The organism is Burkholderia sp. Ac-20379, assembly GCF_017104645.1.
Classification (GTDB): domain Bacteria; phylum Pseudomonadota; class Gammaproteobacteria; order Burkholderiales; family Burkholderiaceae; genus Burkholderia.
Map to the genome: position 1 here is coordinate 1 of NZ_JAAGPF010000021.1, position 44935 is coordinate 44935.

Annotated in this window: 39 protein-coding genes and 2 pseudogenes; 32 read left to right on the forward strand and 9 right to left on the reverse strand. The window is 66.9% G+C overall.

The window, feature by feature from the left end; translation table 11 throughout:
• From G3N92_RS04840 to G3N92_RS04905, 14 genes and pseudogenes are all read left to right on the forward strand, one after another.
• Window positions 1-675: XdhC family protein (locus tag G3N92_RS04840; protein WP_206126319.1), on the forward strand; the 675-nt coding region annotated here is incomplete at its 5' end.
• Between the two features lie 143 nt (window positions 676-818).
• Window positions 819-1091 (forward strand): hypothetical protein, encoded by a 273-nt coding sequence (locus G3N92_RS04845; RefSeq protein WP_206126320.1) that lies wholly within the window; start codon window positions 819-821, stop codon window positions 1089-1091.
• A 116-nt stretch (window positions 1092-1207) separates the two neighbouring features.
• Window positions 1208-2521 carry an Nramp family divalent metal transporter gene (locus G3N92_RS04850; protein ID WP_206126321.1) on the forward strand — a complete coding sequence of 438 codons (1314 nt, stop codon included), beginning with the start codon at window positions 1208-1210 and terminating at the stop codon, window positions 2519-2521.
• A 216-nt stretch (window positions 2522-2737) separates the two neighbouring features.
• Window positions 2738-3124, forward strand: coding sequence for a transcriptional repressor (locus tag G3N92_RS04855; protein WP_206126322.1), 387 nt, complete (start codon window positions 2738-2740; stop codon window positions 3122-3124).
• Window positions 3125-3224: 100 nt separating this feature from the next.
• A complete protein-coding gene (locus tag G3N92_RS04860; protein WP_206126323.1) occupies window positions 3225-3845 on the forward strand; it encodes a 6-carboxytetrahydropterin synthase in 621 nt (206 codons plus the stop codon).
• Window positions 3842-4402, forward strand: coding sequence for a carbonate dehydratase (locus G3N92_RS04865; RefSeq protein ID WP_206126324.1), 561 nt, complete (start codon window positions 3842-3844; stop codon window positions 4400-4402). Before G3N92_RS04860 ends, G3N92_RS04865 begins: the two co-directional genes overlap by 4 nt.
• Window positions 4392-5828, forward strand: a complete 1437-nt coding sequence (locus G3N92_RS04870) for a dihydroorotase (RefSeq protein WP_206126325.1) — start codon at window positions 4392-4394, stop codon at window positions 5826-5828. Before G3N92_RS04865 ends, G3N92_RS04870 begins: the two co-directional genes overlap by 11 nt.
• Before the next feature lie 151 nt (window positions 5829-5979).
• Window positions 5980-6297 (forward strand): annotated as a pseudogene (locus tag G3N92_RS04875) (FAD-dependent oxidoreductase); the annotation flags it as partial.
• Between the two features lie 294 nt (window positions 6298-6591).
• Window positions 6592-7170 carry a YqgE/AlgH family protein gene (locus G3N92_RS04880; protein ID WP_206126326.1) on the forward strand — a complete coding sequence of 193 codons (579 nt, stop codon included), beginning with the start codon at window positions 6592-6594 and terminating at the stop codon, window positions 7168-7170.
• Window positions 7167-7607 (forward strand): Holliday junction resolvase RuvX, encoded by a 441-nt coding sequence (ruvX, locus tag G3N92_RS04885; protein WP_206126327.1) that lies wholly within the window; start codon window positions 7167-7169, stop codon window positions 7605-7607. The genes G3N92_RS04880 and ruvX overlap by 4 nt, the downstream gene beginning before the upstream one ends.
• Window positions 7594-8112, forward strand: coding sequence for a bifunctional pyr operon transcriptional regulator/uracil phosphoribosyltransferase PyrR (gene pyrR, locus G3N92_RS04890; RefSeq protein WP_206126328.1), 519 nt, complete (start codon window positions 7594-7596; stop codon window positions 8110-8112). Before ruvX ends, pyrR begins: the two co-directional genes overlap by 14 nt.
• A gap of 73 nt (window positions 8113-8185) precedes the next feature.
• Window positions 8186-9217 carry an aspartate carbamoyltransferase catalytic subunit gene (locus G3N92_RS04895; protein ID WP_206126329.1) on the forward strand — a complete coding sequence of 344 codons (1032 nt, stop codon included), beginning with the start codon at window positions 8186-8188 and terminating at the stop codon, window positions 9215-9217.
• An 88-nt stretch (window positions 9218-9305) separates the two neighbouring features.
• A complete protein-coding gene (locus tag G3N92_RS04900; RefSeq protein ID WP_206126330.1) occupies window positions 9306-10583 on the forward strand; it encodes a dihydroorotase in 1278 nt (425 codons plus the stop codon).
• Window positions 10584-10596: 13 nt separating this feature from the next.
• The gene (locus G3N92_RS04905) at window positions 10597-11481 is read left to right on the forward strand and encodes a lysophospholipid acyltransferase family protein (RefSeq protein ID WP_206126331.1); all 885 of its coding nucleotides are present in this window, start codon (window positions 10597-10599) and stop codon (window positions 11479-11481) included.
• A gap of 102 nt (window positions 11482-11583) precedes the next feature.
• Here G3N92_RS04905 and G3N92_RS04910 read toward each other — a convergent pair whose 3' ends face one another.
• Window positions 11584-12435 (reverse strand): symmetrical bis(5'-nucleosyl)-tetraphosphatase, encoded by an 852-nt coding sequence (locus tag G3N92_RS04910; protein WP_206126332.1) that lies wholly within the window; start codon window positions 12433-12435, stop codon window positions 11584-11586.
• Window positions 12436-12805: 370 nt separating this feature from the next.
• Between G3N92_RS04910 and rfbB the strand changes: the two genes are divergently transcribed.
• From rfbB to G3N92_RS04935, 5 genes are read left to right on the forward strand one after another with little or no spacing between them, the layout of a single operon-like run.
• Window positions 12806-13867, forward strand: coding sequence for a dTDP-glucose 4,6-dehydratase (rfbB, locus tag G3N92_RS04915; protein WP_206126333.1), 1062 nt, complete (start codon window positions 12806-12808; stop codon window positions 13865-13867).
• Window positions 13868-13881: 14 nt separating this feature from the next.
• Window positions 13882-14775, forward strand: coding sequence for a glucose-1-phosphate thymidylyltransferase RfbA (gene rfbA, locus G3N92_RS04920; RefSeq protein ID WP_206126334.1), 894 nt, complete (start codon window positions 13882-13884; stop codon window positions 14773-14775).
• A complete protein-coding gene (rfbC, locus tag G3N92_RS04925) occupies window positions 14760-15311 on the forward strand; it encodes a dTDP-4-dehydrorhamnose 3,5-epimerase (protein ID WP_206126335.1) in 552 nt (183 codons plus the stop codon). Before rfbA ends, rfbC begins: the two co-directional genes overlap by 16 nt.
• A 7-nt stretch (window positions 15312-15318) precedes the next feature.
• The gene (gene rfbD / locus G3N92_RS04930) at window positions 15319-16215 is read left to right on the forward strand and encodes a dTDP-4-dehydrorhamnose reductase (RefSeq protein WP_206126336.1); all 897 of its coding nucleotides are present in this window, start codon (window positions 15319-15321) and stop codon (window positions 16213-16215) included.
• Complete coding sequence (locus G3N92_RS04935; protein WP_206126337.1) at window positions 16212-17120, forward strand: glycosyltransferase family 2 protein; 909 nt, start codon at window positions 16212-16214, stop codon at window positions 17118-17120. Before rfbD ends, G3N92_RS04935 begins: the two co-directional genes overlap by 4 nt.
• A 24-nt stretch (window positions 17121-17144) precedes the next feature.
• Here the strand turns inward: G3N92_RS04935 and G3N92_RS04940 are convergent, their stop codons facing one another.
• Genes G3N92_RS04940 through G3N92_RS04950 form a run of 3 tightly spaced genes read right to left on the reverse strand, consistent with a single transcriptional unit; the run spans window position 17145 to window position 21327 of the window.
• Complete coding sequence (locus G3N92_RS04940) at window positions 17145-19085, reverse strand: glycosyltransferase family 2 protein (RefSeq protein ID WP_206126338.1); 1941 nt, start codon at window positions 19083-19085, stop codon at window positions 17145-17147.
• A 27-nt stretch (window positions 19086-19112) separates the two neighbouring features.
• Window positions 19113-20513 (reverse strand): ABC transporter ATP-binding protein, encoded by a 1401-nt coding sequence (locus tag G3N92_RS04945; protein WP_206126339.1) that lies wholly within the window; start codon window positions 20511-20513, stop codon window positions 19113-19115.
• Window positions 20503-21327 carry an ABC transporter permease gene (locus tag G3N92_RS04950; RefSeq protein WP_206126340.1) on the reverse strand — a complete coding sequence of 275 codons (825 nt, stop codon included), beginning with the start codon at window positions 21325-21327 and terminating at the stop codon, window positions 20503-20505. The genes G3N92_RS04945 and G3N92_RS04950 overlap by 11 nt, the downstream gene beginning before the upstream one ends.
• 485 nt (window positions 21328-21812) lie before the next feature.
• Here G3N92_RS04950 and G3N92_RS04955 point away from each other — a divergent pair, with 485 nt between their 5' ends.
• The 9 genes from G3N92_RS04955 to G3N92_RS04995 all read left to right on the forward strand — a co-directional run bounded on the left by G3N92_RS04955 (window position 21813) and on the right by G3N92_RS04995 (window position 34320).
• Window positions 21813-23189, forward strand: a complete 1377-nt coding sequence (locus G3N92_RS04955) for an ABC transporter ATP-binding protein (RefSeq protein WP_206126341.1) — start codon at window positions 21813-21815, stop codon at window positions 23187-23189.
• A gap of 81 nt (window positions 23190-23270) precedes the next feature.
• Complete coding sequence (locus G3N92_RS04960; RefSeq protein ID WP_206126342.1) at window positions 23271-26612, forward strand: methyltransferase domain-containing protein; 3342 nt, start codon at window positions 23271-23273, stop codon at window positions 26610-26612.
• A complete protein-coding gene (locus G3N92_RS04965) occupies window positions 26524-27876 on the forward strand; it encodes a glycosyltransferase family 4 protein (RefSeq protein ID WP_241014590.1) in 1353 nt (450 codons plus the stop codon). Before G3N92_RS04960 ends, G3N92_RS04965 begins: the two co-directional genes overlap by 89 nt.
• A gap of 9 nt (window positions 27877-27885) precedes the next feature.
• On the forward strand, window positions 27886-28464 hold the full coding sequence (locus G3N92_RS04970; protein WP_206126343.1) for an acyltransferase: 579 nt from the start codon (window positions 27886-27888) through the stop codon (window positions 28462-28464).
• Between the two features lie 53 nt (window positions 28465-28517).
• Window positions 28518-29549 (forward strand): glycosyltransferase, encoded by a 1032-nt coding sequence (locus tag G3N92_RS04975; protein ID WP_206126344.1) that lies wholly within the window; start codon window positions 28518-28520, stop codon window positions 29547-29549.
• A gap of 24 nt (window positions 29550-29573) precedes the next feature.
• Entirely contained in the window at window positions 29574-30428 is an 855-nt protein-coding gene (locus G3N92_RS04980) for a glycosyltransferase family 2 protein (protein WP_241014591.1), read from the forward strand.
• The gene (locus tag G3N92_RS04985; RefSeq protein WP_206126345.1) at window positions 30425-31396 is read left to right on the forward strand and encodes an NAD-dependent epimerase/dehydratase family protein; all 972 of its coding nucleotides are present in this window, start codon (window positions 30425-30427) and stop codon (window positions 31394-31396) included. The genes G3N92_RS04980 and G3N92_RS04985 overlap by 4 nt, the downstream gene beginning before the upstream one ends.
• 9 nt (window positions 31397-31405) lie before the next feature.
• A complete protein-coding gene (locus G3N92_RS04990; protein ID WP_206126346.1) occupies window positions 31406-32446 on the forward strand; it encodes a glycosyltransferase family 4 protein in 1041 nt (346 codons plus the stop codon).
• The gene (locus tag G3N92_RS04995) at window positions 32443-34320 is read left to right on the forward strand and encodes a nucleoside-diphosphate sugar epimerase/dehydratase (RefSeq protein ID WP_206126347.1); all 1878 of its coding nucleotides are present in this window, start codon (window positions 32443-32445) and stop codon (window positions 34318-34320) included. Before G3N92_RS04990 ends, G3N92_RS04995 begins: the two co-directional genes overlap by 4 nt.
• Window positions 34321-34444: 124 nt before the next feature.
• Here G3N92_RS04995 and G3N92_RS05000 read toward each other — a convergent pair whose 3' ends face one another.
• From G3N92_RS05000 to G3N92_RS05020, 5 genes are all read right to left on the reverse strand, one after another.
• Window positions 34445-35563 carry a glycosyltransferase gene (locus G3N92_RS05000; protein WP_206126348.1) on the reverse strand — a complete coding sequence of 373 codons (1119 nt, stop codon included), beginning with the start codon at window positions 35561-35563 and terminating at the stop codon, window positions 34445-34447.
• Between the two features lie 244 nt (window positions 35564-35807).
• Window positions 35808-36830 carry a UDP-glucose 4-epimerase GalE gene (gene galE, locus G3N92_RS05005; RefSeq protein ID WP_206126349.1) on the reverse strand — a complete coding sequence of 341 codons (1023 nt, stop codon included), beginning with the start codon at window positions 36828-36830 and terminating at the stop codon, window positions 35808-35810.
• Window positions 36831-36844: 14 nt separating this feature from the next.
• Complete coding sequence (locus G3N92_RS05010; RefSeq protein WP_206126350.1) at window positions 36845-37981, reverse strand: glycosyltransferase family 4 protein; 1137 nt, start codon at window positions 37979-37981, stop codon at window positions 36845-36847.
• A gap of 34 nt (window positions 37982-38015) precedes the next feature.
• Window positions 38016-38843, reverse strand: a complete 828-nt coding sequence (locus tag G3N92_RS05015; RefSeq protein WP_206126351.1) for a glycosyltransferase — start codon at window positions 38841-38843, stop codon at window positions 38016-38018.
• Window positions 38840-40102 carry an oligosaccharide flippase family protein gene (locus G3N92_RS05020; protein WP_206126352.1) on the reverse strand — a complete coding sequence of 421 codons (1263 nt, stop codon included), beginning with the start codon at window positions 40100-40102 and terminating at the stop codon, window positions 38840-38842. The genes G3N92_RS05015 and G3N92_RS05020 overlap by 4 nt, the downstream gene beginning before the upstream one ends.
• Window positions 40103-40400: 298 nt before the next feature.
• On the opposite strand from G3N92_RS05020, the gene G3N92_RS05025 reads away from it, so the two are divergent.
• From G3N92_RS05025 to waaA, 4 genes and pseudogenes are all read left to right on the forward strand, one after another.
• Window positions 40401-41795, forward strand: a complete 1395-nt coding sequence (locus G3N92_RS05025) for a phosphomannomutase/phosphoglucomutase (RefSeq protein WP_206126353.1) — start codon at window positions 40401-40403, stop codon at window positions 41793-41795.
• A gap of 115 nt (window positions 41796-41910) precedes the next feature.
• Window positions 41911-42950, forward strand: a pseudogene (gene waaC, locus G3N92_RS05030) (lipopolysaccharide heptosyltransferase I).
• Window positions 42951-42960: 10 nt separating this feature from the next.
• Window positions 42961-43869, forward strand: coding sequence for a Kdo hydroxylase family protein (locus tag G3N92_RS05035; RefSeq protein WP_206126354.1), 909 nt, complete (start codon window positions 42961-42963; stop codon window positions 43867-43869).
• A gap of 37 nt (window positions 43870-43906) precedes the next feature.
• A partial coding sequence (gene waaA / locus G3N92_RS05040; protein ID WP_206126355.1) for a lipid IV(A) 3-deoxy-D-manno-octulosonic acid transferase occupies window positions 43907-44935 on the forward strand: 1029 nt, incomplete at its 3' end.

The window sequence follows — 44935 nt, forward strand, 5'->3', positions numbered from 1 at the left end:
AGCGCGTTCGACGCGCTGCTCGACGCATTGCGCGCCGGGCAGGTGGTGGCGCGCACGCTCGATCTGGCCAGCGGCCGCGCGACGCTGGCGCCGATCGACGGCGATGCCGCCGCGCCCGCGTTCGACGGCCGGCAACTGGTCGCGCCGTTCGGCCCGGCCTGGCGGCTGCTGCTGATCGGCGCGGGCGAGCTGAGCCGTTACGTGGCCGCGATGGCCGTGCCGCTCGGCTATGCCGTCACGCTGTGCGACCCGCGCGACGATTACGCCACGCCGCCGCTGCCGGGCGTGTCGCGCGTGCGCACCATGCCCGACGACACCGTGCTGGCGATGCGGCCCGACGCGCGCACCGCCGTGATCGCGCTGACCCACGATCCCAAGCTCGACGATCTCGCGCTGATCGAGGCGCTGCGCACGCCGGCCTTCTACGTGGGTGCGATCGGTTCGCGCCGCAACAGCGACGCGCGCCGCGAGCGGCTCAAGCTGTTCGACCTCGACGACGCGCAGCTCGCGCGGCTGCATGCGCCGGTCGGGCTGCATCTGGGCGGCAGCACGCCGCCCGAGATCGCCGTGTCGATCGTCGCCGACCTGACGGCGCGCCGCCATCGCGTGCCGGTGGCCGGCCTGCGCGATGTGGAGGCGGGCAAGGCCGGGCACGGGATGCTTCGGGATGCTTGAGGCTTGCCTGGCTGTCGGCGCGCCTTAAGGCCGCTTTAATCCGGGCTGCCTAGCATGTCGGTCATGCGGCCCCGTTCGTTCCGGGCGTTGCCGCCGGCGCGCGCGAGCGCGTCCCCTCAGCCCCCAAGCAGCGGCGGTACGCCATGATCAAACAATTCGACTACCCGCTCGGCGACGAAACGATCGCCCTGTGCGCCAGCTTCGGCGCCGGGCCGGCCTTGCGGCGCGTGCTCGTGAGCCGCGCCGATTCGATGGAAACGCTGGTGGTGCTCGACGCGAGCGGCTGGTCGGGCCTCCTCAAGCTCGTGACCGAGGCGCCCGAAAGCCTGCTCGACGACGCGATCCGCAAGGTCGGCAGCGAGCAACTGGTCGAGCGCGCGATTCGCGGCCGCGCCGTGGTCGAAACGCAGCTCTAGCCGCCGCGCACGGCCGGGCCAACGATCCCGGCCGATTTTTTCCAGCCTCAGTACAATGCACCGGGTTCGCCGTGCCGTCAGGCCGGCGCGTGCGCCTTTCCTATCCTGCCGACCCGATGCCGCTGCCCACCATTCCGACTGCCCCGTTCTGCCCCGCCGAAGTGAAGGGCAGCATCACCATCGATGCGCGCGCCTCGTGGTTCGCGCGCCTGCGCCGCTTTTTCGGGCCGGGCCTGCTGGTGGCGATCGGCTACATGGATCCGGGCAACTGGGCGACCGACATCCAGGCCGGCTCGCAATTCGGCTATTCGCTGCTGTGGGTGGTGGCGTTCTCGAGCCTCGCCGCGATCTTCCTGCAGATGCTGGCCGCGCGGCTCGGGCTCGTGGCGGGCCGCGATCTCGCGCAGATCAGCTACGAGCGCTACGGCCCGTTCGGCAAATGGCTGCAATGGGTCACGGCCGAAATCTCGATCATCGCCTGCGACATCGCCGAGGTGCTCGGCTGCGCGCTCGCGTTCAAGCTGCTGCTCGGCGTGCCGCTGGCCTGGGGCATCGTGCTGACGGCGCTCGACACGCTGATCGTGCTCGGCATGCAGGGCAAGGGCTTCCGGCAGATCGAGGCGATCGTGCTGGGCCTGATCGGCACGATGGCCTGCTGCTTCGTCGCGCAGGTGGCGATGGTGCCGACCGACTGGCACGCCGTGGCGGCCGGGCTGATTCCGGGCGATCCGGGCCACGACCGCAAGGATGCGATCGTGCTGGCGCTCGGCATCGTGGGCGCGACCATCATGCCGCACAACCTCTATCTGCATTCGTCGGTGGTGCAGACGCGCCGCGTGACGGGCGGCGCGCGCGGCCACGTGCTCGACACGCTCGCGATGGTGCGGGTGGACACTTGGTGCTCGCTGCTGGTGGCGATGTGCGTGAACGCGGCGATCCTGATCCTGGCGGGCGCGGCGTTCCATGCGGCCGGCCATACCGGCGTGGCCGACATCGAGCAGGCCTACCAACTGATCACGCCGCTGGTGGGCGGCGGCGCGGCGATCCTGTTCGGCATCGCGCTGCTGGCTTCGGGGCAAAGCTCGACGCTGACCGGCACGATCGCCGGGCAGGTCATCATGGACGGCTTCCTGCACGTCAAGATCCCGTGCTATCAACGCCGCCTGATCACGCGCGGGCTCGCGCTCGCGCCGGCGCTGGCCGGCGTGCTGCTGCTCGGCGACGGCTCGGTCGGCAAGCTGCTGGTATGGAGCCAGGTGCTGCTGAGCCTGCAGTTGCCGTTCGCGATGTGGCCGCTGATCCGCTCGGTCAGCGACACGACGCTGATGAAGGCGCACGCGATCGGATGGGGGGCGAAGGTGTTCGCCTGGGCGTTGTTCGCCGTGATCTGCGGCACGAACCTGCTGCTCGTGACGGGCGTGGTGGGTTGAGCGGATGAGGCTGCCGGCTTGGGCGCGACGAAGGTGTGCGCGCCGGGCCGAGCCATCAAGCGGGCAAGATCGGCCGCCCGGCGCGGGTGACGTCAGGCGACGCCATGCGGGGCCGTACGTTTCAAGGCGCCGCTTTTTGCTTGTGAAGTGATACGTTATATCGTAACATTTCCAGCCATCGAGACTCCGGCCGCATCCGGTCGCCCCGAATCCGCCATGTCCCTGACCCGGAAACAGCAACTCGTCCTCGAGGCCCTGCGGCAGGCCGGTGCGCCGCTGGGCGCCTACGCCTTGCTCGACCGGTTGCGCGACGCGGGGTTCAACGCGCCGGCGCAGATCTACCGGGCGCTGGCGCGACTGGTCGAGGCGGGCGAGGTAAGCCGTCTCGAAACGCTGAATGCATACCTGCCGCGCACGGCGGCGCGTGGCGATGCGGTCAGCGTGTTCACGATCTGCGAGCGTTGCAGCCGCATCGGCGAATACGCCGACGCATCGCTGGGCGAGCGCCTCGCGCACCTGACCGGCAGCCACGATTTCGTGGCGAGCCACGCCGCGATTGAGATTCGCGGGCGCTGCGTCGATTGCACCGGCGCGGCCGACTGATTCACTTCTTCTTCGCTTTCATGCCGAACACTGCGCTGCCTGACGATTCGTTGTACGAATCATTTTCGAGATCGGAGCCGGCCCCGGCGAGGGCGCCCCGATGCTGATCCGCAAGCTGTTCCGCTTCGAGAACGCCCATATCGTGCGCGGCTGCACCACGCAGCGCTGCGCGACCTCGATTCACGGCCACTCGTATCGCGTCGAGCTGCTGCTGGAGGCGCATGCGTTCGATCGCGGCCAGATGGTGTACGACTTCGGCCTGCTCAAGGGCGGCGTGCGCGAGCTGATCGATGCGTTCGATCACGCCGTGACGCTCTGGCGCGGCGACGACGCCGATTACCTCGCCGCGATGCGCCGCCATTCCGCGCGCTGGGTGTTGCTGCCCGTGTCGCCGAGCGCCGAGCAGTTCTCGCGCGTGTTCTTCCTGCTGGCGGACGCGATGCTGGCCGCCACCGACATGGCGAACGGCGAGGCCGACGTGCGGCTGCATTCGGTGATCGTGCACGAGACGGACACCGGCTACGCGCAATGCTTTCGCGACGACGCCCACAACCCCGCGATGGGGCCGATCGATCTTCGGGACATCGAATTTTCCGAGGCGGTGCGCGCCGAGTGGCGCGATCCGCACCTGTTCGCGCGGCTGCTGCGCGGCGAACGCACGGCCAATCCGCCGCCGGCCGCATTCCCTCATCGTTCGACATCGAGGCTCACGCAACCATGATTCGCAAGAACCCGCGCGGCGACCTGCCGCGCATCCATCCCGACGCCTTCGTCGATCCCACCGCCATTCTGTGCGGCCTCGTGGTCGTCGAGGCGAACGTCTTCATCGGCCCGTACGCGGTGATCCGCGCCGACGAGATCGACGCGAGCGGCGAGATCGAACCGATCGTGATCGGCGCGCATTCGAACATTCAGGATGGCGTGGTGATTCACTCGAAATCGGGCGCGCCGGTGCGGATCGGCGAGCGCACCTCGATCGCGCACCGGGCCATCGTGCACGGCCCGTGCGAGATCGGCAACGGCGTGTTCATCGGCTTCAACAGCGTGCTGTTCAACTGCGTGGTGGGCGACGGCTGCGTGGTGCGCTTCAACGCGGTGGTGGACGGCTGCAAGCTGCCGCCGTATTTCCATGTGCCGTCGACCGAGCGGATCGGCGCCGATACCGATCTGGCCTCGTACCCGCAGGTCACGCCCGACGCGAGCGAGTTCTCCGAGGACGTGGCGCGCACCAACAACGCGCTCGTGCGCGGCTACAAGCAGATCCAGAATGAATTCTGACGTGACGCTGCTGCCTGCCGCCAAGCGGCCCGCTTCCCGCACATCGGCCGCGGCGGTCGAGCATCGCGACATCGCCGAGCGCGTCGCGCGACGCCACGCCGACCTGCTGATCGAGGGCGGCACGGTGCTGACGCCGAACGGCGCGGAGCGCATCGACATCGCCTGCGTGGCCGGGCGCGTGGTGGCGCTCGGCGATCTCGCGTCGCGCTGGCAGGCCGGCGACCGGCTCGCGGCACAAGGGCTGCACGTGCTGCCCGGCGTGATCGACACGCAGGTGCATTTCCGCGACCCGGGCCTCACGCACAAGGAAACGCTCGAGGCCGGCACGCGCGGCGCGGTGCTCGGCGGCGTGACGGCCGTGTTCGAGATGCCGAACACGCAGCCGCTCACGCTCGAGGCGTCCGACCTGCGCGACAAGCTCGAACTGGCGCGCGGCCGCGCCTGGTGCGACCACGCGTTCTATCTGGGCGGCTCGGCGATCAACGCCGAGCGGCTGGCGGTGCTCGAAACGCTGCCGGGCTGCGCGGGTGTCAAGGTGTTCATGGGCAGCTCGTTCGGCAACCTGCTGGCCGACGACGATGCGGTGCTGCGCCGGATCGTGCGCAACGGCCGCCGCCGCATGGCGGTGCACGCCGAGGACGAGGCGCGGCTGCGCGAGCGGCGCGCGCTGGTGGAGGCGAGCGGCGACGTGCGCGATCATCCGCACTGGCGCGATCCCGAGAGCGCGCTGATGGCCACGCGCCGCGTGGTGGCGATGGCCGCCGAGGCCGGCCGCAAGCTGCATGTGCTGCACGTCTCGACGGGCGAGGAGATGGCGTTTCTCGCGCAGCACAAGCGCCGCGTCAGCGTGGAAGTCACGCCGCATCATCTGACGCTCGAAGCGCCGGGCTGCTACGAGCGGCTCGGCACGCTCGCGCAGATGAACCCGCCGGTGCGCGACGCTTCGCATCGCGACGCATTGTGGCAGGCGATCCGCGACGGCGTGGTGGACGTGATCGGCAGCGATCACGCGCCGCACACGCGCGAGGAAAAGGCGCGGCCGTATCCGAACTCGCCGAGCGGCATGACCGGCGTGCAGACCTTGCTGCCCGTGATGCTCGATCACGTCGCGCATGGGCGGCTGAGCCTGCAACGGCTCGTCGACCTGACGAGCGCCGGCCCGGCCCGCTTGTTCGGCATCGAGGGCAAGGGGCGCATCGCGCTCGGCTACGACGCCGATTTCTCGATCGTCGATCTCGGCGCGCGCCGCACGATCGGCAACGACTGGATCGCCAGCGTCTCGGGCTGGACGCCGTACGACGGCATGACGTGCCAGGGCTGGCCCGTGGCCACCGTGCTGCGCGGCCGGCCGGTGGTGCGCGACGAGGCGCTGGTCGGCGCGCCCGGCGGGCAGCCGCTGACGTTCCTCGACCAGCACGCCGGCTGACTGGCGCTTGCATCGTTCCTTTCGCAGTGCTTTCCGTTTCCACGCGAGCAACCGGAGCGCTGCGGCGCTGCGCTATGCTGCTGTGTTCCGATGGCGAAATGCCGGCCCGCGCGTGCGCGGGCCGCTGCGCAACGAACCGGGAGGGGACGGGATGACGGAAACGGTGGAGTGCGTCGTGATCGGCGCGGGCGTGGTGGGGCTGGCGGTGGCGCGGGCCTGCGCCGAGCGCGGCTGGGAGACGGTGATCGTCGAGGCCGAGACGGCGATCGGCACCGGCACGAGCTCGCGCAACAGCGAGGTGATTCACGCCGGCATCTATTACCCGGCCGGATCGCTGAAGGCGCGCTTGTGCGTCGAAGGGCGGCAACGGCTGTACGCGTACTGCGAGGCGCGCCAGGTGCCGCATCGGCGCTGCGGCAAGCTGATCGTCGCCACCCACGATGCGCAGCGCGAGGCGCTGGCCGCCGTGCTCGAATCCGCCTGAGCGCGGGCAGGGCGGATTCGATCGTTCCCCATCTATCGTCGCGGCCGGGCGCGCAGGCGAGCCGCCCGTTTCCGATCCGCATTCGCCGCCCATCGCCGGGCGCCGGCACGCCATCGGCGCCGTTTGTTGGTGCATCGCGAACGATCGCCGCGGCGCTTCCGTATCGCGCCGCGCCATGCCCGCCGGTCCGCCTCGCGCGCGTGATAGAGTGCGACGTGATCCGTATATCGACGCTTGCGGCGCCCGTGGCGCGGCAAGGTCTTTGCTAAAATTCAAACCATGCCAAAGAGTTCCGATCGCATCAATCTCACCAACCAGTTCCTGATCGCCATGCCCGGCATGTCCGATCCGACGTTCTCTGGCACGGTGGTCTATCTTTGCGATCACAGCGAGCGCGGCGCGCTCGGCCTGGTCATCAATCGTCCGACCGACATCGATCTCGAAGCGCTGTTCAACCGCATCGACCTCAAGCTGGACGTCGAGCCGCTGCTGCATATCCCCGTGTATTTCGGCGGCCCGGTGCAAACCGAGCGCGGCTTCGTGCTGCACGAGCCGGTGGAAGGCAGCAGCTACAGCTCGTCCATGTCGGTCGAGGGCGGGCTGGAAATGACCACCTCGAAGGACGTGCTCGAAGCCGTGGCCTCGGGCCAGGGCCCGACGCGCTTTCTGCTGACGCTCGGCCATGCCGGCTGGGGTGCGGGCCAACTCGAGGACGAAATCTCGAAGAACGGCTGGCTGACCGTGGACGCCGATCCGCGCATCGTGTTCGACACGCCGGCCGAGGAACGCTTCGAGGCCGCGCTCGGCCTGCTCGGCGTGTCGTCGACGATGCTGTCGGGCGAGGCGGGCCACGCATGAGCGGTGCGTCCGCGCGCGAAGCCACGCTGCTCGCGTTCGACTACGGCGAAAAGCGCATCGGCGTGGCGGTCGGCAATACGCTGACGCGCACGGCGCGCGCGCTTGTCATCGTTCCCAACCTCAATCGCGAGTATCGTTTCCAGGCCGTCGGCGAGCTGCTCGCCGAATGGCGGCCGGACGCGCTCGTGGTCGGCCTGCCGCTGCATCCGGACGGCACGCCTCACGAGATGACGCAGCAGGCGAAGCGCTTCGGCAATCAGCTGAACGGCCGCTTCAACCTGCCCGTGAGCTGGATCGACGAGCGCTATTCGTCGGTCGAGGCGCGCGCCGGCCTGCGCGCGCGCGGCGCGAAGGCCGACGCCATCGACGCCGAAGCCGCCCGCGTGATCCTTCAACACTATCTCGACCAGTTGCCCGATCATCATGAGTTCCATTGACGCCGAAGCGCTCTATCGCACGCTGCTCGACCAGATCCGCGGCGCCTACGGCGAGGCCGCGTTCGCGGCGGCCGACGGCCCCGTGCTCGCCGGCATCCACAGCGGCGGCGCCTGGCTGGCCGAACGTCTCGCGCGCGACCTGAAGGCGCCCGGCTTCGGCGTGGTCAACGTCGCGCTGCATCGCGACGACTACGCGAAAAAGGGCCTGCACAGCCAGGCCAGCCCGACCTCGCTGCCGTTCGAAGTGGACGGCCGCCGGATCCTGCTGGTCGACGACGTGCTGTCCACCGGCCGCACCGTGCGCGCCGCGCTCAACGAGCTGTACGATTACGGCCGCCCGGCCGCCGTCGAGCTGGCCGTGCTGGCCGATCGCGGCGGCCGCGAGCTGCCGGTGGCGGCGCGTTTCCTGGGCGGCACGCTCGACGTTGCGCCCGACGCCACGCTGGTGCTCGCGCACGACGACGCCCTGCAGTTCACGTTCGATCTCGAGGCGCGCTCGCACTGAGCGAGCCTCATCCGGCGCCCGCGCCTCAGCGCGCGCGGGCGCTGCCTAGCAACACGTTGGAATCACGCACATCATGACGACCGACACCACCGGCCAAACCGGCGCACCCGCCGCGGCCGCGCCCGCCGAACGCTTTCGCCACGGCTTCCTGAAGGGCAACCCGCAGCTCACGAAAAACGGCGAGCTCAAGCATCTGCTGTCGATCGAGGGCTTGCCCACCTCGATCGTCACGCACATCCTCGACACGGCCGAGCAGTTCGTCAGCGTGACCGATCGCGAGGTGAAGAAGGTGCCGCTGCTGCGCGGCAAATCGGTGTTCAACCTGTTCTTCGAGAACTCCACGCGCACCCGCACCACGTTCGAGATCGCCGCGACGCGCCTGTCGGCCGACGTGCTGAACCTGAACATCAACGCGTCGTCCACCAGCAAGGGCGAATCGCTGCTCGACACGATCAACAACCTGTCGGCGATGCACGCGGATCTGTTCGTCGTGCGTCACGCCTCGAGCGGCGCGCCGTACCTGATCGCCGAGCACTGCGCGCCGCACGTGCACGTGATCAACGCCGGCGACGGGCGCCATGCGCACCCGACGCAGGGCCTGCTCGACATGTACACGATCCGCCACTACAAGCGCGATTTCACGAATCTGCGCGTGGCGATCGTCGGCGACATCCTGCACTCGCGCGTGGCGCGCTCCGACATCCATGCGCTGACCACGCTCGGCGTGCCCGAGATCCGCGCGATCGGCCCGCGCACGCTGCTGCCGGGCGGGCTCGAGCAGATGGGCGTGAAGGTCTATCACAACCTCGACGAAGGCCTGAAGGGCGTCGACGTGATCATCATGCTGCGCCTGCAGAACGAGCGCATGAGCGGCGCGCTGCTGCCGTCGGCGCAGGAGTATTTCAAGAGCTGGGGCCTCACGCCCGAGCGTCTCGCGCTGGCCGCGCCCGACGCGATCGTGATGCACCCGGGCCCGATGAACCGCGGCGTCGAGATCGACTCGCAGGTGGCCGACGGCCCGCAATCGGTGATTCTCAATCAGGTGACGTTCGGCATCGCGGTCCGGATGGCCGTGATGGGCATCGTCGCGGGCAACAGCGACTGACGCGGCCCGGCCGGCGCCGCCGCATCGACGCGGCGCCGCGACGGCCGGCCTTCGCACTCAACGCATCCAACGCATTCACAGGCAGCGCATGAAGATTCATATCAAGGGCGGCACGCTGATCGATCCGGTCGCCGGCACCGAACAACAGGCCGACGTGTACGTCGCGGCAGGCAAGGTGGTCGCGATCGGCGCGGCGCCGGCCGATTTCCACGCGGCGAAGACCCTCGACGCGAGCGGCAAGATCGTCGCGCCGGGGCTCGTCGACCTGTCGGCGCGGCTGCGCGAGCCGGGCTACGAGCACAAGGCCACGCTCGAATCGGAGATGGCCGCGGCCGTCGCCGGCGGCGTGACGAGCCTCGTTTGTCCGCCCGACACCGATCCCGTGCTCGACGAGCCGGGCCTTGTCGAGATGCTGAAGTTCCGCGCGAGCAAGCTGCACCAGGCGCACGTCTATCCGCTCGGCGCGCTGACCGTCGGCCTGAAGGGCGAGGTCATCACCGAGATGGTCGAGCTGACCGAATCGGGCTGCATCGGCTTCACGCAGGCCGATTCGCCGATTCGCGACACGCAGGTGCTGCTGCGCGCGCTGCAATACGCGAAAACCTACGATTTCACGGTGTGGCTGCGCCCCGTGGACGCGTTCCTCGCCAAGGGCGGCGTGGCGGCCAGCGGGCCGGTCGCGTCGCGGCTCGGGCTGTCGGGCGTGCCGGTGTCGGCCGAGACGATCGCGCTGCACACGCTGTTCGAGCTGGTGCGCGTGACCGGCGCGCGCGTGCACATCGCGCGCCTGTCGTCGGCCGCCGGCATCGAGCTGGTGCGCGGGGCCAAGGCCGAAGGCCTGCCGATCACCTGCGACGTCAGCGCCAATCACCTGCATCTGATCGACATCGACATCGGCTACTTCGACGCGCAGTTCCGCCTCGATCCGCCGCTGCGCGCCGAGCGCGACCGCGCGGCGATCCGCGCCGGCGTGGCCGACGGCACGATCGACGCGATCTGCTCCGATCACACGCCGGTGGACGACGACGAAAAGCTGCTGCCGTTCGCGGAAGCCACGCCCGGTTCGACCGGCCTGGAACTGCTGCTGTCGCTTACGGTGAAGTGGGCCAACGAGGCGAACCTGCCGCTCGCCCGCGCGCTGAACCGCATCACGGCCGGCGCGGCCGACGTGCTGAAGCTGCCGGCCGGCCGCATCGCCGTGGGCGGCGTGGCCGACATCGTGGTGTTCGATCCGGCCGCGCACTGGCAGGTCGAGCCGCGCGGGCTCAAGAGCCAGGGCCACAACACGCCGTTCCTCGGCTACGAACTGCCGGCCCGCGTGCTGGCCACGATCGTGGCCGGCCAGGTGGCGTTCGAGCGTCGCTGACCGGAGCCCATCCATGAAAGCGTTGCGCAAAGCGCGCCTGATCCTGCATCTGCTGCGCGGCATGGCGACCGTCGCCTTGCTGTTCGGGCGCGTGAGCCCGGCGCGCAAGCAGGCGCTGATCCGCGGCTGGACCCTGAAGATGCTGTCCCTGTGCGGCATGCGCCTCGTGGTCCATCACGACGAGGCACGGCTCGATTCGCGCGCGCTCGTGATCGGCAACCACGTGTCGTGGCTCGACATCTACGTGATCAACGCATGGCGGCCGACGCCGTTCGTTTCGAAGGCCGAGGTGCGGCAGTGGCCGGTGGTGGGCTGGCTGGCCGAGAAGCTCGGCACCGTGTTCCTCAAGCGCGAGAAGCGCAGCGAGGCGCTGCGGATCATGCACGAGATGGCGCAGCGGCTGAACGGCGGCGAGCTGATGTGCGTGTTTCCGGAAGGCACCACGTCGAACGGGCTCGATCTGTTGCCGTTCCACGCGAACCTGTTCCAGGCGGCGGTGGAGGCCGGCTGCCCGGTGCAGCCGGTCTGCATCATGTACGAGGACGGGCAGGGGCGGCAGTCGCTGGCACCGGCTTATACCGGCAAGATGTCGCTCGGCCGCTCGCTCGAACGGGTGCTCGGCGACCAGCCGCTCGTCGCGCATCTGTACGTGGGCAAGCCGATCGAGGCGGGCCCCGACCGTCGAGAGCTGTCGGCGCTGGCACGTGCTTCGGTGCTGGCGGCGCTGACCGAGATGCAGGCCGCTTCGGGCAAGCCGACGGCCGAGGCGCTGGCCTTGCTGGCGCGGGACGAGCTGCCGCCGGAAGGCACGATTGCCGATGCGGCGCAAGCGCAGCAGCCTGCGACGGCGGTGGCCGCCACGCCCGACGCGGAGACGGCCACGCAACGCGACGCCTGATCGCCGCATCGGGTGGCACAGACAACAGGCCCCGCCGGATTCCGGCGCGGCCTGTTGTCGTTTCGGCGGGGCACGCGCTCTCGCCCGCTCGTCATCTGCTGCTCAGCGCTTGCCGACCTGGCAATGCGCGCAACTGACCTGCGTGACGCGCCGTGCGGCCGGATCGTCGGTCAACTCGACGGCCGACAGCTGATTGCCCCAGACGCAGCCCGAATCGAGCGCAACGAGCCGGTCGCGCAGCATCAGCCCGTTCGCGGCCCAGTGGCCGAACACCATGGTGGTGTCGGCGGTGCGCCGGCTCGGCACGTCGAACCACGGCAGATAGCCGTCCGGCGCCGATTCCGGGCCGCCGTTGCCGCGAAACTCCATCGCGCCGACCGGCGTGCAGAAGCGGATCCGCGTAAACGCGTTGAACGCCACGCGCAGCCGCTCCGTCTTCGTCAGCCCGTCGCGCCAGCGGTTCGGCTCGTTGCCGTAGAGCGTGCGCAGCGTGTCCTGCCAGTCCGGCGCGCGCAGTGCGCGCTGCAATTCGTCGGCCAGTTCGAGCGCCAGCGTCACGTCCCATTGCGGCAGCACACCGGCATGCACCATCAGCTTGCCGTTTTCGTAATGCGCGAACGGCAGGTGGCGCACCCAGTCGAGCAGATCGCCCGCATCGGGCGCATCGAGGATCTCGGCGAGCGTGTCGCCCGATTTGAGTTGGCGGATGCCGGCCGCGGCGGCCAGCAGATGCAGATCGTGATTGCCGAGCACCGCGACGCGGCGCTCGCCGAGCGCGATCACGGCACGCAGCGTGGCGAGCGAGGCCGGGCCGCGATTGACCAGATCGCCGGCGAACCAGAGCGGGCGATCGGCGGCGGGCGACAGGCGGGACAGCAATTCGAGGAACGGGGCATGGCAGCCCTGGAGGTCGCCGAACGCGATGGGCGCGGCTGGACCGGACACATGGGTCATTGCTTGAGAAGGGGTAACGGTTTCACGATTCTTGACGGACTTGCAGCAGACGGTATCACAAGTCGTTCGGGCCCTCGACGGGTTGGAACGACGAGCAGAATCCGCGCAAATTCGGCTCATTTTGAGACGATTTTACGAGAAAAATGCCATTGTTTCGGTATTTGTCAAGCTGTTGCAAGTTGTTAGACGCGTGTTTTTTGGTGCGGCACAGGCCTTATAATTGCTGCCCTGTGCGGTATGTGGCCTACAGCACGGCCATCGACCCGAGAACAACAGATACTCGCGATTCACGGCGCGCATTCCGAGGGGTCGAATGCGGACTTTCCGCATTTTCGGCTAATTCAGACTCCGTTTTCGACAAGGGATTCCCATGATATTGGTGACGGGCGGTGCCGGTTTTATCGGCGCCAATTTCGTGCTCGACTGGTTCGCGCAATCCGGCGAACCGGTGGTGAATGTCGACAAGCTGACCTACGCAGGCAACCTCGGCACCCTGAAGTCGCTGCAGGACAATCCGAACCACATCTTCGCCCGCGTCGACATTTGCGATCGCGCGGCGATCGACGCGTTGCTGGCCGAGCATCGCCCGCGCGCGGTGCTGCATTTCGCGGCCGAAAGCCATGTGGATCGTTCGATCCACGGCCCGGCCGATTTCGTCCAGACCAACGTGGTCGGCACGTTCACGATGCTCGAGGCGACGCGCCAGTACTGGAACACGCTCGACGCCGAGGCGAAGGCCGCATTCCGCTTCCTGCACGTGTCCACCGACGAGGTGTTCGGTTCGCTGTCGGCCACCGATCCGCAGTTCTCCGAAACCACGCCGTACACGCCGAACAGCCCGTACTCGGCCACCAAGGCCGGTTCCGATCACCTGGTGCGCGCCTATTTCCACACGTACGGGCTGCCGGTGCTGACCACCAACTGCTCGAACAACTACGGCCCGTATCAATTCCCCGAGAAGCTGATTCCGCTGATCATCGCCAACGCGCTGGCCGGCAAGCCGCTGCCAGTGTATGGCGATGGGCAGAACGTGCGCGACTGGCTGTATGTGGGCGATCACTGCTCGGCGATTCGCGAGGTGCTCGCGCGCGGCCTGCCCGGCGAGACGTACAACGTCGGCGGCTGGAACGAGAAGAAGAACCTCGACGTCGTGCACGTGCTGTGCGATCTGCTCGATGCGCAGAAGCCGAAGGCGAGCGGCTCGTACCGCGACCAGATCACGTTCGTGACCGATCGCCCCGGCCACGATCGCCGCTACGCGATCGACGCGCGCAAGCTCGAGCGCGAGCTCGGCTGGAAGCCGGCCGAAACCTTCGAAACCGGCATGGCGAAGACCGTGCGCTGGTATCTCGACAATCAGGCGTGGGCCGCCGAAGTCGCGTCGGGCGAGTACCGCAAATGGGTTGAGATGAACTACGCGCAACGCGCTTGACGAGGAGCGAAGCGATGGCACGCAAGGGCATCATTCTGGCCGGCGGTTCCGGCACGCGGCTGTATCCGATCACGCATGCGGTGTCGAAGCAGCTGCTGCCCGTGTACGACAAGCCGATGATCTATTACCCGCTGTCGACGCTGATGATCGCCGGCATCCGCGAGGTGCTGATCATCTCGACGCCGCAGGACACGCCGCGTTTCGAGGCGATGCTCGGCGACGGTTCGCAGTGGGGCATGGACATCCAGTACGCGGTGCAGCCGTCGCCCGATGGTCTGGCGCAGGCGTTCATCATCGGCAAGGCGTTCGTCGGCAACGATCCGTCGGCGCTGATTCTGGGCGACAACATCTTCTACGGGCACGATCTGGCGAAGCAGTTGCAGCGCGCCGACGCGCGCGATGCCGGCGCGACGGTGTTCGCCTATCACGTGCACGATCCGGAGCGCTACGGCGTGGTGGAGTTCGACAAGGATTTCCGCGCGCTGTCGATCGAGGAAAAGCCGGCCAAGCCGCGCTCGAACTACGCCGTCACCGGCCTCTATTTCTACGACAACCAGGTGTGCGACATCGCCGCCGACATCAAGCCGTCGGCGCGCGGCGAGCTCGAGATCACCGACGTGAACTCGCGCTACCTGAAGGCGGGCCAGCTCGACGTCGAGATCATGGGCCGCGGCTATGCCTGGCTCGATACCGGCACGCACGATTCGCTGATCGAGGCCGCGACGTTCATTGCGACGCTGCAGAAGCGGCAGGGGCTCGTGGTCGCGTGTCCGGAGGAAATCGCCTACCGGCATCGCTGGATCGACGGCGAGCAGGTGCTCAAGCTCGCGCAGCCGCTCGCGAAGAACGCGTATGGGCAATATCTGAAGAACCTTTTGACGGAACAGGTCGCATGGCAATCCAAGTGACGGCAACGGCATTGCCGGAGGTGAAGATCGTCGAACCGAAGGTGTTCGGCGACGCGCGAGGCTTTTTCTACGAGAGCTTCAACGGCCGCGAATTCGCCGACAAGGTGGATGCGGGCGCGGTGTTCGTGCAGGACAACCACTCGCGCTCGGCGCGCGGCGTGCTGCGTGGGCTGCATTATCAGATCGAGCATGCGCAGGGCAAGCTGGTGCGCGTGATCGAGGGCGAGGTGTTCGACGTGGCCGTCGACATCCGCAAGTCGTCGCCGAATTTCGGCAAGTGGGTCGGCGTGCTGCTGTCGGCCGAGAACGCGCGCCAGATGTGGGTGCCGCCGGGCTTCGCGCACGGCTTCGTCACGCTCAGCGAATCGGCCCAGTTCCTCTACAAGACGACCGATTACTGGTACCCGGAATTCGAACGCAGCATCCTGTGGAACGATCCGTCGCTCGCGATCGACTGGCCGATCGATTTCGAGCCGCAACTGGCGGCGAAGGATGCGGCGGGTGTGCGGCTTGCAGATGCAGACGTCTACGCCTGAGGTCGTGATGAATTCATCGCAACGCACTATCCTGCTGACGGGCGTCAACGGCCAGGTCGGCTATGAACTCGCGCGCAGCCTGCAAGGGCTCGGACGCGTCGTCGCGCTGGATCGGCAGGCGCTCGATCTGTCGGATCCGGATGCGATTCGCCGCACGATGCGCGAGATTGCCCCGGCGCTGGTCGTCAACCCGGCGGCATATACGGCCGTCGATCAGGCGGAAAGCGATGTGGCCGGGGCGACCCGGCTCAACGTCGATGCGCCGGCAGCCTTTGCCGAAGAGGCGAAGCGCAGCGACGCCGCGCTCGTGCATTACTCCACCGATTACGTCTACGCCGGCGACGGCGAGGCGCGCTATGTGGAAACCGATCCCGTCGGCCCGCGCAACGTGTACGGTCGAACCAAGCTGGAAGGCGAGCAGGCGATCGTTGCCAGCGGCTGCCGCCATCTGATCCTGCGCACGAGCTGGGTGTACGGCCTGCGCGGCCGCAATTTCCTGAAGACGATGCTGCGTGTCGGCGCGGAGCGAAGCGAGCTCAATGTGGTGGCCGATCAGATTGGCGCACCAACGTGGTCGCGCACGATTGCCGATCTGACCGCGGCCGTGCTGGCGCAGTCGGTCTCGCCGGGCGTGCAGGCCGATGCGTGGTGGCATGCCCATTCGGGCATTTATCACCTGGCCGCTGGCGGCGAGACGTCGTGGCACGGTTTTGCCGAAGCGATCTTCGAACAGGCGGCCGGCGAGACGCGTCCGGTCGTGCATCCGATTCCGGCTTCGTCATATCCCACGCCGGCGGCACGTCCATCGAATTCCCGGCTGTCGATGGACAAGCTGGAGCGGATCTTCGGCCTGGCCGTTCCGAACTGGCGCGATGCGCTGCGTCTGTGCATGACCGCGGATTGAACGGCGATCTGCCTGCCCGCACGCGCGTCGGTGCGGTCGTCATCTTCTACAACCCCGATGCCGATTGCGTCGCGCGCGCGAATCGTCTGTCCACGATCATGCATTGCGTGGTCGTGGACAACACGGCAGGGCCGACCAGTGCGTCGGCGCTCGGGCTCGATCCGGCAATTCGATATCTGCCGAACGGCGAAAACGTCGGTATCGCGCTGGCGCTGAATCAAGGCGTCGAAGCGTTGATCGCCGATGGCTATGCGATGGCGATGCTGTTCGATCAGGACAGCGAGCCGCTCCCCGAGCTGTTGAACGAACTACCGGCCGCGGTGGCGGCAGCCGATGCAAGCGGTGCGCCGGTTGCGCTGGGGGGGCCGGCCTACGAGGACGCGCGCCTGCGCGGCGTTGCGCCATTCGTGCGATTCGGTTGGGGCCGCTTTCTCCGGGTTCCCCCCGTCGGCAACGCGCCGATTGACGTCGATTTCCTGATTACGTCGGGATCGTGCGTGAATCTGCGCTACTGGCGCGAGATCGGTCCGATGGAGGCCGCACTGTTCATCGATTTCGTCGATCTCGAATGGTGCGTGCGAGCCAAACGGGCAGGCTATCGCGTGATCGGTATTCCCTGGCTGCGTTTGCGTCACCAGCTCGGTGGAGAGCCGGTGCGCGTACTGGGGCGCAACTATCCGATGCACGCGCCGATCCGGCATTACTACCAGTTCCGCAATGTCGTCGCGCTTGCGAAACGCCGCTCCATGCCGCTGACCTGGAAGACGGCCGAGCTCGTCAAGCTGCCGCCGCGGATTTTCATCTATTGCCTGTTTCCGGAGCGTCGGCGCGAGCATGTGCGCTTGGCGTGGCAAGGCTTGGTAGACGGGGTGCTGGGGCGGCTCGGCGCATATCGGGCGCGGTGAGCGGGCCCGGCTGCGTTCGGTTGCTCAATCGAGCATGCCGATGCGCGGCGGCTCCGCGTACGAGAAAGGCGGCACATTGTCGGCCAGCGACAGGTTGGGGTTGTACGCCGGGTCGCGCAGCAGCGCATCGCCCCAGCGGGCTTCCATGCGTTTCGCTTCCTCGAGGAATCTTGCGTACTTTTCCGGCGACATGTCTGTGCCGCGGCTTGCCGATTCGTGGTGCGTCAGTTCGGCGAACGGGGTCCAGGCGTTGCGGTAACCCGCTTCACGTACCTTGAGGCAGAAATCCACGTCGTTGAACGCGACGCGCAGCGTTTCCTCGAGCCCCCCCACCTGATCGTAGATCGCCTTGCTGACAACGAGGCACGCGGCGGTGACGGCCGATACGTTCTGAATCGATATTGCGCGGCTCATATAGCCGAACTGGCCGCGCGGCAGCATGTGGTGCAGGTGTCCGGCCGTGCCGTTCAGGCCGAGCAGTACGCCGCCGTGCTGAAGCTGGCCGTCCGGGTAGCGCAGCGCAGCGCCGACCGCGCCGATGCCCGGCAGTGCGGCCAGCGCCACCATCTCGTCGAGCCAACCCCCGTCCTGTATCTCGGTGTCGTTGTTGAGCAGGCACAGATAGGCGCCGCGCGCGATGGCGGCGGCACGATTGTTCAGTGCGGAAAAATTGAACGGTGAATCGTCGCGCAGGATACGTACGCGAGGCTGTTGCCCCAACTGCTCGAAATAGGCCAGCGTCGCGGGCTCGATGCTGCCGTTGTCGACCACGATGATTTCGTAGTTCGGGTAGCGGGTGGTGCGCATCAGGCTGTCGAGACAGGTGCGCAGCAGCGGCAGGCTGTCTCGTGTCGGCACGATGATCGACACGAGCGGCGCCGGTTGCGGTAGCGGATAGCGCACGCGCAGAACCGCGGCGCCGGGGGCCGCGGCTTCGACCGTCGCACCGCGCAGGTTCGTGCGCTGCAGATGCTCGAGCAGCGCCTGTCGTTCGGCGTGCGAGCGTTGCGCCTTCGCGCTTGCCGTATCGCCGGACTGGACGCGCCGGTGATACAGGACATGCGGAATATGAACGATATCGTTTTCGCCGGCAATCTCGATGCAGCGCAGTGCCAGGTCGTAGCTCGCGCCGAAGCCTGGCCGAAAACCGCCGGCTTCGCGGATCAGCGCGGCGTCGAATACACCGAGGTGCGAGAACAGATCCTGAGCGCGGAACAGCAGCGGATTCCAATCGGGTTTGAAGCAGGGCGCGTTGCGTGTGCCGTGCTCGTCGAGCTGGTCTTCGTCGCTATAGAACAGCCGGGCTTGTGGATGGCGCTCGATGTAGCGGGCGACCACGAACAGTGCGTGAGGCGGCAAAAGGTCATTGGGGCCGATCGATGCCACGAAGCTGCCCGAGGCGAGCGAGAGCGCGTCGTTGCCTGGATTCGCGAGAGGCTGATCGCGATGCATCACGCGAATCCGCGCATCGGCGTCGCGATGCGCATCGAGGGCATGGCGGAGCGCTGGTGGCAGCGATGCGTCGCAGGCAATACACAGCTCCCAATGCGGATACACCTGTGCCTGAATCGAACCGATCGTCGCGTCGACCTGGGCAAGGCTGCTGTGGCTGTCCGTTGTCATCAAGATCGAGAAGCGCGGCAACGGGCGCAGGGTCGCAATCGCCGCGATCGCGGCGGCCTGTTGATCCGCGCCGAACGTGTCGTAGCGGGCGATCCAGGCGCCGTATTCCGGGCCGGTGCGGAGTCGGCCCAGGCGGTTGCGGAAGCCCCGGATGCCTTCCCAGCGCAGGATGCGGATGCAATAGGCCATCGCGGCCGGATAGCCGCCGTGCGTGACCGCCATCCGGCGGGCAACGCCGACAGCGAGCGGCACGATGGTCGCGAGGCGGCGCAGCCGGCCAGCCTCGGAAGCCGTGTCGACAGAAGGAGGAGGGGTATCGCCGGTCGGCGGAACGTGGGTCATGAGCGGGGTGACTGAGCGTCGTCGTGCTTACTCGACTGCGTCGTCGATGTGCAGCGTGATACGGGTCATGGGCGTGCCGGCGAGCCCGGAGGCCAGATGCGCCGATTCGGATTTGACGATGCAGGCATCGTGTACGCAGTCGACGATGTGCGCCGTGCCATCGACATTCGACAGCACGTAGGCGGTGACGGCGTAATCGCCCGGCGGCAGCAATGGCATCGCAAAGCGAAATTCGGCGACCCACTGCTCGCATACCTCGGCGTGGGCGACCGGCGAGAACGCCGTGTCGTCGCCGAAGACAGCCTGGCCGAGCCGATCCTTGACGATGAAGCCGACGCACGGCGGTTCCACGCCGCCCGGATCGCGCAACGTGACCCGCAGCGTCACCGGATCGTTGCCGGTGATCCAGGCAACCGTGGCGCCGTTCTCCCCGATCAATGCGACGTTGTCGATCAACGGCCGTTCGCGGTGGGCCGGCAAAGCTTGAGGATCGATGTCGGCGCCGCCGAGCGAGGGCGCTTGGCGGGCCGGCAGCGCGGCGAAGTGCGCCCGCTGATCCGCCGCGGGTCGCGCGTGGCCTTCAGGGCGTTCGCGCGTCTTGCGCGGCGAGCGTTTGTGCCAGTCGAGGCCTTCGCCTTGTTGCTGACGATAGAAGGCTTCGAAATAGTGCGTGCAGACTTCTTTCGAACTGCCGCTTTCGCGCAGCACCCCGCGATCGAGCCAGATCGCCCGGTCGCACAGGCTGCGTACGGCCGCCGAGTCGTGGCTGACGAACAGCACGGTGCCGTGCTGCTGGAAGCGTCGCAGGAAGCGCATGCATTTTTGCGTGAAGAACGCATCGCCGACCGCCAGGGCTTCGTCGATCACGAGGATGTCGGCGTCGACGTGCGCGATGACCGCGAACGCCAGGCGCACGAACATCCCGCTCGAGTATGTCTTGACCGGCTGATCGATGAATTCGCCGATGTCGGCGAATTCGATGATGTCGTCGAGGCGCGCCTCGATTTCTTCGCGTGTCAGGCCGTGCAATTGGCCATTGATGAAGATGTTTTCCCGCCCGCTGTATTCGGTATCGAAACCCGAGCCCAGTTCGAGCAGCGCCGCGATGCGTCCGTGTGTCTGCGCCTCGCCTTGCGTCGGCGCGAGCGTGCCGCAGACGATCTGCAGCAGCGTGCTTTTTCCCGAGCCGTTGCGGCCGATGATGCCGATCGTTTCGCCGCGCGCGACGTCGAAGCTGATATCGCGCAGCGCCCAGAACATCCGGACGCTGTCCTGCGCCCTGGCCTGCCAGAAGCGGCGCAGGGGCGGCAGTGGCGTAAGCGCTGCGAACAGCGAATAGAGGCTGCGTTTGAGGCGGTCCGCCGGCCGGCGATACGATTCGAAGCCCTTGGCGACGCTCGAGATGCGGATGGCGATCTCAGATGACATCGGCAAAACCTCTGCGTGTTTTCTGGAACCACGCGAAGCCGATCCATGCGATCAGCGCGGCCAGCACGCAATACACGCTCCAGCGGCTCCAGTCGATCGGATTGCCGAATACGAGCACATCGCGGCTTTGCTCGATCGGATAGGTCATCGGATTCAGATAGACAAACTTGCGAAACCGTTCCGGCAGCGACGAGACGGGGAAAAACACCGGGGAGAGGAACATGAGCGCGGTGATCGCGATGCCGACAGTCTGGCCGATGTCGCGAAGGTACACACCGGTGGCCGCGAGCAACCAGCTCAGACCCATGATGAGCAGACACAGCGGTGCGAGCACGATCGGAAACAGCAATGCGGTCAGCGGGACATGGCCGAGAATCAGCCACTCGGCGACAAGCAGGATCAACGCACTCACGCAAAGATGGAACAGCCCCGAGAGCAGCGTCACGCAGGGCAGGATCTCGAGCGGGAATACGATCTTCTTGACGAAGTTGGCATTCGACAGGATCTGCGACGGAGCGCGGTTCGCACACTCCGAGAACAGATTGAACATGATCATGCCGGCGAACAGAACGACGGCGAATTCACCTTTGGACGCCGATGGCGATGCGCCGCCCCAGCGCGACTTGAACACTTCGCTGAACACGAAGGTGTAGACGCTGAGCATCATGAGCGGGGTCAGCAGCGACCAGAAAATACCGAGGACGGAACCCTTGTAGCGTCCGACGGCGTCGCGTCGCGCGAGGTCTAGCAGCAGGCGTCGATTCCGAATCAGCGACGCGGCGAGCGCTCGCGGCGAAGTGCTGAAGCTTTGCATAATGTCGTTTGAAAATATTGCCGGAAGCGGCGGATTGCATTGGCCGCGGAAACAGGTGAAGCCGCTATCGGGAGATCGGCCGGGCGATGATCTGAGGCCGGAAGGCTCCGTGGCGATCTTGGATTGTGGGCGGCACGTTCGCAACGCCACGAATTATGTCACACGGTGTCAGGCGGCCGTCTCTTGCGGCAGGTTTCAAGAGAGCGCTGAAGTGTGTCGAAGTGTAAATGCCGCGATCGGCACGATCTGCTCATGCCCCGTCTGTCGCGTCGGCACGACAATTGCGGTGCGGCGCGCAACGTCGTTTTGACGTGGGTGGAGAGGCGTGCAGGATTGTTGCATCTCGCATCGTGGAAAGCCCAAAACGCGGTAGAATTCTGCAACTTTTACAACGAACCTGCCCCCGCTCTGCCGCACCTGGAATGCGCGTTTTCGCCGACGTGCCGTGTCTTCCTGGCCGAAGGGCGAGCACATAATAAACCTGTATGTCTGAAGAGAGCGCAATCGAGGCGGTCGGCATCGCCAAGGGTTTTGCTGCGTATCAACAGCCGTCCGATCGGCTCAAGCGCGGCATGCTCGGAGTGGTATCGCGGTTCGTCCCGGGGTACCCGGCTGGCGAGCGCATGGCCGGCGCCGACACGTTCTGGGCCTTGAAAGACATTTCGCTGTCGGTGCGGCGTGGCGAGACGGTCGGCATCGTCGGACGAAATGGGTCCGGCAAGAGCACCTTGTTGCAGATCATCTGCGGCACGCTGGCGCCGAGCTCCGGTTCGTTGAACGTCAGCGGCAAGGTGGCGGCGCTGCTGGAACTCGGGTCGGGCTTCGACGCCGAGTACACCGGCCGCGAGAATATCTATCTGAACGCACAGCTCTACGGCCTCACGCGCGCTCAGATCGATGCGCGTTACGACTCGATCGCGGCCTTTGCCGACATTGGCGAATTCATCGACCAGCCGGTCAAGACGTACTCGAGCGGCATGTTCGTGCGCCTGGCGTTCGCGGTCATCGCGCACGTCGACGCCGATATCCTTGTGATCGACGAAGCATTGGCGGTCGGCGACGCATTTTTCAATCAGAAGTGCTATCGCTTCCTCGAAGCGTTCAAGCAGCACGGAACCATCCTGTTCGTGAGCCACGACACCTCCACGATTCGCAAGCTCTGCACGCGTGCAGTCTGGATCGATGCCGGCAGCGTGATTGCGCAGGGCACGCCGTCGGAGGTCTGCGGCGCCTATCTGGAGGCGCGCTACAGCAACGGCACGCTGGCGCCGGCCGCGGCGCGTCCGGCATCGTCCGCCGGCGCCGCGGGTGGCCAGGCGCCCGAGCGGCTCGACGCCCGCCGCGACGCGATCAACGTCACGCCGCTGCGCAACGATATCCGCGTACTGCCGTTCAATGTGTCGTCGCAAGCCTTCGGCGCGGGCGGCGCCCGCATCGTCGATGTGTCGTTGGTGGACAATGCGCGGCGCCCGCTTGCCTGGGTGGTGGGGGGCGAGCCGGTGCGGCTGCGCGTGACGATCGAGGTCGACGATGCGCTCATGTCGCCGATCGCCGGTTTTTACATCAAGAACGAGCGCGGCCAGGAGCTGGTCGGTGCCAATACCTATTTGACTTATATCGGCGATCCGGTCGTATGCAGTGCCGGCGACACGTTGACCGCCGAGTTTTCGTTCGTGATGCCGGTGCTGCCGGAAGGCCAATATTTCATCAATGTGGCCGTGGCGGAAGGCACGCAGTACGACCATGTGCAGCTTCACTGGATTCATGACGGGTTGCCGCTCGAGGTCGTCTCGTCCAGGGTGCGGCATGCGCTGGTTGGCGTGCCGCTGACAGGCGTTGGCCTGTCCCCGCTCGTGCATTGACGATCGACTGCCCCGGCGGCAGCTTGCTACCGGCATGCAGCTTGACGACTCACGCTATCAGTATCAGCAGGATCATTCGCTATGACTAAAACAGTTCGGACGTTTCGCTTCAAGGGTGCGGAGAATGGCCACGAATTCACCGGCGAGCGCTATTTGCCCGGTGTCGGCGGCCCGATCCAGTACGAGCACTATCATCGCTATCTGTTCTCGACGGCTCTGGTGGCCGGCAAGCAAGTGCTCGACATCGCATCCGGGGAGGGTTACGGCTCGGCGCTGCTCTCGCAGGCAGCACAGACGGTGGTCGGCGTCGATATCGACGCGGCGGCGGTCGAGAACGCACGCACCCGGTATGCCGAACATACGAACCTGCGATACGAACATGGCAGCGCGACCAGCATTCCGCTGCCTGACGCCTCTGTCGACGTGCTGAACTCGTTCGAGACGCTCGAGCACTTTCACGAGCACGAGGCCTTCATGCGCGAAGCGAAGCGCGTGCTGCGCCCGAACGGGTTGATGATCATCTCGACGCCGAACCGTCCGATTTACTCGCCGCCGGGCTCGCCGCCCAACGAATACCACGTGCGCGAACTCGATCGCGACGAATTCGTCGCGTGGCTGCGGAGCGGTTTTCGCAATTTCGTGTTGTACGAGCAAAAGCCGCTCGCCGGCTCGTTGCTGCAGCGCGAGGGCCGCGAGGGCGCGCGCGAAGTGAATTGCTGGGCCGAGCGAGAGGTCGGCGAATATCGCTCGACGTCCGGCATGGTCGACCCGGTGTATTTCATTGCGATCGCGTCCGATGGCGAATTGCCTGAGCCGGACGACGATCTGCTCGACGGCGGCGTGTCGTTCACGCGCTACGATCAGGAGCGCAACGCGCGAATCGGTGCGCAACTGGTCGAAATTGTCCGTCTCACGACCGAAACCATGGGGCGTGCCGAGGAAATCGGCCGGCTCACGGCCGAGACGGTGCGGCTGACGGAGGAAACGCTGAAGCGCGACGGCGAGGTCGGCCGTTTGAGCGTCGAAGTGAGCAGGCTCAACGAATTGATGACCGAGCGCAACGGCGAGATCGCCCGGCTGCGCAGCGACGTCTCGCGTCTCGAGAGCGCCGCACGCAAAAACGTTCGCGAGGGGCGTCCGCGCGAGGAGCGCCTGGGCTCGGTGGACGACGTGCTCGCAAGAATGAACGAACAGAAGCGCATCTCGTCGACCCTGGTGCGTCGTGTCGACGAACTGTCGTCGGACCTGCGCGCATCGCTGGCGCGGCGAACCCTGACGGCGCAGCAGGACAATGCGCCGGAGGCGGTACGGGATTCCTTGCTGCGTGAGAATCACGATCTGCATCAACAATTGCATGCGATGCGGCACTCGATGTCGTGGCGTGTGACGGGGCCGTTGCGTGCTGCATCGGGCCGTGCACGGCTGATGTTGCGCCGCGGTGCGAACAAGAATGTCAAAGCGGAAGCCGTGACGGCCAATATCGTCGACGCCGGCAATACGCCGGGCGCGCTGGCGCAGAGCGATGCGCCGCGCGCTGCCATCGTGGTGTTCCCGTGCAGTTCGGCTGCGATGGCGCAGTCGCTGGCCGGGATCGGTGCGCATACCGGTGGCGTGCCGTACCGCGCAGCCGTGTTCGGCAACCTCGCGCCGGAGCTGGTCGCGCGAACGGGTATCGACGTGATTGCGCGCACGGGCGACGCCGCTCAGTTGCATGAGCTCCCCGATCTTGCTGGCGACTACGTCGTGCTGATGTCGGGCGATCTGGTGCCGCAGCCGGGGTGGCTCGATGCCATCGACGAGGCGTTTCGCCGTTTCAACGCCGATGCGGTGACCGCCTTGGTGCTCAATCGCGACGGATCCATCCAGGCGGCGGGTTCGCAGGTCGATGGGGCCGCGCACCTGGTGCCTTGTCGCGCCGGCGGCGATCCGTGCGACGAGCGTTTCGGCGCGGTCGCCGCCGTGACGGCGCCGAGCCAGGGCATCGTTGCAATCCGCAAGGGCGTGTGGAGCGAGGTACGCAATCTGGTCGGCACGCTGATCGGAGACACGCTCGACCTGACCGCCGCCGCCCTTGAACTCGCATCGCGTGGCCATTCGATCTATCTTCAACCGTTCGCGCGCTGTGTCGAAGCGCCGGCTGCGAGCGATGCGGCGCAGGCCGACGAATGGACTCAGGCTCATGCACGATGGGTGCTGCGCCTTCGTTACGAGAAGTTGTTTGCCGGCAACCGGCCGTTTGGCGACATCATCGAGCAGAAGGCACGTCCGAAGCTGGTGGTGACCGATGCCTTCGTGCCGAAGCCCGATCAGGATTCGGGCTCGAACGATGTCTACTGGTACCTGAGGATCTTCCGCGAGTTCGGTTTCGATGTGTGCTTCATCGCGGCCTACGAGTCACCGGTCGCCTTCGACGATTCGTATTGCAGTGCGCTGCGCCGCTGGGGCGTGCGCGTTCGGGTTGCGCAGGGCCTGTCGTCGTTCCACGAGATCCTGATGGAAGAAGCCGCGGACGCACGCGTCGTGCTCGCGCAGCGGATTCTCGTTGCACGTCATACGTTCGAGTGGCTGCGTGAATCGGGGGCGACGACCAAGCTCGTATTCGGCACGGTCGACCTGCATTATCTGCGCGAGGAACGCGCCGCGATTCTGAACCGTTCTCCCGCGGCTCTCGAAGACGCGATGATGGTCAAGCGTGCGGAACTGCAGGCGGTGTCCGATGCGGATGCGACCATCGTGGTGAGCCGCACCGAAGCCGACATACTCGCGAATCTGCTTCCTTCCGCCAATGTGCATCGCATTCCGATTCCGCGCATTCCGGAGCGTTCGACGGTTCCGTTCGCGGAACGCTCCGGCGTGTTGTTCGTCGGTGGCTTCGCGCATGCCCCCAACATCGATGCGGTGATGTTCCTGGTCGAGGAGATCTGGCCGATTGTGCGGCGTTCGCTGCCCGACATCGAACTCCGCATCGTCGGCAGCGGTGTGACGCCGGAGATCGCGGCGCTGGCCGATCCGGCGCAAAAGATCGTGATCGTCGGCTTTGTCGAGAATCTCGACACCGTCACGTCGGCCGCGCGTCTTTCCGTGGCGCCGCTTCGCTTCGGCGCGGGCATCAAGGGCAAGGTCGTGTCGAGTCTGCTGGCCGGGTTGCCGTCGGTACTGAGCCGCATGGCCAGTGAAGGCATGGGCTTGGTCGAGGGCGAACAAATGTTGAGCGGCAACAGCGCTGAGGAAATTGCGGCCGCGATCGTCCTGCTGCACGAGGACGCCGCGCTGTGGCAGCGCATCGCCGATGCCGGTTTTGCCGCCGCATCGACCGAGTATTCGGTCGAGTCCGTTGCGGCGCGCCTCGGAACCCTGTTCGATTCGATTGGCGTTGCCGACGGCGTGCGCGAACTGCGCAGCGGCGTGTTCGACGTCAAGTGACCTGTTGCTCCTGATTTCCGGATCCGCCATGCTGCAATCCCTGCTTTCCCTGTTCCGCAAGACACCCGAGCGCCGCCGTCGCACCGACGGCAAGCTCGGTGTCGTCATCGAGCTCGCCTCGTTCGACAAGGGCGGCCTCGAGAAGGTCGTGCTCGACTCGGCGATTGCGTTCGACCGCGCACGCTTCGATGTCACGATCGTCACGCCTGGCAAGGTGGGCCATCTCGGGACCGTCGCGCGCGACGCGGGCCTGCGCGTCGTTGGGTTGCCTTCCGGCAACCCGCTGCCAACCTACGAGAAGCTGCTTGCCGAGGACGGCATCGATATCGCGATGTCGCACTTTTCCGATACCGGTTATCGGTTGTTCGAAAAGTTCGGTATCCCGAACGTGACCTTCATTCACAACGTGTATGCGTTCTTCTCGGGGGCGCAGGCGCGAGCGTTCGCCTCGAACGACCGTTACGTCGATCGTTACGTGTCGGTCTCGAAGAATGCGACGCGCTTTGCCGTACATAATCTCGGGGTGCCCGAGGCGAAGGTCGACACCATTCCGAACGGGCTGATCCTGTCCGAGCACGAGGCGCGCGAGCAACGCCCGCAAGCGCTCACGCGCGCGGAGCTGGGCTTGGCGGAAACGGATTATGTGTTCGCGAACGTGGCGTCCTACAACCTTCACAAGGGCCATTACCTGATGGCGGACGCAATGCGCCATCTGCTGGCGCGCCGTCGCGACGTCAAGATCCTTTGCGTCGGCAATGTCGTCTATCCGCCTCACATCGATGCCCTGCGCGCTTATCTCGAGCAGCATGGCCTCGCCGATCACATTCTGATGCCGGGTTACGTCGCCGACGTCGCGGCGGTGCATCAGATTTCCGACGCGTTCCTGCTGCCGTCGTTCATCGAAGGGTGGAGCATTGCGATGAACGAGGCGATGTTCTACCGCAAGCCGATGGTGCTGAGCGACACCGGCGCCTCGGCCGAAGTCATCGAACACGAGGATATCGGGATTCTGGTGCCGAACGAGTACGGCGACACGGTCGATCTGAATTCGAAGCTGCTCGACGAACTGGCCTACGCCCCGCGCGAATATCGCACCGCGTCGGTTCTCGCCGATGCGCTGGATCGCATGGCGTCGAACCGCGACGACTGGCGCGAACGCGGTGCACGCGGTCGCGACAAGATCTATGCGCATTACGATTTCGCCGGCATCGTTGCGCGCTACGAGGCGGTGATCGAAGCCGTCGTACGTGCGCACGCGCGCTGAGGAGACCGTATGCTCGGGAGGCTGAAATCGCTCTATCGCTTCATCCGCTGGCGCTTCAAGCCGGCGGTGTGCTTCTATCTCGGTAACCATCTGTTCATGAACTACATGCCGTATGCGATTCGGCATGCCTTCCTGAGACGTTTCTGCCAAGTGCGGATCGGTCGCGATTCGAGCATCGCCATGGGGTGCTTCGTTACCGGCTATCACATCTCGATCGGCGATAACACGGTGGTGAACCGTTACACCTATCTCGACGGCCGGGTGCCGCTGACGATCGGCAACAACGTCAATATTTCGCACTACACGCTGATCCAGACGCTGACGCACGATCCGCAGAATCCCGATTTCGTTTGCTTGACCAAGCCGGTCGTGATCGAGGATCACGTCTGGATCGGCGCGCGCGCGATCATCTGCCCCGGCGTGCGGGTGGGTGAAGGGGCCGTGATCGGCGCGGGCTCGGTCGTGACGCGCGATGTCGCGCCGTACACGATCGTCGGCGGCAATCCGGCACGCTTCATCAAGGAACGCACGCGTGACCTGCGTTACCGGTCGCGCTATTTCCCGTTCTTCGATACCGACATCCAGTAACGGGCGTGCACCGGCTGGCCCGGTGCCGCCCCAGTCATTACGGAATCCACACCATGTCCCTGTTCTCGTTCCGCCGCCGCGTGGCTCAGCCCGCAGGATCGACGGCGGCGGCCGATAGCCCGGCTCCGGCCGGTTACACCGTGCCCGATACAGGCGATCTCGCCAACGCGACGATCTCCGTCGTGATTCCGCTCTATAACCATGCGCGCTATATCGAAGGCACGCTCGACAGCGTCCTTTCGCAAACGTCGCCGGCCGACGAAATCATCCTGATCGACGACGGTTCGTCGGACGACGGTTTTGCCGTGGCGCAACGCGTGCTTGCTCGCGTGCCCAATGCCAAGGCTTTCCGTCAGGACAATGCCGGCGCTCACAACACCATCAATCGTGCGATCGGCATCAGCCGCGGCGATTACGTCGCCGTGCTGAACTCGGACGACACGTTTTTGCCCGGCAAGCTCGCGCGTTGCCGTCGTGTGTTGAACGCGTTGCCCGGTGTGGCGCTGATCGCCGGCGAGATCGGCATCATGGACGACCATGGCGCTCGCCAGGACAAGGGCGTGGCGATCGACTGGCTGGCTCGTGCACGGGCTTTCCTCGACGACACCGGCCTGGCGCAACTGGCCGTGCTCAACGAAAACTTCGTCGGCACGACCTCGAACATGGTTTTCAGTCGCGCGCTTTGGGAAGCGGCCGGTGGTTTCCAGCCGCTGCGCTATTGCCACGATCTCGACTTCCTGATGTATGCGTACGCGCATGCGTCGGCCTATGTCGATCGTGGCCATGAGCACATCGTTTATCGCGTTCACGAGCGCAATACGATCAAGGAAGACCTCGGCAAGGTGCGTATCGAGATCGCCGCGGTCATCGCTCAGGCGCTCGAGATGACGGGGCCGGGATTGTTCTCCGCCGGCCTGGATGCGAACGACTTCACGGCGTTTCGCCGCTTCCTGGCGAACAAGAACCTGTCGGAGCTGGTGCTGTTTCTGCAAACGGCGGCGCGCGCCTTCCCGTCCCGCGCCGCGTTCTACAGCTATGCGACCGATGCCAAGCATGCCGAAGCATTCCGTGCCGCGCTGGCCTGAGCCATGCCGGGCATGACTGTACAGATGAAAGACGGATTCGCCGCGCCCCGCATGGCACACCCGACCCTCGCGATTTCGATCGTCGTGTATCGGCCCGATCTGCCGGTGCTGACACGCACGATCGAACGGTTGGCCGGCGCGATAGCGCATGCGCGTGCGGCGCGGGGCAGCCTGTCGGCCGTTGTGGTGCTGATCGACAACGGCGGGCTGGCGCCCGAGGCCGGCGCCGATCTGCTGCAGCGTCTGAACCTGACCGACATCGAGGGGCGCATCGTCTCGGGTCACGGCAACGTCGGCTACGGGCGTGGACACAATCTCGCGATCGGTGCGGCCGAAACCGGTTTCCATCTGATTCTGAATCCCGATATCGATCTGGCGCCCGATGCGCTGTCGCAGGCTTTCGCGTTCCTCGACAGCCACCCTGAGGTCGGGCTGCTCTCGCCCTACGTGGCAGGGCCGGACGGCGCGATGCAGTATCTGTGCCGGCGCCGGCCGACCGTCGTCAGCCTGTTCGTGCGCGGATTCCTGCCGGCGCGGTGGCGGGCGCCGTTTGCCGCTCTGTTGGCCGACTACGAAATGCGCGACGTGATCGACGGGGAGCACGTGCTGTTCGATCCGCCAATCGTCAGTGGTTGCTTCATGCTGTTTCGCGCCGAGATTCTGCGCAAGGTCGGTGGCTTTGATCCGCGCTATTTCCTCTATTTCGAGGATTACGATCTGAGCCTCCGTGCGCATGAGGTCACGCGGGTTGCCTATGTGCCGGCCGTGCGCACCGCGCACTACGGTGGCCATGCGGCGCGCAAGGGCTGGCTGCATGTGAAGTTGTTCGGCGCATCGGCGTTCAAGTTCTTCAACCGTTTTGGCTGGAGGTTCTGGTGACGCGAATTCTCGTGACGGGAGCCAACGGTTTCGTCGGGCGCGCAGTGGTGGCCGCGCTCGCGGCGCGCGACATCGACACGGTGGCGCTGCTGCGCCGCAAGAGCGGCGGAATGCCGGGTGCGATCGAGCATCTGCATCCCCATGCCGATTTTGCGGGATTGGGCGAACCGGGTTCGCCGTTTCCGGATGGCATCGATGCCGTGATCCACTCGGCCGCGCGCGTTCACGTGATGCGCGAGACGGCACCGGAATCGGCCGACCAGGCGTTCATGGCCACCAACGTCGAAGGCACGCTGCGAGTCGCGCGAGCGGCCCGCGAACGCGGCGCTTCCCGTTTCGTGTTTGTCAGCAGCATCAAGGCGCTGGCCGAGCGCGACGACGGGCGGCCGCTCGTGGAGACCGGCACGCCGCATCCCGAGGATGCCTATGGGCGCTCGAAGCTGCGTGCCGAGCAGGCATTGCGCGAATTCGGCGCGCGTTCGGGGATGGAGATCGTCATCGTTCGCCCGCCGCTCGTCTACGGACCGGGCGTGCGTGCCAATTTCCTCAACCTGATGCAGGCTGTTGCCCGTGGCATACCGCTGCCGTTCGGTGCGCTCGACGCCCGTCGCAGCCTGGTGCATGTCGATAATCTTGCCGACGCGCTGGTGCTCGGCGCGCTCGATGCGCGCGCCGTCTCGGGGTGTTTCCATGTTTCGGATGCCGAGACGTTGACCGTCAGCGAGTTGCTGCGCGCAATCGGCCGGCATCTCGGGCGTCCGGCCAGACTGTTGCCGGTGCCCTTGCCGATCCTGCGGACGATCGGCCGGCTTAGCGGACGCAGTGCGCAGATCGACCGGCTCACACAGAGCCTGCGCGTCAGTCACGCGGCGCTGGCTGACACGTTGGGCTGGCGGCCGCCCGTCTCGACCGATGCAGGCCTTGCGGGAACTGCCGCATGGTATCGGTCCACACAGCGCCGCGGGTAGAATCCATCCATGTTGACCGTCCCCTTTACTCATTGGAGCGATGCGGCCCTGATCGCGATCGTCGCGGCCGCGTGCAGCACGCTGATCCTGCGTGTGCTGTTGCGCACGGGTCTGGCATGGCTGCTCGCGACCGATATGCCGAACGAGCGTTCGCTGCATGTGCGGCCGACGCCGCGTGTGGGCGGCTGGGGCGTCGTGCCGGTGTCGGCGGCGCTGATCCTGCTGGCGGCGCCCGGCCTGGCGTGGGTCGGCTGGCTGGCGCTGGCGCTGGCAACCATGTCGCAGATCGACGACCGCCGTGGCCTGTCGGCGCGCGTGCGGTTCGGCGGGCATATTGCCGCCGTCGCGGTGCTGCTGGCCGTCTATCCGGCGCCGGTCCCGGTCTGGCTGTTGCCGGCGGTGGCCATCGTGCTGTTGTGGCTGATCAACCTCTATAACTTCATGGACGGTGCGGATGGCCTCGCGGGCGGGATGGCGGTATTCGGCTTCGGGGCCTACGCGCTGGCCGCGCTCGGTTGGCCGTCCGGTACGGCGGTGATACCGGCGCTGGGGGTGGCATCGTTGGCCGTTATGGGCGCCGCCGCCGGTTTCCTGTTGCTCAACTTCCATCCGGCCAAGCTGTTTCTTGGCGATGCCGGCTCCATTCCGCTCGGCTTCCTGGCCGGTGCGCTCGGATATTGGGGATGGAGCCAAGGCGTCTGGTCGGCCGCGTTTCCGGCAATCGTATTCGGCCCTTTTATTTTTGATGCGTCCGTGACGCTTTCGAAACGTTTGTTACGTGGCGAGAAATTCTGGCAGGCGCATCGCCAGCATTACTATCAACGCGTTGTCCGGATGGGCGCGGGGCATGCACGCATGGCGTCTCGCGCCTATGTCGTGATGGCGGTGGGCGTGCTCGCCGGCCTGTTTGCCACGACCCGTTCAGGATATGGCCCGTGGATCGTCGCAATTGTCTGGTACATCGCGTTGGGCGGGCTGGCGCTCGCGATCGATGCACGGTGGCGGCGGCATCCCGAGGCGCAATCATCATCCCGAGGCTCGCACCCATGATTCGACCCAAAGCCTCGTGGCTCTCGCTCAGCGCCTTTCTGTTCGATCTGGTGGCGGTGGCGAGCGTTTGGCTCGCCAGCTATCTGGTTCGCTTCAATGGCGAAATCCCGCACGATTTCCTCGAAGGCGGCGTGATTGCGCTCGCCTGGGCGTTGCCCGTCTACGGCCTGATGTTCTGGAGCTTCGGCCTGTACCGCGGGCTGTGGGTGTTCGCGAGCCTGCCCGATCTGCTGCGGATTTCGAAGGCCGTGGCGGGCGGCGGCGGCATCGTGATGGTCTGCGCCGTGCTGTTCCAGCCGGTGCCGATCATTCCGCGCTCGGTGTTGCTGCTTTCGCCGCTGCTGCTGTTCCTCGTGATGGGCGGCGCGCGTGCGCTGTATCGCGCGACCAAGGAGTTCTATCGCTACGGCGGGCTGGTCGGGCAGGGCAAGCCGATTCTCGTGCTCGGCGCCGGCGGCGCGGGCGCGAGCCTGGCGCGCGAGCTGTCGCGCTCGGGCGAATGGCGCCTGGTCGGCCTGCTCGACGACGATCCGGTCAAGCATGGCCGCGAAGTCTACGGCTACAAGGTGCTGGGCCCGATTTCGGAGCTGGCGCGCTGGAGCGAGTCCACCAAGGCCGAGCACGTGATCATCGCGATTCCGTCGGCTTCCGTCGAGGCGCAGCGCCGCGTCGCGACGCTGTGCGTGCGGGCCGGCGTGAAAGCGCTGGTACTGCCGTCGCTGACGGGCTTGATGCCGGGGCAGGGCTTTCTCTCCCAGGTTCGCCAGATCGACCTCGAAGATCTGCTCGGCCGCGATGAAGTCACGATCGACACCCCTCACGTCAATGCCTTGCTGCGCGATCGCGTGGTGATGGTCACGGGCGCGGGCGGGTCGATCGGCTCCGAGCTGTGCCGCCAGATCCTCAAATTCGCGCCGGCGCAACTGATCGCGTTCGATCTGTCCGAGTACGCGATCTACCGCCTGACCGAAGACCTGCGCGAGCGCTTTCCCGAAAGCCGCGTGGTGCCGATCATCGGCGATGCGAAGGATTCCCTGCTGCTCGATCACGTGATGTCGGCGCACACGCCGCACATCGTGTTCCACGCGGCCGCCTACAAGCACGTGCCGTTGATGGAAGAGCTGAACGCATGGCAGGCGCTGCGCAACAACGTGCTCGGCACCTATCGCGTGGCGCGCGCGGCGATCCGCCATGGCGTGCGTCACTTCGTGCTGATCTCGACCGACAAGGCCGTCAACCCGACCAACGTGATGGGCGCGAGCAAGCGGCTCGCCGAGATGGCCTGCCAGGCGCTGCAGCAGTCGAGCCCGAACACGCAGTTCGAGACGGTGCGCTTCGGCAACGTGCTCGGCAGCGCCGGCAGCGTGATCCCGAAGTTCCAGCAGCAGATCGCCAAGGGCGGCCCGGTCACGGTCACGCACCCCGAAATCACGCGCTTCTTCATGACGATTCCCGAGGCGTCGCAGCTCGTGCTGCAGGCGTCGAGCATGGGGCAGGGCGGCGAAATCTTCATCCTCGACATGGGCGAGCCGGTGCGCATCGTCGATCTCGCGCGCGACCTGATCCGCCTCTACGGTTTCGACCAGGACCAGATCCGCATCGAATTCTCCGGCCTGCGGCCCGGCGAGAAGCTCTACGAGGAACTGCTGGCCGACGACGAAACCACCACGCGCACGCCGCATCCGAAGCTGCGCACGGCGAAGGCGCGCGAGGTGCCGGAAAACCTGCTCGACGAACTGCTGCCGTGGCTCATGCAGCATCGCGTGCTGGCCGACGACGAAGTGCGCCGCGACCTGCGCCGCTGGGTGCCGGAATATGCGCCGGCGTCCGGGCCGACCCTGCAGAGCGTGCCGACGACGCGCGCACAGGCCTGAACCGGCCTGGCCCTTGCGGCCCACGGATTCGGCAGCGCAAACAAAAAGCGCCCCAAGGGGCGCTTTTTTCATGTCCGCACGACGGTGGGGCTGCCAGAGCGGCGGCCAGAGAAGCGGCGAAGGCTCAGTGTTGCTGACGATGCTGCGCGCGCGTCTTGCGCACCACCATCCAGCGCGGCACGCGGAACCGCACGATGCTGACGTAGAGCCAGACGTACGTGAACGCGAACACCAGCACGAACGCGAACAGATGCACGGTGTGCCGCCAGAACAGCGTGGCCGGGATCACGGCGATCAGGCACAGCAGCCACAGATAGGGCGAGGTCAGCGAATTGCGGCGCGTCAGCTCGTGCGCGGCGCGCGTGCCCACGGCCCAGCGCATCAGCCGCTTGTAGACGAGCATGTGCAGGTGCACGCCGTCGGGAATCCCGGGCGAGATGCCGCGCACGAACTTCTTCCGGTAGATCGAGAAGCAGGTTTCGAAGATCGGGTACATGAACAGCAGCACCGGATACCAGGCCGACACCTCGCGATGCCGCATCACGAGCAGGATCGACAGCTCGCCGAGCATGAAGCCGATGAAGTACGCGCCGCCGTCGCCGAGGAAGATCAGGCCGGCCGGGAAGTTCCAGATGAAGAAGCCCATGATCGCGCCCATCATCAGCAGCGAGGCCGACAGCACGACCGGCTCGGACACCTGGAACGACACGTAGGCGAGCGAGGCGAACATCATGAACGCGACCATCGAGGCCAGGCCGTTGAAGCCGTCGATGATGTTGACGGCATTGGCGAGCGCGGCCACGGCCAGCACCGTGACGACGGCCGAAATCGCCGTGTAGCCGAGCAGGAAATCGAGCGGCGGCACGCTGATGCGCGTGATCGCCACGCCCACCAGCGCGAACGCGATCGCGGCCGCCGCCATGGTGCAGAGCAGACGCGCGCGCGGCGACACCTTCTTGGTCAGATCCTCGATCAGCCCCGAGCCGAACGCCGGGATGCCGCAGGCGGCGAGGCCCGCGATGCTGCCGGCGATGGTGGGGTAGCGCATCGCGAGCGGCACGCAGCCGATCAGCAGGCCGGCGACGATACCGAGCCCGCCGACGCGCGGCACCGGATGCGCGTGGAATTTCTGCACGCCGGCCAGATCGTGATCGATCGAGAATTTTTCGTGCAGGTGCGCATAGCGGATGATGAGCAGCGTGACGAGCAGGGAGGCGAGGAACGCGACGGCGAAACTGAGCATGGACGGGCCGGGAAACGAGGCAGGGGCGAACCGGGGTTGGCCGGAATTCGAGCCAGCGGATTATACCGGAGCGCCGGGCGCCGCCGCGAGCGGGTTGCGGCTTGCGTTTTCCTTATACGACAAGGACTTGCGGGCGATGGCGACAGTGGGGCCGGATGGCCGTCCGGGCGTGTTTCGTCCAATCAAAAGCCCCGCCGGAGCGGGGCTTTCGACAGGCCGTTCGGGGCGGAACGCCACCCGCCGATCAGGCGAACCCGCGCGGGTTCCGTTCCTGCCAGCGCCAGTGATCGGTGCACATCCGCTCGATGCCGTACTCGGCCTGCCAGCCGATCAGCTCGGCGGCACGCGCCGGGTTCGCGTAGCACTCGCCGACGTCGCCGGGGCGGCGCGCGACGATCTCGTACGGCACCTTGCGGCCGCTCGCGGCCTCGAATGCCTTGATGATGTCGAGCACGCTGTAGCCGTGGCCGGTGCCGAGATTGACGACGAAGCTCGCGTCGCGCTGCTTCAGCGCGTCGAGCGCCTTCAGGTGGCCGCGCGCGAGATCGACCACGTGGATGTAGTCGCGCACGCCGGTGCCGTCGGGCGTCGGGTAGTCGTTGCCGAACACGCGCAGCTTCTCGAGCTTGCCGACGGCGACCTGCGCCACGTAAGGCATCAGGTTGTTCGGCAGGCCGGCCGGATCCTCGCCGATCAGGCCGCTTTCGTGCGCGCCGACCGGGTTGAAGTAGCGCAGCGTGGCGATGCGCCACGACGGATCGGACAGCTCGACGTCGCGCAGGATCTGCTCGGCGATCAGCTTGGTCTGGCCGTACGGGTTGGTGGCCGACAGCGGGAACGATTCGTCGATCGGCGAGCGCTCGGGCACGCCGTACACGGTGGCCGACGAGCTGAACACGAAGTGCTTGACGTTGCGCGCGCGCATGACGCTCAGCACGGCCAGCAGGCTGTCGAGGTTGTTGCGGTAGTACTCCACCGGCTTCGCGACCGATTCGCCCACCGCCTTCAGCGCGGCGAAGTGGATTGCGGCCGTGATCGGATGCGCGTCGAACACCTTGCCGAGCGCGGCTTCGTCGCAGGCGTCGATCTGGTGGAACGCGGGCGCGCGCCCGGCGATCTGCGCGATCCGTTCGACGGCCTCGCGCTTGCTGTTGACCAGGTTGTCGACGATCACGACGTCGTAGCCGCTGCCGAGCAGTTCGACGACCGTGTGCGAGCCGATGAAGCCCGCACCGCCCGTCACGAGGATCGTGCCCTTGTTGCTCATTGCGTTGCCCTCCCTCAGAGTGCCGTGCCGGTCAGGGCACGGATGGTTTCCCGATAACGATCGACGACAGCCGCTTCGTCGAATTCTCTCAATACTTTCTCGCGGCCGCGCTCGCCCATCGCGCGGCGCGCTTCGGCCGGCAAATCGAGCATGGCCGCCATTTTCTCGGCCAGGCTCGCGCTGTCGCGCGCCGTGCAGAGCAGGCCGGTTTCGCCGTCGGCCACCACGTCGCGGCAGCCCGGCACGTCGGTGGCGACGATCGGCCGGCCCATCGCCGAGGCTTCCATCAGCGTGCGCGGCACGCCCTCGCGATACGAGGGCAGCACCACGCAATCGGCCGCCTCGATGTGCGGGCGCACGTCGTGCGCCTCGCCAAGATACTCGATCGCGCCGTCGCGCACCCATTCGTCGAGGTAGGTGCGCGACACGGCGCTCGGATTGTCCACGCCCACCGGGCCGAGCAGCGCGAAGCGCGCGTGCGGATAGCGCGGCTTCAGCGCGCGCGCGGCGTCGACATATTCGCGCACGCCCTTGTCCCACAGCAACCGGCCGATCAGCACGAACGTGTAAGTGTCGCGCTCGGGCAGCGGCACCGGCGCGAATTGCGCGATGTCCACGCCTTCGCCGTGCAGCAGCCGCGCCCGCTCGGGATGCGCGAGCAGGCGCTGCGCCTCGAAGGTGGCGAGGTCGTCGCGGTTCAGGAACCACACCTCGCGCGGAAAACGGAACGCGAACCGGTACAGCAGCTTGGCGATGCTCGCCGCGCGGCTTTCGCGGATGAACACGTAGCCGAGGCCGGTGGTCACCGCCACCGACGGCGTGCGCGCGAGCCACGCCGCGATCGAGCCGTAGATGTTCGGCTTGATCGTGTAATGGAACACCAGGTGCGGGCGGATCGCGCGGTAGTGACGCCGCATCGCGGCCAGCGTGCGCAGATCCTCGACCGGATCGGTGCCCTTCGAGGCGACCGGCAGCTCGACATAGCGGCAGCCCATCTGTTCGAGCGGCGCCACGGTGCGGTCGCGCGGCGCGAGCACCGTCACCTCGGCGCCGCTCGCCACGAGCATCCGGATCAGCCCTTGACGATAGGTATGGATCGCCCAGGCGGTATTGCAGACGAGAACGATGCGCAGCGCGGAAACGGAATTCATGTCGAAGCGATGAAAGGGGAACGGGGCGCGCGCATCAGGCGGCGCGGCGCGAGGCGAACGAGCGCCGCTTGAGCGCCTGCAGCAGCGAATACGGCGTGACGAGGTGCAGCAGGTATTTCGCCAGGCCGCACCAGTCGTAAGGGTTGCGCACGTCGAAATAGCGGATTACGAGCGCCAGCGTCGATTGGATCTGCCGGCGCCGTTTGGTGGCGCTGATGCCGCCTTCGTTCAGTTCGTAATATAGGCCGAGTTCCGGCAGGTTCGCGCAATCGTAGCGTTCCATTAAGCGCAAAAAAATGTCGAGATCCTCGGCGGCCCGATATTTGATGCGATAGTTGCCGACCTCCAGCACCCGCGCGATATCGAGCATCACCGACGGATGCACCAGCGGCGAACGCGCGAAACGCGTGCGGCGCAGCCGGGCCGGATCGGCCGGCGGCGTCAGCATGAACAGCGGGCGGCCGTCGCGCGAGATCACCTGGGTCCAGGCGCCGACGCAGGCCACGCGCGGGTTCGCCGCCAGGAACGCGCGCTGTTTGACGAGCCGCCGCGGCGCGGCCAGATCGCCCGCGTCGATGCGCGCCGCGTAGCGGAAGCCGCGCGCGGCCAGCGCTTCCATGCCGGCGGCCAGCGCGCGCTCGATGCCGCCGTTCCGCGGCATGCGCAGCACCTCGATGCGCAGGCCCGCGTGCTCGCCCGGCGCGATGGGCGGCGTGCTGCCGTCGTCCACCACCAGCACGTGCACGGGCGCCGGCTCGTCGAACGAGGCGAGCGTGCGTTCGAGATCCGCGTGGCCGTTGTAGGCGGGAATCAGCACCGCGACGTCGTCGAGGGCGCCGGCGGGCGTGGGGGAGAGCGTCATGGGCGCAGTGTCTGGCGGATGTAGTGGAAATTGACCGAGGCGGCAGCGAGATAGCCGGCGGCCAGCCCGACGAGCGCGCCGTACAGGCCCAGCGCGGGAATCGCGACGGCATTGGCCGCGGCCGCCACGGCCAGCGCCAGCACCCATTTCGCGAGCAGCACGAATTTCGCCTGATATTTGAGCACGACGAGATTGCCGATCGCCTCGATGCCGGCCGGCACCGACAGCCACACGGCCCAGCGGAAGATCGACACCGACTGCTCGAAGCCCGGCCCGAACACGCGACCGATGATCAGCGGCGCGAGCAGGTCGAGCACGGCCGCGCCGCCGATCATCAGCGCGCTGGTCATGGCGATCAGGCGCCACACGTTGCGGCGCAGTTGCGGCACGTCGGTCACGCGGTAGACGAAGGCCGGCGCGATGGTCTGCGCGAGCAGCAGCGCCAGCGTGATCCAGTTCTCGTTAAGTTGCTGCGCCGCGGCATAGCGGCCCAGTTCGGCGAACGACACCTGCTGCTGCAGCATCAGCCGGTCGAGCTTCAGGAACAGGTACATGCAGACCAGGCCGATCCAGAACACCGTGCCGGCCGAGGCGAAATGGCGGAACAGCGGGCCTTCGACGCGCCAGCCGAGCCGGCCGCCGTTGCGGCGCCGGTAGTAGAGCATCAGCGCCACCGCGATCGCGCCGGCTTCCAGCGCCCAGAGCCAGCCGTAGCTGGCCGGCGCGGCGGCGGCGCGCACCAGCAGCCAGACCAGCAGCGCCTTGCCGAGCGCGGCGAACATGCTGGCGATCAGTTGCGGCTTGCTGTACGTCATGCTCTGCAGCCAGGCGTTGACCACGCCGACGAACGGCTCGCGCAGCACCATCGTCACGGCCAGCCCGGCCAGCATCGCGCCCACCAGCGGATCGACGAGGCCGGCCGCGATGCCGCCCCAGGTCAGGCCGAGCGCCGCCACCGACACCGAAAAGCGCAGCGCGAACGCACTGCCGAGCACCGCGCCGAGCTGGGCCGGCGGGCGCTGGACGATGGTGGGCACGAGAATTTCGGCGCCGCACACCCAGGTGAGCGGGGCGAGCACCAGCAGCAGCGTGTTCGCGTACTGCCATTTGCCGAACGCGTCGGGGCCGAGCGCGCGCGCCAGCAGGCCGCTGATCGCGATCGCGACGCCGATCTGGGTCAGGCGTTCGAGGCCGAGCCAGACGAGATTCCGGGCGGCCCGGGCGACATCGGGGTTCGCGATGCGCGAAAGCTTCAGCATGAAAAAATTCGAACGAAAATAGGGCCGACGCCGGCCCGGGCCGCCGTGCCGATTTTCTAATTTGCGGCGCTGAAACATCCACGCATTAGAATGGGCGGCTCGCGGTCGAAGCCCGGCCGCCCTTAAGCGGCCTGCCGCGCTGAGCGGCCGGGTCGAAACCAGCGATTATAAGTTGTCCGGGTTCCAACCCGACATTCACGGGGAGCGTGCCACCGCCCGTTTGGGCGCCGGCGGCGCGCCGGTCAGGCCGGTGCGCGATGCGGAGCCAATTTTTCCAAGCACGACAGAGAGTGAATCGATGATTTCCCAATCCATTTTCAAGGCGTACGACATTCGCGGTGTGATCGGCAAGACGCTCGACGCGGCCACCGCCCGCTCCATCGGTCAGGCATTCGGCAGCGAAGTGCGCGCCCAGGGCGGCGACGCCGTGGTGGTGGCGCGCGACGGCCGCCTGTCGGGCCCGGAACTGATCGGCGCACTGTCGGACGGGCTGCGCGCGGCGGGCGTGGATGTGGTCGACGTCGGCATGGTGCCGACGCCGGTCGGTTACTTCGCGGCCAGCGTGCCGCTGCCGCTGGCCGGCGGCGAGCGCCGCGTCGATTCGTGCATCGTGGTGACGGGCAGCCACAACCCGCCCGACTACAACGGCTTCAAGATGGTCCTGCGCGGCGCGGCGATCTACGGCGAGCAGATCCAGGCGCTGTACCGCCGCATCGTCGACGGCAACTTCTCCGAAGGCAGCGGCAGCTTCGAGCAGCACGACGTGTCGGACGCCTACCTGCAGCGCATCGTCGGCGACATCAAGCTCGCGCGCCCGCTGAAGATCGTCGTCGACGCCGGCAACGGCGTGGCCGGCGAACTGGCGCCGCGCCTGTTCAAGGCGCTCGGCTGCGAGCTGGTCGAGCTGTTCACCGAAATCGACGGCAACTTCCCGAACCACCACCCGGATCCGGCGCACCCGGAAAACCTCCAGGACGTGATCCGCGCGCTGAAGGAAACCGATGCCGAGATCGGCTTCGCGTTCGACGGCGATGGCGACCGCCTCGGCGTCGTCACGAAAGACGGCCAGATCATCTACCCGGATCGCCAGATGATGCTGTTCGCCGAGGAAGTGCTGTCGCGCAACCCGGGCGCGCAGATCATCTACGACGTGAAGTGCACGCGCAACCTGGCGCAGTGGATCCGCGAGAAGGGCGGCGAGCCGCTGATGTGGAAAACGGGCCACTCGCTCGTGAAGGCCAAGCTGCGCGAAACCGGCGCACCGCTGGCCGGCGAGATGAGCGGCCACGTGTTCTTCAAGGATCGCTGGTACGGCTTCGACGACGGCCTCTACACCGGCGCGCGCCTGCTCGAGATCCTGGCCCGCGCGGCCGATCCGAGCGCGCTGCTCAACGGCCTGCCGAACGCGGAATCGACGCCCGAGCTGCAACTGAAGCTCGAGGAAGGCGAGAACGTCGAGCTGATCGAGAAGCTGCGCGCGAACGCCAAGTTCGACGGCGCGGATGAAATCGTCACGATCGACGGCCTGCGCGTCGAATACCCGGACGGCTTCGGCCTCGCGCGTTCGTCGAACACCACGCCGGTCGTGGTGCTGCGCTTCGAGGCGAACACCGCCGAAGCGCTCGCGCGCATCCAGGACGATTTCCGCCGTGCGCTGACGGCCGCCAAGCCCGACGCCAAGCTGCCGTTCTAAGCAGGCAGTGCCACGGAGCGGCCCGCCATGCGGCCGCTCCGGTTCGTCCCTGGCTCGTCTTCCCGAATCTTCCCGCCGCATCCCGTTTACGGGATAAGCCCGCCGACGCGATAAAATCGCGTCTTTGGGTCCTTGCCGGCCTGTCCCGGTTTTTTCAGCGTGCAAAAAATTCTGATCGTGCGCGTGTCGTCGCTCGGCGACGTCGTGCACAACATGCCGGTGATCGCCGACATCCACCGGCGCCATCCGGATGCGCAGATCGACTGGCTCGTCGAGGAAGGCTTCGTCGAGCTCGTGAAGCTCGTGCATGGCGTGCGCAACGTGTTGCCGTTCTCGCTGCGGCGCTGGCGCAAGTCGCTCGGCAGCGCGCAGACCTGGCGCGAGATCCGCGCCTTCCGCCGCCGGATCGCCGGCGAACACTACGACCTCGTGATCGATTGCCAGGGCCTCATCAAGAGCGCCTGGGTGGCGAGCTGGGCGCGCGGCCCGCTGGTCGGGCTCGGCAACCGCACCGACGGCGCCGGCTACGAATGGCCGGCGCGTTTCTTCTACCGCCGCCGCGTGCCTATCGCGCCGCGCACTCACGTGGTCGAGCGCACGCGCCAACTGGTGGCGGCCGCGCTCGGCGATCCTGCGCCGGCGCCCGAGGACGAACTCGAGTTCGGCCTTGACACGCATCAGGCGGCGCGCGCGCTCGCCGCGGCCGATCTGAATCTTCCGGTACCCTACGTCGTCTTCGTCCACGCGACCTCCCGCGCCGACAAGCAATGGCCCGACGCCGCCTGGATCGAACTCGGCCAGACGCTGGTGCGGCGCGGTGCGTCGCTGGTGCTGCCGTGGGGCAGCGAAGCCGAGCGCGCAACCAGCGAGCGGCTCGCGGAGGCGTTCGGCGCGGCCGCGATCGTGCCGCCGAAGCTGTCGCTGCCGGCCGTGGTCGGGCTGATCGACGGCGCGGCGGCCACCGTGGGCGTGGATACGGGCCTCGTGCATATCGCAGCGGCGCTCAAGCGGCCCACCGTCGAACTGTACAATTTCGCGACCGCGTGGCGCACGGGCGGCTACTGGTCGCCGAACGTCGTCAATCTCGGCTCGGCCGGCGCGCCGCCCACCCTGTCTCAGGTGAAGGGCGCGCTCGCGTCGTTCGGCCTTCTGTAACGGTGCGATCATGACCGAATCCCTGCCGGGCGCGCAGCCCGGATCCCAGATCCTCGATATCGAATCGGCCGACTGGCACGGGCAGCAGTTGTCCCTGCCGCGCGAGCAATTGCTGGCGGCGGTCGAAACCGGCAAGGTGCTGTACTTCCCGAACCTGCGCTTCGCCATCGAGGGCGGCGAGGAAGCGCTGCTCGATCCGGCGCTGGCCGATCCGCAGCGCAAGAACATCAGCCTCGCGCCGAACGGCGGCGCGATCGCCGGCGTGCTCGGCGACGCCGTCACGCAATCGGCCGTGCGCGCGCTGGTGGCGCGTTATCAGCAGCAGGCCGCCTCGCTCGTCGACGGCCTGTTTCCCGAATATCGCGGCAAGATGCGCGTCGCGCCCACCAGCCTGCGGCTGCGTCAGGTCGAAACGCGTGAAACCTCGTGGCGCAAGGACGACAGCCGGCTGCACGTCGACGCGTTCCCGTCGCGGCCCAACTACGGCGAGCGCATCCTGCGCGTGTTCACGAACGTGAACCCGAACGGCGCGCCGCGCGTGTGGCGCGTCGGCGAGCCGTTCGAGGACGTCGCCAAGCGCTTCCTGCCGTCGATCCGCCCGCAACTGCCCGGCGCGGCGTGGCTGCTGAACCTGCTGCACGTCACGAAATCGAAGCGCAGCGCCTACGACCATCTGATGCTGCATCTGCACGACGCGATGAAGGCCGACCTCGGCTATCAGCAGGATTGCCCGCAGCAAACCATGCCGTTCCCGCCGGGCAGCGTCTGGATCTGCTTCTCGGATCAGACGTCCCACGCGGTGATGTCGGGGCAGTTCATGATGGAACAAACGTTTTTCCTGCCGGTCGGCGCGATGGCGCGGCCGGAATGCGCACCGCTCGGCATTCTCGAGCGGCTGCAGCAGCGCGCGCTCGTCTGAGCAGCCGCGCACGGTTCGGAGCAATCACGGTGGTGTCATGTTGAGAGCGGTGTATCGCGCGCTTTGGTGGATCGTCGCGCCCATCGCGGTGCTGCGTCTGGTTGGGCGTTCGCGCCGCGAGCGCGGCTATCGCGAGCATATCGGCGAGCGGTTCGGTCGGATCGCGCCGGCCATGCGCGCGTTGCGCGGCCCGGACGATCCGGCGCCGCTGATCTGGGTGCATGCGGTGTCGGTCGGCGAGACGCGCGCGGCGCAGCCGCTGATCGACGCGCTGCTGGCGGCGCGGCCCGACGCGAAGCTGCTGATCACGCACATGACGCCGAGCGGCCGCGCCACCGGCGAGCAACTGTTCGGCGCGCGCGTGCTGCGCTGCTATCTGCCGTACGACATGCCGCATCTGGTGCGCCGCTTCCTGCGCGCCTGGCGGCCCACGCTCGGCCTCGTGATGGAAACCGAGGTGTGGCCCACGCTGATCGACGAATGCCGGCGCGCCGACGTGCCGCTCGTGCTGACCAACGGCCGCATGTCGGCGCGTTCGTTCCGGCGCGCCTCGCGCTTCGGTTCGGCCGTGCGCGAGGTGTTCGGCGGGTTCTCGCGCGTGCTCGCGCAAAGCCCGTCCGATGCCGAGCGCCTGAGCGCGCTCGGCGCGCGCAACGTGGCGGTGCTCGGCAATCTCAAGTTCGACATGACCACGCCGCCCGAACTGGCTGCGCGCGGCCATGCATGGCGCGACGCGATCGGCGCGCGGCCGGTGTGGGTGGCGGCCAGCACGCGCGAGGGCGAGGAGGCGCTGGTGCTGCGCGCGTTCGCGGCCATGACCACGCCGGGCGCGCTGCTGATGCTGGTGCCGCGTCATCCGCAGCGTTTCGACGAAGTGGCCGCGCTGGCCGAGCGCGAGGGGCACGCGGTGGCGCGCCGTTCGGCGCTGTGGTCGCCCGGCGCGGCGGCCGCGGCCAGCGGAGCGAGCGAGCAGGTTCCGGGCGAGGTCACGGTGCTGCTCGGCGAGTCGACGGGCGCGCGGGGCGCGGTGTACGCGGCCGCCGACCCTGCGTTCAGCGTCGGACGC

Coding starts and splice junctions, on each gene's coding strand:
- G3N92_RS04845 (WP_206126320.1), top strand. CDS start 819: ATGATCAAACAATTCGACTACCCGCTCGGCGACGAAACGATCGCCCTG.
- G3N92_RS04850 (WP_206126321.1), top strand. CDS start 1,208: ATGCCGCTGCCCACCATTCCGACTGCCCCGTTCTGCCCCGCCGAAGTG.
- G3N92_RS04855 (WP_206126322.1), top strand. CDS start 2,738: ATGTCCCTGACCCGGAAACAGCAACTCGTCCTCGAGGCCCTGCGGCAG.
- G3N92_RS04860 (WP_206126323.1), top strand. CDS start 3,225: ATGCTGATCCGCAAGCTGTTCCGCTTCGAGAACGCCCATATCGTGCGC.
- G3N92_RS04865 (WP_206126324.1), top strand. CDS start 3,842: ATGATTCGCAAGAACCCGCGCGGCGACCTGCCGCGCATCCATCCCGAC.
- G3N92_RS04870 (WP_206126325.1), top strand. CDS start 4,392: ATGAATTCTGACGTGACGCTGCTGCCTGCCGCCAAGCGGCCCGCTTCC.
- G3N92_RS04880 (WP_206126326.1), top strand. CDS start 6,592: ATGCCAAAGAGTTCCGATCGCATCAATCTCACCAACCAGTTCCTGATC.
- ruvX (WP_206126327.1), top strand. CDS start 7,167: ATGAGCGGTGCGTCCGCGCGCGAAGCCACGCTGCTCGCGTTCGACTAC.
- pyrR (WP_206126328.1), top strand. CDS start 7,594: ATGAGTTCCATTGACGCCGAAGCGCTCTATCGCACGCTGCTCGACCAG.
- G3N92_RS04895 (WP_206126329.1), top strand. CDS start 8,186: ATGACGACCGACACCACCGGCCAAACCGGCGCACCCGCCGCGGCCGCG.
- G3N92_RS04900 (WP_206126330.1), top strand. CDS start 9,306: ATGAAGATTCATATCAAGGGCGGCACGCTGATCGATCCGGTCGCCGGC.
- G3N92_RS04905 (WP_206126331.1), top strand. CDS start 10,597: ATGAAAGCGTTGCGCAAAGCGCGCCTGATCCTGCATCTGCTGCGCGGC.
- G3N92_RS04910 (WP_206126332.1), bottom strand. CDS start 12,435: ATGACCCATGTGTCCGGTCCAGCCGCGCCCATCGCGTTCGGCGACCTC.
- rfbB (WP_206126333.1), top strand. CDS start 12,806: ATGATATTGGTGACGGGCGGTGCCGGTTTTATCGGCGCCAATTTCGTG.
- rfbA (WP_206126334.1), top strand. CDS start 13,882: ATGGCACGCAAGGGCATCATTCTGGCCGGCGGTTCCGGCACGCGGCTG.
- rfbC (WP_206126335.1), top strand. CDS start 14,760: ATGGCAATCCAAGTGACGGCAACGGCATTGCCGGAGGTGAAGATCGTC.
- rfbD (WP_206126336.1), top strand. CDS start 15,319: ATGAATTCATCGCAACGCACTATCCTGCTGACGGGCGTCAACGGCCAG.
- G3N92_RS04940 (WP_206126338.1), bottom strand. CDS start 19,085: ATGACCCACGTTCCGCCGACCGGCGATACCCCTCCTCCTTCTGTCGAC.
- G3N92_RS04945 (WP_206126339.1), bottom strand. CDS start 20,513: ATGTCATCTGAGATCGCCATCCGCATCTCGAGCGTCGCCAAGGGCTTC.
- G3N92_RS04950 (WP_206126340.1), bottom strand. CDS start 21,327: ATGCAAAGCTTCAGCACTTCGCCGCGAGCGCTCGCCGCGTCGCTGATT.
- G3N92_RS04955 (WP_206126341.1), top strand. CDS start 21,813: ATGTCTGAAGAGAGCGCAATCGAGGCGGTCGGCATCGCCAAGGGTTTT.
- G3N92_RS04960 (WP_206126342.1), top strand. CDS start 23,271: ATGACTAAAACAGTTCGGACGTTTCGCTTCAAGGGTGCGGAGAATGGC.
- G3N92_RS04970 (WP_206126343.1), top strand. CDS start 27,886: ATGCTCGGGAGGCTGAAATCGCTCTATCGCTTCATCCGCTGGCGCTTC.
- G3N92_RS04975 (WP_206126344.1), top strand. CDS start 28,518: ATGTCCCTGTTCTCGTTCCGCCGCCGCGTGGCTCAGCCCGCAGGATCG.
- G3N92_RS04980 (WP_241014591.1), top strand. CDS start 29,574: ATGAAAGACGGATTCGCCGCGCCCCGCATGGCACACCCGACCCTCGCG.
- G3N92_RS04990 (WP_206126346.1), top strand. CDS start 31,406: ATGTTGACCGTCCCCTTTACTCATTGGAGCGATGCGGCCCTGATCGCG.
- G3N92_RS04995 (WP_206126347.1), top strand. CDS start 32,443: ATGATTCGACCCAAAGCCTCGTGGCTCTCGCTCAGCGCCTTTCTGTTC.
- G3N92_RS05000 (WP_206126348.1), bottom strand. CDS start 35,563: ATGCTCAGTTTCGCCGTCGCGTTCCTCGCCTCCCTGCTCGTCACGCTG.
- galE (WP_206126349.1), bottom strand. CDS start 36,830: ATGAGCAACAAGGGCACGATCCTCGTGACGGGCGGTGCGGGCTTCATC.
- G3N92_RS05010 (WP_206126350.1), bottom strand. CDS start 37,981: ATGAATTCCGTTTCCGCGCTGCGCATCGTTCTCGTCTGCAATACCGCC.
- G3N92_RS05015 (WP_206126351.1), bottom strand. CDS start 38,843: ATGACGCTCTCCCCCACGCCCGCCGGCGCCCTCGACGACGTCGCGGTG.
- G3N92_RS05020 (WP_206126352.1), bottom strand. CDS start 40,102: ATGCTGAAGCTTTCGCGCATCGCGAACCCCGATGTCGCCCGGGCCGCC.
- G3N92_RS05025 (WP_206126353.1), top strand. CDS start 40,401: ATGATTTCCCAATCCATTTTCAAGGCGTACGACATTCGCGGTGTGATC.
- G3N92_RS05035 (WP_206126354.1), top strand. CDS start 42,961: ATGACCGAATCCCTGCCGGGCGCGCAGCCCGGATCCCAGATCCTCGAT.